Source organism: Methylocapsa palsarum (assembly GCF_900114285.1).
Classification (GTDB): Bacteria; Pseudomonadota; Alphaproteobacteria; order Rhizobiales; family Beijerinckiaceae; genus Methylocapsa; species Methylocapsa palsarum.
On record NZ_FOSN01000006.1, the window covers coordinates 55834 to 113012 of the forward strand.

General features: G+C 63.2%; 49 protein-coding genes and 2 tRNA genes (2 of these 51 only partly in view). 28 read left to right on the forward strand and 23 right to left on the reverse strand.

The annotated features are described in order from the left end of the window. The 3 genes from BM177_RS08300 to BM177_RS08310 all read right to left on the reverse strand — a co-directional run. Window positions 1-1414 carry the 5' portion of an aspartate aminotransferase family protein gene (locus BM177_RS08300; protein ID WP_280140540.1) on the reverse strand. 14 nt of this gene lie to the left of the window's left edge, so only the first 1414 of its 1428 coding nucleotides appear in the window; its start codon is at window positions 1412-1414; the stop codon falls past the left edge of the window. 317 nt (window positions 1415-1731) lie between these two features. Next, window positions 1732-1806 (reverse strand) — tRNA-Val (locus BM177_RS08305). 124 nt (window positions 1807-1930) lie between these two features. Next, on the reverse strand, window positions 1931-5488 hold the full coding sequence (locus BM177_RS08310) for a caspase family protein (protein ID WP_091681033.1): 3558 nt from the start codon (window positions 5486-5488) through the stop codon (window positions 1931-1933). 354 nt (window positions 5489-5842) lie between these two features. On the opposite strand from BM177_RS08310, the gene tagH reads away from it, so the two are divergent. The 8 genes from tagH to bfr all read left to right on the forward strand — a co-directional run bounded on the left by tagH (window position 5843) and on the right by bfr (window position 16858). Next, window positions 5843-7102 carry a type VI secretion system-associated FHA domain protein TagH gene (tagH, locus tag BM177_RS08315; RefSeq protein WP_175492536.1) on the forward strand — a complete coding sequence of 420 codons (1260 nt, stop codon included), beginning with the start codon at window positions 5843-5845 and terminating at the stop codon, window positions 7100-7102. Window positions 7103-7186: 84 nt separating this feature from the next. After that, entirely contained in the window at window positions 7187-8665 is a 1479-nt protein-coding gene (gene tssL, locus BM177_RS20915) for a type VI secretion system protein TssL, long form (RefSeq protein WP_091681037.1), read from the forward strand. Between the two features lie 148 nt (window positions 8666-8813). Further along, complete coding sequence (tssM, locus tag BM177_RS08325; protein ID WP_091681039.1) at window positions 8814-12245, forward strand: type VI secretion system membrane subunit TssM; 3432 nt, start codon at window positions 8814-8816, stop codon at window positions 12243-12245. A gap of 5 nt (window positions 12246-12250) precedes the next feature. Next, a complete protein-coding gene (tagF, locus tag BM177_RS08330) occupies window positions 12251-12910 on the forward strand; it encodes a type VI secretion system-associated protein TagF (protein WP_091681041.1) in 660 nt (219 codons plus the stop codon). A 14-nt stretch (window positions 12911-12924) separates the two neighbouring features. After that, complete coding sequence (locus BM177_RS08335) at window positions 12925-13713, forward strand: PP2C family protein-serine/threonine phosphatase (RefSeq protein ID WP_091681043.1); 789 nt, start codon at window positions 12925-12927, stop codon at window positions 13711-13713. Next, on the forward strand, window positions 13710-15698 hold the full coding sequence (locus BM177_RS08340; protein WP_091681045.1) for a serine/threonine-protein kinase: 1989 nt from the start codon (window positions 13710-13712) through the stop codon (window positions 15696-15698). The genes BM177_RS08335 and BM177_RS08340 overlap by 4 nt, the downstream gene beginning before the upstream one ends. A gap of 201 nt (window positions 15699-15899) precedes the next feature. After that, window positions 15900-16181 (forward strand): (2Fe-2S)-binding protein, encoded by a 282-nt coding sequence (locus tag BM177_RS08345; protein WP_091681047.1) that lies wholly within the window; start codon window positions 15900-15902, stop codon window positions 16179-16181. Between the two features lie 194 nt (window positions 16182-16375). After that, complete coding sequence (gene bfr / locus BM177_RS08350; protein WP_091681049.1) at window positions 16376-16858, forward strand: bacterioferritin; 483 nt, start codon at window positions 16376-16378, stop codon at window positions 16856-16858. 3 nt (window positions 16859-16861) lie between these two features. Here the strand turns inward: bfr and pgi are convergent, their stop codons facing one another. From pgi to BM177_RS08395, 9 genes are all read right to left on the reverse strand, one after another. Beyond that, window positions 16862-18514 (reverse strand): glucose-6-phosphate isomerase, encoded by a 1653-nt coding sequence (gene pgi, locus BM177_RS08355; RefSeq protein WP_091681051.1) that lies wholly within the window; start codon window positions 18512-18514, stop codon window positions 16862-16864. Window positions 18515-18804: 290 nt separating this feature from the next. Continuing rightward, the gene (locus BM177_RS08360; protein WP_091681053.1) at window positions 18805-20358 is read right to left on the reverse strand and encodes an ammonium transporter; all 1554 of its coding nucleotides are present in this window, start codon (window positions 20356-20358) and stop codon (window positions 18805-18807) included. 37 nt (window positions 20359-20395) lie between these two features. Continuing rightward, complete coding sequence (locus BM177_RS08365; RefSeq protein ID WP_091681055.1) at window positions 20396-20734, reverse strand: P-II family nitrogen regulator; 339 nt, start codon at window positions 20732-20734, stop codon at window positions 20396-20398. A gap of 374 nt (window positions 20735-21108) precedes the next feature. Beyond that, window positions 21109-21975: an acyl-CoA thioesterase II gene (gene tesB, locus BM177_RS08370; protein ID WP_091681319.1), complete on the reverse strand. Its 867-nt coding sequence runs from the start codon at window positions 21973-21975 to the stop codon at window positions 21109-21111. Between the two features lie 17 nt (window positions 21976-21992). Then, on the reverse strand, window positions 21993-23078 hold the full coding sequence (locus BM177_RS08375) for a linear amide C-N hydrolase (RefSeq protein WP_091681057.1): 1086 nt from the start codon (window positions 23076-23078) through the stop codon (window positions 21993-21995). Window positions 23079-23251: 173 nt separating this feature from the next. After that, complete coding sequence (locus tag BM177_RS08380) at window positions 23252-23473, reverse strand: Trm112 family protein (protein ID WP_091681059.1); 222 nt, start codon at window positions 23471-23473, stop codon at window positions 23252-23254. A 113-nt stretch (window positions 23474-23586) separates the two neighbouring features. After that, window positions 23587-24252, reverse strand: coding sequence for an LON peptidase substrate-binding domain-containing protein (locus BM177_RS08385; RefSeq protein WP_091681061.1), 666 nt, complete (start codon window positions 24250-24252; stop codon window positions 23587-23589). Between the two features lie 214 nt (window positions 24253-24466). Continuing rightward, window positions 24467-25465 (reverse strand): HAD family hydrolase, encoded by a 999-nt coding sequence (locus BM177_RS08390; RefSeq protein ID WP_091681321.1) that lies wholly within the window; start codon window positions 25463-25465, stop codon window positions 24467-24469. 47 nt (window positions 25466-25512) lie between these two features. Then, window positions 25513-26439 (reverse strand): thioredoxin family protein, encoded by a 927-nt coding sequence (locus tag BM177_RS08395; protein ID WP_091681063.1) that lies wholly within the window; start codon window positions 26437-26439, stop codon window positions 25513-25515. Window positions 26440-26660: 221 nt separating this feature from the next. On the opposite strand from BM177_RS08395, the gene BM177_RS08400 reads away from it, so the two are divergent. Both BM177_RS08400 and BM177_RS08405 read left to right on the forward strand, forming a co-directional pair. Beyond that, on the forward strand, window positions 26661-27635 hold the full coding sequence (locus BM177_RS08400) for a metallophosphoesterase (protein ID WP_091681323.1): 975 nt from the start codon (window positions 26661-26663) through the stop codon (window positions 27633-27635). A gap of 236 nt (window positions 27636-27871) precedes the next feature. After that, entirely contained in the window at window positions 27872-28345 is a 474-nt protein-coding gene (locus BM177_RS08405; RefSeq protein WP_091681324.1) for a molecular chaperone DnaJ, read from the forward strand. Between the two features lie 103 nt (window positions 28346-28448). On the opposite strand, the gene BM177_RS08410 is transcribed toward BM177_RS08405, so the two are convergent. Beyond that, complete coding sequence (locus tag BM177_RS08410; RefSeq protein ID WP_091681065.1) at window positions 28449-29036, reverse strand: TetR/AcrR family transcriptional regulator; 588 nt, start codon at window positions 29034-29036, stop codon at window positions 28449-28451. 280 nt (window positions 29037-29316) lie between these two features. On the opposite strand from BM177_RS08410, the gene BM177_RS08415 reads away from it, so the two are divergent. Further along, window positions 29317-31248 (forward strand): CHASE2 domain-containing protein, encoded by a 1932-nt coding sequence (locus tag BM177_RS08415; protein WP_091681068.1) that lies wholly within the window; start codon window positions 29317-29319, stop codon window positions 31246-31248. 7 nt (window positions 31249-31255) lie between these two features. Here BM177_RS08415 and BM177_RS08420 read toward each other — a convergent pair whose 3' ends face one another. Next, window positions 31256-31885 carry a FecR family protein gene (locus tag BM177_RS08420; RefSeq protein WP_091681070.1) on the reverse strand — a complete coding sequence of 210 codons (630 nt, stop codon included), beginning with the start codon at window positions 31883-31885 and terminating at the stop codon, window positions 31256-31258. A 206-nt stretch (window positions 31886-32091) separates the two neighbouring features. Between BM177_RS08420 and sorA the strand changes: the two genes are divergently transcribed. After that, complete coding sequence (gene sorA, locus BM177_RS08425; RefSeq protein WP_091681326.1) at window positions 32092-33357, forward strand: SorA family sulfite dehydrogenase catalytic subunit; 1266 nt, start codon at window positions 32092-32094, stop codon at window positions 33355-33357. Beyond that, entirely contained in the window at window positions 33357-33665 is a 309-nt protein-coding gene (gene sorB, locus BM177_RS08430; protein WP_091681072.1) for a SorB family sulfite dehydrogenase c-type cytochrome subunit, read from the forward strand. The genes sorA and sorB overlap by 1 nt, the downstream gene beginning before the upstream one ends. A gap of 25 nt (window positions 33666-33690) precedes the next feature. On the opposite strand, the gene BM177_RS08435 is transcribed toward sorB, so the two are convergent. Then, on the reverse strand, window positions 33691-33951 hold the full coding sequence (locus BM177_RS08435; RefSeq protein ID WP_091681075.1) for a SemiSWEET transporter: 261 nt from the start codon (window positions 33949-33951) through the stop codon (window positions 33691-33693). Between the two features lie 66 nt (window positions 33952-34017). Next, window positions 34018-34554 (reverse strand): NUDIX domain-containing protein, encoded by a 537-nt coding sequence (locus tag BM177_RS08440; RefSeq protein WP_091681078.1) that lies wholly within the window; start codon window positions 34552-34554, stop codon window positions 34018-34020. 125 nt (window positions 34555-34679) lie between these two features. Between BM177_RS08440 and epsC the strand changes: the two genes are divergently transcribed. Then, a complete protein-coding gene (gene epsC, locus BM177_RS08445) occupies window positions 34680-35636 on the forward strand; it encodes a serine O-acetyltransferase EpsC (protein WP_091681081.1) in 957 nt (318 codons plus the stop codon). Between the two features lie 17 nt (window positions 35637-35653). Here the strand turns inward: epsC and folE are convergent, their stop codons facing one another. After that, entirely contained in the window at window positions 35654-36226 is a 573-nt protein-coding gene (folE, locus tag BM177_RS08450; protein ID WP_091681082.1) for a GTP cyclohydrolase I FolE, read from the reverse strand. Window positions 36227-36473: 247 nt separating this feature from the next. On the opposite strand from folE, the gene BM177_RS08455 reads away from it, so the two are divergent. The 4 genes from BM177_RS08455 to BM177_RS08470 all read left to right on the forward strand — a co-directional run bounded on the left by BM177_RS08455 (window position 36474) and on the right by BM177_RS08470 (window position 39378). Beyond that, window positions 36474-37130 (forward strand): methylated-DNA--[protein]-cysteine S-methyltransferase, encoded by a 657-nt coding sequence (locus BM177_RS08455; RefSeq protein WP_244532212.1) that lies wholly within the window; start codon window positions 36474-36476, stop codon window positions 37128-37130. A 71-nt stretch (window positions 37131-37201) separates the two neighbouring features. Then, window positions 37202-38350 carry an NAD(P)/FAD-dependent oxidoreductase gene (locus BM177_RS08460; RefSeq protein WP_091681328.1) on the forward strand — a complete coding sequence of 383 codons (1149 nt, stop codon included), beginning with the start codon at window positions 37202-37204 and terminating at the stop codon, window positions 38348-38350. Next, on the forward strand, window positions 38351-38839 hold the full coding sequence (locus BM177_RS08465) for a CDP-archaeol synthase (RefSeq protein WP_091681087.1): 489 nt from the start codon (window positions 38351-38353) through the stop codon (window positions 38837-38839). Window positions 38840-39144: 305 nt separating this feature from the next. Continuing rightward, window positions 39145-39378, forward strand: coding sequence for a hypothetical protein (locus BM177_RS08470; protein ID WP_091681090.1), 234 nt, complete (start codon window positions 39145-39147; stop codon window positions 39376-39378). A 317-nt stretch (window positions 39379-39695) separates the two neighbouring features. Here BM177_RS08470 and BM177_RS19480 read toward each other — a convergent pair whose 3' ends face one another. The 3 genes from BM177_RS19480 to BM177_RS08490 form a co-directional block, all read right to left on the reverse strand. Then, on the reverse strand, window positions 39696-39965 hold the full coding sequence (locus tag BM177_RS19480) for a hypothetical protein (protein ID WP_139223567.1): 270 nt from the start codon (window positions 39963-39965) through the stop codon (window positions 39696-39698). Between the two features lie 135 nt (window positions 39966-40100). Continuing rightward, window positions 40101-40289, reverse strand: coding sequence for a hypothetical protein (locus tag BM177_RS08475; protein ID WP_091681093.1), 189 nt, complete (start codon window positions 40287-40289; stop codon window positions 40101-40103). A 1343-nt stretch (window positions 40290-41632) separates the two neighbouring features. Continuing rightward, window positions 41633-41708, reverse strand: a tRNA-Glu gene (locus BM177_RS08490). Between the two features lie 157 nt (window positions 41709-41865). Between BM177_RS08490 and BM177_RS08495 the strand changes: the two genes are divergently transcribed. Then, a complete protein-coding gene (locus BM177_RS08495; protein ID WP_091681103.1) occupies window positions 41866-43293 on the forward strand; it encodes a cytochrome P450 in 1428 nt (475 codons plus the stop codon). Between the two features lie 110 nt (window positions 43294-43403). On the opposite strand, the gene thpR is transcribed toward BM177_RS08495, so the two are convergent. Together thpR and BM177_RS08505 are read right to left on the reverse strand one after the other, a co-directional pair. After that, window positions 43404-43937: an RNA 2',3'-cyclic phosphodiesterase gene (thpR, locus tag BM177_RS08500; protein WP_091681105.1), complete on the reverse strand. Its 534-nt coding sequence runs from the start codon at window positions 43935-43937 to the stop codon at window positions 43404-43406. 126 nt (window positions 43938-44063) lie between these two features. Then, entirely contained in the window at window positions 44064-44750 is a 687-nt protein-coding gene (locus tag BM177_RS08505) for an arylesterase (protein ID WP_091681330.1), read from the reverse strand. 121 nt (window positions 44751-44871) lie between these two features. Between BM177_RS08505 and BM177_RS08510 the strand changes: the two genes are divergently transcribed. The 4 genes from BM177_RS08510 (at window position 44872) to BM177_RS08525 (ending at window position 49548) form a co-directional block, all read left to right on the forward strand. Beyond that, a complete protein-coding gene (locus tag BM177_RS08510) occupies window positions 44872-45582 on the forward strand; it encodes an ABC transporter ATP-binding protein (RefSeq protein ID WP_091681332.1) in 711 nt (236 codons plus the stop codon). 88 nt (window positions 45583-45670) lie between these two features. After that, a complete protein-coding gene (locus BM177_RS08515) occupies window positions 45671-46018 on the forward strand; it encodes a cupin domain-containing protein (protein ID WP_091681108.1) in 348 nt (115 codons plus the stop codon). Continuing rightward, window positions 46015-48630, forward strand: a complete 2616-nt coding sequence (locus tag BM177_RS08520; protein ID WP_091681111.1) for an ABC transporter permease — start codon at window positions 46015-46017, stop codon at window positions 48628-48630. Before BM177_RS08515 ends, BM177_RS08520 begins: the two co-directional genes overlap by 4 nt. A 132-nt stretch (window positions 48631-48762) precedes the next feature. Then, window positions 48763-49548: a Bax inhibitor-1/YccA family protein gene (locus tag BM177_RS08525; protein WP_091681113.1), complete on the forward strand. Its 786-nt coding sequence runs from the start codon at window positions 48763-48765 to the stop codon at window positions 49546-49548. Between the two features lie 66 nt (window positions 49549-49614). Here BM177_RS08525 and BM177_RS08530 read toward each other — a convergent pair whose 3' ends face one another. Continuing rightward, window positions 49615-50025, reverse strand: a complete 411-nt coding sequence (locus BM177_RS08530; RefSeq protein WP_425284383.1) for a DUF2794 domain-containing protein — start codon at window positions 50023-50025, stop codon at window positions 49615-49617. Window positions 50026-50313: 288 nt separating this feature from the next. On the opposite strand from BM177_RS08530, the gene htpG reads away from it, so the two are divergent. From htpG to clpB, 5 genes are all read left to right on the forward strand, one after another. Next, a complete protein-coding gene (htpG, locus tag BM177_RS08535; RefSeq protein ID WP_091681115.1) occupies window positions 50314-52245 on the forward strand; it encodes a molecular chaperone HtpG in 1932 nt (643 codons plus the stop codon). Between the two features lie 19 nt (window positions 52246-52264). Next, the gene (gene prmC, locus BM177_RS08540; protein ID WP_244532213.1) at window positions 52265-53164 is read left to right on the forward strand and encodes a peptide chain release factor N(5)-glutamine methyltransferase; all 900 of its coding nucleotides are present in this window, start codon (window positions 52265-52267) and stop codon (window positions 53162-53164) included. 408 nt (window positions 53165-53572) lie between these two features. Continuing rightward, window positions 53573-54541 (forward strand): DUF4167 domain-containing protein, encoded by a 969-nt coding sequence (locus BM177_RS08545; RefSeq protein WP_091681119.1) that lies wholly within the window; start codon window positions 53573-53575, stop codon window positions 54539-54541. A gap of 305 nt (window positions 54542-54846) precedes the next feature. Continuing rightward, window positions 54847-55125, forward strand: a complete 279-nt coding sequence (locus BM177_RS08555) for a hypothetical protein (RefSeq protein ID WP_139223568.1) — start codon at window positions 54847-54849, stop codon at window positions 55123-55125. 216 nt (window positions 55126-55341) lie between these two features. Beyond that, on the forward strand, window positions 55342-57179 hold the 5' portion of the coding sequence (gene clpB, locus BM177_RS08565; protein ID WP_091681128.1) for an ATP-dependent chaperone ClpB. The gene runs 763 nt beyond the window's last position; only the first 1838 of its 2601 coding nucleotides appear in the window; its start codon is at window positions 55342-55344; its stop codon lies beyond the right edge, outside the window.

The following is a 57179-nucleotide window of genomic DNA, read 5'->3' on the forward strand; positions in this document are numbered from 1 at the left end:
GCGCTTTCATGGCGTGATCGGCTAGGGTCGTGCCGAGCGACCAGACGGCCCCTGGAACGCGATGGCTGTCGGCGATCACCGCATCGAAGGAGCGTTCGATCCAGTCGCAATCCGCGTCGTTGAGGATGAGCGCGGGGAGCAGCTTCACCGTATGACTGCCGTGCCCCGCCACCTGCGCCAGAATCTTGTGATCCTTGAATAGCGGAATCGTAATGAGCTGGCAGAAAAGCCCGGCGTTGAACGTCTCCAAAAGGCTCCAGGCCGCTTTCAGTTTCAGCGAACGGGGGGCGCCGAACTCGATGCCGATCATCAGCCCCTTGCCGCGCACCGCATGCACCAGTTCGTAACGGTCCGCCATGGCTTCGAACGCGCGGAGCAGCCGCGCGCCGTTCTGCGCTGACTTGCGGACGAGATCCTCGGACTGGATGACCTCCAGCGTCGCGAGGCCGGCCGCCATCGCGAGGTCGTTCTTCGCGAAGGTCGATCCGTGCACCACCGCGCGGTCCATCCGGTTGAACACTTTTTCGAAAATATGCTTCCGGGTCAGCACCGCGCCGACCGGCACATGTCCGCCGGACAAGGCCTTGGCGATGAGCACCATGTCGGGCTCGACGCCCCAATGTTCGATCGCAAGGAAACGTCCGGTCCGGCCAAGCCCGGTCTGGATCTCGTCGGCGACGAACAGGGCGCCATATTTTCGGCACAAGGCCTGCGCCCCGCGAAGGTAGAGGTCATCTGGAATATTGACGCCCTTGCCCTGAATCGGTTCGACGATGAAGGCGGCCGCGTCCCGCCCTGACAAGGCCTGTTCGAGCGCCGCGAGGTCGTTGAAGGGAATTCTGACGCAGCCCGGCAGGAGCGGCTCGAATCCCTCCCGGAATACCGGATCTCCGTTCAACGCCAGCGCGCCGTAGGTCAGGCCATGGAAGGCGTGATCGCAATAGATGATATTGGGGCGCCCTGTCGTCCGGCGGGCGAATTTGATCGCCGCCTCAACAGTTTCCGCGCCGGAATTGGTGAAGAAGACCTTGTCGAGAAAGGGAACGAACTCAAGCAGGCGCTCGGCGAGCAGACTGGAGAGCACGGACACGTCCATCTGCACGAGATTGGGCAGGTCGGCGCCGAGCACGGAGCTTAGCGCCTCGCGGACCGTCGGATGATTGCGGCCGAGCGCGAAAACGCCCCAGCCGCTGAGAAGGTCAAGGTAGCGGGAGCCGGAATGGTCCCAAAGATATTGCCCGCGCCCGGCGCGAAACCCGACGTCATAGCCGATGGTCTGGAGCACGCGGACCATCATTTCGTTCATGTGCTTCGAATGCAGGCCGTAACGTTCCTGCTCGCGCTTTTCGAGAAGGGTCAGAATGTCAAAGCGCGGGTCGTCGATTAACTGAGACTTAAGGTCCTCAACAAACATGCTTCTCATCCGTGGCGCGCAGCTTCGGGGCGTGTCTTCAAAGGCCGGCTCGACACGGCGGGATAAAATCCGCCGAACCGCCTTGAACCAGAACAAACGAACGAAGTACGAGCATCGTCACTCAATCGAGCGTTTTTTAGTCTAAGCATTTTCCGCTTCGGAAAGAAACAGCCATGGGCGGAGCGTCAATCGCCGCGTCCGCTGCTAGTCTTTCCGCCTTGCGGGAGCGACCTCCTTGACGAGGTTGCGCAGGTCAAGCGCCGCGGTCTTTGCAGACTTGCGCCGGCGCGCCTCTTTGGAGCGCGCCTTTCTGGAGATGGTGGGCGCGACAGGGATCGAACCTGTGACCCCTACGATGTCAACGTAGTGCTCTCCCGCTGAGCTACGCGCCCTGACCCTTCGAGGAAGGGATCAGCGATGGCGACAGGGTATATCGGCTCGTTCGCCAGGGCGCAAGCCGCAAAGCGATGATCTTGCGCGAACCGGTCGGGGCGCGCGCAAGGCTCGTGCGGAGGGTCAAAAACCGACGCCCAGCGCTCCGGCTCCGCCGCCTCCCCCCGCGGCGCCGCCGCCCGAACGCGCCGACGATGTGGCCGCTGGCGCAGGGCGCCGTTCACGGGGCGCCGGCTGGCGCGCCTCGCGTTGGGGCTGCCGTTTCTCGATCGGAGCCGGGCGCGCGGCCTTTTCCCTTGCCGGCTCGCGCGGCTCTCTCGCCGGTTTCGGCTCGGACGCGCGCGGCGCCGGCTCATTTTTCGGGGGATAATTTGCGATTTCGTTCTTGCGCCGATGAGGCGGCTTCTCCTCCGGCTTCGCGGGTTCGACGGAGGGCTCGGGCTTGGCGGTCACCGGAGGCGCGCAGATCTCGGATTTATAGCCCCTCAGCTCGAGGAGAAAATCGTCGTCGATCCTGATCTCCGAGGCCTTCGTCGGGGAACGGCCGAGAGCCTGAAAATACCGGTCCAGCGCTTTTTCCATCTTCGCGTCGAGGATGCCGTTGTTGCGTCCGCTGGCGCAGCCGAGCCGGCGCAATTCGATTTGCGCCGACAGAATCTGGGCGTTGGTGTTGACTTCAGGCTGCGCAGGCGGGGGCGGCAGCTGCTCCAGAGCCGCCTCGAGCGCCGGCCGCAGCTTGGCGCAGCCGAGCCCGCGCCGCAGATCGACGAGCCGGTCGCGGGCGTCGGCCCCTTGGGTCTGGAGCGAGGTCAATTCCAGATCTTCGCGGCGGCAGGTTTCTTCCTGGCGGGCGAGATCGGCTTCGAGGCTTGCGATTTTCGCGCGGGCGGCGGCTTTGATGTCGTCGCATGACGTCCTGGCGAGGAGCGATCGGGCGGCGTCGACGTCGTTTTGTCCCATGGCCGCGAGCGCCGTCTGGTCGCGTCCGCATGCGGCCTTGAGATCGCCCAGCGCGGCGTCGATTTCGGCGACGACCCTGGGGCATCCGGCCCGCTGGCGCAGCGCGGCGAGGCCGGCGCGATCTTTCTGGGCGGAAGCCGTCTTGAAATCCGCTTCGTCGCGCTGGCAGATTTCGGCCTCGCGCGCGATCGAGGATTCGAGTTTCGCCAGACGTTGACGCGCGTTCGTCTTGACGTCCTCGCAAACAGTCTTTTCGGCAAAGCCTCGCAATGCGTCGGCGTCGCGATCCCCGATTTGAGCCAGAGCCGAATCCTCACGGCGGCAGAGAACGGCGAGTTCGCCGAGCCTGCGGTCGGCCGCCGCCGTGACGCTCGCGCATTCGGCGTTCTTGCGGAATGCGGCGATCCCGGCGCGATCGCCGGATTCGGCGAGGGGCCGCCAGGCCGTTTCGTCGCGCTGGCAGGTCGCCTCCTCCTGAGCGAGAATCGCCTCCAGTTTGGCCAGACGTTGCCGGGCGGGGGTCTTCACGTCATCGCAAACAGCGGTGTCGACGAACGTGCGCAGGCCGGCGGCGTCGCGGGGCCCAAGCGCCGCAAGGCTCGCCTCGTCGCGCCGGCAGATCGTCTTGAGCGCGGCGAGCCGGCTATCGATTTCGGCGACGACGCCGGGGCAACCAGCGCGCTGTCGGAAGCTTTCGACGCCGGCGCGGTCGCCCGAATTGGCGAGGGCTTTCCATTGCGATTGATCGCTGGCGCATTGTTCCGCCTCGCGGGCCAGCAACGCTTCGAGTTCGGTGCCGCGCCGCTCCGCGCTGGTCTTGATTGCCAGGCAGGTCGCGCGGCTGGCGAGGCTGCGCAACCCGTCGAGGTCGCGAGGGCCGATCGCCGCGAGCGCGGCGTTATCCTTGGCGCAGGCGGCGTCGGCCGCGGCGGCAAGTTCGCGAAGGCTGCGATCGATCGCTGCGATGGCGGCGGGACACTGCGCCGTCTGGCGCATCGCCCCGATATCTTTCGGCGATCCCCGTTCCGTCAGGGTCTTGACGGCGGCGTCCTCCCGGCGGCAGGCCTCGGCCTCGCGAGCGAGCGCGGCGTCGAGTTCGGCGAGCCGCGCCGCCGCCGCCGATTTAACCCTGTCGCAAGGGGCCTTCCCGATCAGCGCGCGTAACGCCGCGCCGTCTCTAGGGCCGATGGCGTCGAGCGCCGCGCCGTCGCGCGCGCAGGCCGCGTCAGTGGCGGCGGCGAATTCGCTCAAGGCGCGATCGATCGCGGCGATCGTGGCCGGGCAGGTGGCTCGCGCGCGCAAGGTTTCGAATTCGGGACTGCGTCCGCGCCCGGCGAGAGCCTTCAGTTCGCCGTTCTCGCGGCGGCAAAGTTCGGCCTGCTTGGCCTGCGCGGCCTCCAGGGCGGCGGTTTTTTCCAAAATCGCCGTTTTGATGTCGCCGCATCGCGTGGTCTTCAAAAGCTCTCCAAGTCGGACCGGATCGCCCTGATCCGCCGCGGCGAGAGCCGCGCCGTCGCGACGGCAGACGTCGACTTCCGCGGCCCTCGCGGATTCGAGGTCGGCGAGGCGCTTTTGCGCGCCCGACTTGACCTCATCGCAGGAGGCTGAGCCCGCGAGCGAGCGCAATCCGGTTTCATCGCGAGGGCCGGCGGCGGCCAAGGCGGCGCGGTCTTTCTGGCAGGCTTCGTCGGCCTGCCGCCGCGCGGCGGCCTCGCGTGCGAGGGCCTCCTTTTCGCGCCGGGCGGTTTCGGCTTCGCGGAGAGCGCGCTCCTTGGCGTCGGCGAGAGCGCGTTCCAACGCCTGCAGGCGGTAACGGGCTTCGATCGCGTAGAAGGAAGAGGGGTACCTTTCGATAAATTCGCGCAAGACGGCGGGATCTTCTGCGGCCTTCACCTTCTCCCAGGCGGCGACATCGGCCCGGTTCAGATAATATTCGCCAAGAAGCGAAACATAGGTCTCGGGTCTTTGGCGCCCGCCAGTCTGCGCGCTCACGTCGCTCGCAACCCGGCGAAACATCGCCTCGATTTCGAGCCCCGGCTCGCTCAAACGGCGCAAGAACGCTTTCGTGAAGGGACTGTTGCGGCCTTGACCGTCAAGCGCGACCTCGTCCGGCGCGGTGGCGTAGGCGACAATGAGCCCTCCGGGCCTGCCGGCTGCGGAATCGGTTCGCTCCAGTCCGCGAGTCCGCTCGCCGGCCGGACCCGCCGGACGCAGGGCGGCGATCTTGCCGAGCCGCTCCGCCACCGGATTGTTGCGGCAGGCGTCGAGAACCATGATCTTGATCCCGCTCGAGCGGTCAAGGATGGCTCGCACATTTTCAATGGAGACCGTCTCGAAGGGCAGACTGATCTCATCCTTGACGTCCGCGTCGACGGGCAGGAGAAAATTCTGACCCTGGTACTGAAGCGCATGGCCAGCGTAAAAGAACAGCGCGGCGTCCGCGCCGACCGCCATCCGGGCGAATTGCTGGATCGCCTTGTTGGTCCCGGCGATGTCCGCGTCGGTCTGGGTCAAAACCTCGAATCCGAGCGAGGTGAGCGCCGCGGCGACGTCCTCGGCGTCAAATCTTGCGTTGACGAGCGCCAGCGCCGCATTTTTGTAGGAGGAATTTCCAAGGACGAGGGCGACGCGCCGTTCCGCGCTCGCCGGGCCGACCGTCATCGCCAGCGCGACTAGGCTCCAGAGGAGAACGGCTGCGAGGCTCAACAATCGACGAGTCATTTGACCGCTTCGGGGCGAGACATGATAATCTGTACCAAGCGACGCGTCTCGGCGCTAACATAGGTTTTGTTCAGGAGTTAAACAATAACGCTATCGCTTGCGTCCGCAGCGTGCGCGCCCGCACCGAGAAATCTCGCGCCAAGATCATGCTAGAGCACATTCCGATCGGATTGAATCAATCCAATCGACAAGAATACACTCAAGCCTTTGACTCTGGGACGATTTCTGATTGATCGCATGACTTCGTGCGGACAGTAAAGAAAAAGGCGCGGCTGTTGTTTCAGCGATATTAAATTATTCATGTTGATGTTTGCAGTATTTTCCGGCGTCTTCTTGCGAGTTTGGAGTGTTGCCATGACGCTGATCCTGACGATCGAAAACGAACAGAGCTTGCCAAATGGCGCTCCTGTCAGCGTCAGGCTCGACGACAAGCGCAGCTTCGACATCGGCCGCGCCGCTCATCTTGGCTGGACGCTGCCCGATCCGACGCGATTCATTTCGGGCCGCCATTGCGAATTGAAGTATCGGGATGGCGCTTACTGGCTGAACGACCTGTCGACCAACGGCACGTTTCTGAACGGCGGAACCCGGCGGATGCAGGCGCCGCATCGGCTTCGCGACGGCGACCGGCTGTCTGTCGGCCCGTTTGTGATCGCCGTTTCGATCGAGGAGGAGGCCGGCGACGCTTCTCAAAGCGCGTCAACCGGACTTGACTCGGAAAGCGCGCTTACCCCGGAAAGTAGACTTGCCTCGGAAAGTAGACTTGCCGCGATCGCGAGCCAGGAGCCTGCGTTGGGCTTCGAAGCCGGCGAGCTGGCCTTGAACGATGCGGCCCCGCGAGGGGAAAGCGCTGGCGAAGGCCGGAACGAGGCGCAGGCGGGCGGCGAACTTTCGACCCTTCCGTTCAGCGCTCAAGCGCTGGAGATCGAAGCCTGGGGCGCAACGGATCGAAGCCAGGGGCGTGAACGGGAGGCCGTCAAAGGGGACGGCGGCCGTGCGGACGGCGGCGCCGAAGCTCCATCGGCTGAAGCGTTCTTGCGCAGCTTCGCCAAGGGCGCGGGAATTTCGGAGCAGATCTTCGCCCGCCAGGATCCGTTGCGGGTCGCCGAAGACCTTGGCGCGCTGATGCGCCTTAGCGTTGAAAATCTGACTCAGCTTCTCAGCGCGCGCTTCAAGGCCAAACGGTTCGCCCGCACCTCGAGCCAGACCATGATTCAAGCCCTCGACAACAATCCGTTGAAATTCGCGCCGACCCCCGACGACGCCCTGAAGATCATGTTCGGGCCGCGCACCAGCGGATACCTCGAGGCCAGACGAGCCTTCGAAGGCGCATTCAAGGATCTGAAGACGCATCAGGTGAATACGTTCGCGGCCATGCAGCAGGCGGTCCGCATGCTGGTCGAGGATCTCGATCCCGAAACTCTCGAGGAAGCCGTTGGACCGGAGGGGGGCTTTTCCGGACTGCTCGGGTCGCGCAAGCGCAGGCTTTGGGATCTTTATCTCGCCCGCTGGAACGCAAAGACGCTCCGCCACCAGGATGGGCTGGTCGACGCTTTCATGCTCTATTTCGCCGAATGTTATGACGAGGCGAAGAATCCCGAGGCGAGATCCTGAGGCCGCCGCGGTCCGCGTCGCGACCGGACAGCCGCGTCGACAAGATTTCCAGGGAAAATTTCAGGCAAGATTTCAGGAAAACCCATGAGTGAAAAAGATCCGGGCCGGGGACTGGAGGAGAATGACGACCGCACCGTGTTCCGGCCGATGCCGGCGGCTCGTCCTTCGTCGGGGATCGCTCCGTCGGGAATCGCGCCCAATCCCGATTCCGGCGAAGCCTCGCGCCAACCGGCGCCGAACCTCGCCGAAGAAGGCACGATTTTCCGGCCCAATCCAGGCGGGCGCCGTCCGGCCGGCGTCCTTGCCGATCCGGCCCGGAAGCCGCCGCCGCCGGTCCCGCGGCAATCCGCCGTGCAGGGCCTCGACCTCACCGCTCCGAACGCCAATCCGATCATGCAGGCGGCCGGACCGCTCCTGCTTCTGCTTGGAAGATTGCGCACCGCGCTTTTGCGTGCGCCGGGGCCCGGCCTCACCGCGCAGATCGCCGCGGCGATCGAGAAGAGCGAACGCGACATGCGCGCCGTCGGGGTCGCGCCGGATGACGTCGACACCGCCAAATACGTTCTGTGCGCGACCGCTGACGAAGTCCTCTCCAATCTGCCTGACGAGGACCGGAATCCGGCGCTCCAATCCGGCCTCATGACCCGCTTCTTCGGGGAGACCAATCAAGGATCGCGTTTCTTCGACGAACTCGACCGCATCAAGCAGGACACGTCCGCGCGCCACCAGCTGCTTGAACTGTTTCAGGCCTGCCTGGCGCTTGGCTTCCACGGCGGGCGGCAGACCCTGCCCGGAGGCGCAGCGACGCTGCAGGATCTCAGGCATGATCTCTCCGAGGTTCTGCAAAGATCGGCTCCAGCGCCTGTACGTCAGCTGTCGCCGCGATGGGAAGGCCAGCCGCTCGCCAGCCACGCTGTCAGCCTGCGGGTTCCGCTCTGGACCGCCGCCGGCGTGGCGGGGCTGATTGTCTTTGCGAATTTTGTCGGCCTTCGTCTTTCTCTCAGCCACCAGGCGGAGGCGGCGGCCGAAACCCTGATTGCGCTGAACCCGCAGACGCCGGTCTCCATCGCCCGCAAGGTGGCGGTCGATCCCCCGCCGGCGCCGCCGCCGACCCAGGCGCAAGTCTCACAGATCGATCATATTCGAAAGGTTCTCGAGCCGAACATCGACGCGGGATCGTTGAGCGTCGAATCCAGCGCGAACCAGATCGTCATCCACATCACCGATCGGGCGCTGTTTCAGCCCGGGAAGGCGACGATCCTCGAAGACGTGCGTCCGCTCATGATGTTCATTGCTCTTGCGCTCGACGACGAAAAGGGCGCCGTCAAGGTGGTCGGCCATTCCGACAACACGCCGATCTCGAATGCGCGGTTCGCCTCGAATTTCGAGCTGTCGCTGGAGCGGGCGAAGGCCGTGGGCGCGCTTCTCAAACAATCGCTTTCGCGGCCGGAACGGGTCGAGATCGAAGGCAAGGGCGCGGATCTCCCGATCGCTTCGAACGATACTCCCGAGGGACGCAACAAGAACCGGAGGGTCGAGATTGTCGTTCCGCGCAGCGACTGAACGCTTGTGTCCATGGCCTTTGTGTCCCTGACGCGGACGTCCTGGCGCCCTGCGTTTCAGGAATAGGACGATTTGAAGAAACGATTCTGGACTGACGGACCCGGCGGGAATGTCTTTTAGGCGGGTCGGAGCGAGAACGGGCGGATGAATGACTGGTAAGACTTGGGCTCGCATCCTCATGAGCATCGTCGGCGCGGCGGCGATCGCGGCGCTGATCTGGTTCGGCGGACCGCTCGCGCGGATCGCGGACAGTCACCCGCTTGAGGATTCGTTTCCGCGCGTCGCGGCGATCCTGATCGTCTTGAGTCTCATCGCCGGCGCCGGCGCTTATCGTTTGTACCGGCGTAACGCGGGCGCAAAGCGGATCGCCACCGGCATGAGCGCCAGCGACAGCGACGCGCCTGTGCTCGCCGAGCGGATGAAGGAGGCGCTCGGGGTTCTGCGCGGCGTTCGCGGCGGCAGGGCGAATTATCTTTATGACCTGCCGTGGTATGTTCTGATCGGGCCGCCTGGGTCGGGCAAGACGACCGCCCTTGTCAATTCGGGGCTTGAATTTCCCCTTTCGCCTGGCGGCGGCGCGCCCGGGGCGGTCGCGGGCACCGGCGGCACACGATATTGCGACTGGTGGTTCACCAGGGATGCGGTTCTGATCGACACCGCGGGACGCTACACGACGCAGGATTCGGACGCCAAGGCGGATCAGAAAAGCTGGCTCGCGTTTCTCGACCTTCTCAAGCGCAACCGGCCGCGCCAGCCGATCAATGGCGTCCTCGTCGCGATCAGTCTGGAGGATCTGCTCACGCTTTCACCGGCGGAAGCGGCGGCGCATGCGGCGGCGATCCGGGCGCGCCTGATCGAATTGCACCAGCGGCTTGAGGTCGATTTCCCGGTCTATGCGCTGTTCACCAAGGCCGATCTCGTGATCGGCTTTATGGAGTTTTTCAACGGCCTCGACGAAACCGGCCGGTCCCAGGTCTGGGGCGCGACGTTCCAGACCATGGACAAGACGAAATCGATACTCGCCGATGTTCCCGCAGAATTCGAGGCGCTTCTAGAACGGCTCAATCAGCAGGCGCCCGCCCGGCTCGACGAAGAGAAGGATCCCGCGAATCGCGTGCTCTCGTTCGGGTTTCCGGCGCAGATGGCCGCCCTGCGGCCGCAGGTCATCGGTTTTCTGAACAAAATCTTCGACCCTGCCCAATATAAGATCAACGCCGCTTTGCGGGGGTTCTATTTCACCTCCGGAACCCAGCAGGGCACGCCGATCGACCAGTTGATCGGCGCCCTCGCCAAGGGGTTTGGCGCCGAGGCGGTCGGAACGCCCGCTTATTCAGGCCAGGGTAAAAGTTTTTTCCTGACCGATCTCATCAAGACGGTGGTGATCGGCGAAGCCGGTTGGGTGTCGACCGGCCGGACGCGCCGTCTCCTCAGAATGGCGGCGCTCGCCGGAGTCGTCGGGCTGTCCGCTCTCGCCGTCGCCGCCCTGTGGGCGAGCTATGCCCGAAACAGCCAGGAGATCGCGCAGACCGAGGCGGCTGCGGCGGCCTACAAGGCGCAGGCCGGTCTCGCCGGCGCGAACGCGGTCAGCGACCACGATCTCAGTAAAGTGCTGAAGGAGCTTCATGAGCTGAGGTACCTGCCGTCCGGCTATGCGGATCAGAGCGCGGCGTCGAGTTCGGGGGGCGGCCTTGGTTTGAACCAGGCCGGGCGGCTAAGGTCGGCGGCCGAGACGGCCTATGGGATCGGACTTGAGCGGCTCTTGCGGCCTCGCCTTGTGTACCGCCTCGAGGAACAGTTGGAGGAACAGCTGGAGGATAAAGCCGGCGATCCGGCCCAGCTCTTCGAAGCGCTGAAAGTCTATTTGATGCTTGGCGGGCTCGAGACCGTCGACCGCCAATTGCTGATCAACTGGATGGAGCGCGACTGGTCCGAGAAGCTCTATCCCGGACCAAAGGCGAGCGAGGGGCGCAAGGAGCTCGAACAGCATCTTGTCGCCATGCTCGACCTCGAAAATGGACGCGGATCGTTCGTGTCCCTGAACGGCCCTCTTGTTGACAAGACGCAGGCGGCTCTGGCCCGGCTCGATGTCGCCGAGCGCGCGTATCAGCTTCTCGCGGCAAGGGCCAAGGCCGCCCTGATGGACGATTGGACGGCGGCCAGGGCCGGCGGCGCCGGAGCGGAGCTCATTTTCACCGAAGCGGTGGAGACGATCCGGATTCCCTATTTTCTGACCAAGCCCGGATTCCAGCGATTCTTTCTGGAAAAGCTCCCCGGCGTTTCCGAAGAAATGACGCGTGACCGGTGGGTGTTGGGATCGGCGGGCGAACAGCCCGCGATTTCCGCGCAATACGACAAATTGCAGGAAAGGCTCGTCGATCACTACGTCAAGATGTTTACGGAGGCCTGGCGAGACGGTCTCGGAAAGCTGAAGATCCGCCGTCTGACCGCGGAACGTCCCGCCTATCCGTTGATGGCGGCTGCGGCGTCTGTCACGTCGCCCTTCGCCCGCATTCTGGAATCGGCGCGCGACCAGACCTACCGCGTGCAGGATCAACAGAGCCCCGACGCCGACCCGCTTTCGTCATCGGCCGCGGACGTCGTCGGCTCGGCGGGCGAATCGCCGGCGAGGATGATCGACGACGCGCTGTCAGCCTATCATCGGGCGGTCGAGGGTCAGCCGGGCGAGCGGCCGATCGATATTTTGACGTCAAGGTTGAGCCAGATCCGTGACAATTTGAGCCGGTTCGCCGCCAATGGCGCGCGGGACGATCAGCTTCGCGCGAAAATCGCCGGCGAAACCGTCAAGCTCAAAAGCGAGGCGTCTTCGCTGCCCCGGCCTTTCGCGCGGATGTTCGAGACGACGGCCGACGACATAGCCCTCGAACTCGGCGATTCCTCCGCCGGGCGGAGCGGCGATGTCCGTTCGGCGATTTCGCTGATCTGCGAGGAGCGAATCGCAAGCCGCTATCCTTTCAAGCGCAACGCCGAACAGGAAGTCACGCTGGAGGATTTCACCCGCATGTTCGGCCCCAAAGGCCTCATCGATCAATTCATCAATGAACATATCCTGACTGCGGCGGACACCTCCGGACCAGAATGGAAATGGCGCGGCGACAGCGCTCTTTCAAAACAATTGGGCGTGTCTGGATTGACCGATTTCCAGCGCGCGGCGGACATCCGGGACGCGTTTTTCGGGGCCGGAGCGTCAGCGCCTGGCTTTGTGTTCAATATCACCCCGCCGCCGTCCAGCACGGCTAAACTCGACATTGATGGAACACTTATCGACCCCGACGGGGCGGACGCCGCCGTCGATGTGTCCTGGCCAGGATCGGCCCATATCTCGATCAGCGTCGGGTCGAAGGCCCGCGCCGGCTCAAGCCTTGAGCGCAGCGGGATCTGGGCGATCTACCGGATGCTCGACGCAGGCCGCATCAACCGCGATGCGTCGTCGGTGCGATTTTCAATTGGAGGGCGCGATCTGACTTACCGGCTGAATTCAACGCCCGCTTCGCCAAACGCGACCATGAAGCCGCTCGATCTGACGCAGCTTCGCCGGTTCCGCTGTCCGAACGGAGCCTGACTTTGATGGTATGCGGGCTGTTTGGGAAACTTGCGGCCAAACGCGATTTTGTCGCGCTGTCGGTCCCGCGCGAGTTCTTGCGGGTCTGGGAGCCGTGGATTGACGAAGGTATGGCGACCGGCCGCAAGCGATTTCAGCCAGGGGAATGGGAACAGGCGTTTCTCTCGGCGCCGATCTGGCGTTTCTGGCTTGGCTCCAGTCTGTGCGGCGACGCTTTCACGGGAGCCTTGATGCCGTCCGTCGACGCTCTAGGCCGATTGTTTCCCTTGACCCTTACGCTGAAACAAGGAGACGGCGAAAGATTCGAGTCTCCCGACGTCGATTCGCGGGACGATTGGTTTGAGCGGGTCGAGGAATTCCTGCTGGCGACGCTGGATCCGCGCACGCCCTTCGAGACGACCTTATCCCGGCTCGCGGACCTTCCGTCGGCGCCGGGCGACCCGGAAACGAGCGCAGAAAATCACGCTTCGGCGATCTTTGCCGCCCTGCGGCGAGAACATCGCGACCTTCCGGTTTCCGCGGCGACGTTCTGGTGGACGATGGGCGGATCCAATTGCGCGCCGCTCGCCACGTTGCAGCGCTCGATGCCGCCGCCGAGGGCTTTCGCCGATATGCTGACGACGGGACTCGCGCATCCGCCACGAGCGGAAGCGCGCCTGAATTAATCCGGGACCAGATTATGAAAAACAAGCCGCGAAAATTCGAGTGCGGGGCCGCGACGGACACCGGAAAGGTCCGGCTGGAAAACGAGGATTCCTACCTCGTCCAGCCGGAAACGGGCGTCTGGGCCGTCGCCGATGGAATGGGCGGCCATGAGGCCGGATCGCTGGCGAGCAATGTCGTCGTTGACGCCTTGCGCAAGATCGCCGAGCCGGTTTCGGTGACCGATCTTTTGACCCGGTGCCGCGAAAGGCTCGCCGCCGCCAACCGGCGCCTCCTCGAGATCGCTGAGGAAAGAGGCGGCATCATCATCGGCGCGACAGTCGCGGCTTTGCTCGCCTTCGAGGGCTACTACGCCTGTGTCTGGTCCGGAGACAGCCGCATCTATCTGGTCCGCCATGGCAGGATCCGGCAGCTGTCCCGCGACCATACCGAAGTCGCCGAACTTCTCGCGGAGGGCGTCCTCACCAGCGAAGAGGCGCAGACATGGCCTCGCCGCAACGTCATCACCCGTGCGGTCGGCGTGCATCATGACCTTGATCTCGAAGTCTCCCAGGGCCTCCTCCAGAAAGACGATCTCTTCGTTATTTGCAGCGATGGGCTCACCACCCATGTCAGCGATGACGAGATCCTCGACGCCACGCGCGGCGAGACGCCTCAGGGCGCCTGCGACGCCCTCGTCGCTCTCACCAACGAACGGGGCGCGTTCGACAATGTGACGGTCGTCATCGCCCGTTACGCGCCGCACGGCTCGACCATCGTCTTCGCTCAACCGGCGCATGCCTTTGCGCAATCGGAGCATGGATGAACCAGGCCGCCACCTTCGGATCGACGCGGCCGATCATTCCGGCCGGCACCCAGCTGAACGGCATTTACGAGATCGACGAGCCGATCGCGGCCGGCGGCATGGGCGAGATCTACAAGGGCCATGCGATCCAGACCGGCGACCCTGTCGCGATCAAGCTCATCCGCACCGACCTCGCCGAGGCCGAGGCCGCGTTCGCGCTGTTCCGGAAGGAAGCTTCCGCGCTGCATAACCTCTACCACGAGGCGATCGTCCGCTATTATGTCTTCACCATCGATCCGGTGCTTGAGCGGCCCTACCTGGCGATGGAGTTCGTCGACGGACAATCGCTCTCCGCCATGCTGCGCGGCGGCCCTCTCGCATTCGAGGCGGTGCACCGTCTGATGCAGCGCATCGCCGCCGGATTGCACGCCGCGCATGAACGCGGAATCATCCACCGGGACGTTTCGCCGGACAACATCATCATTCCGGCCGGGGACATGGCGAAAGCCAAGATCATCGATTTTGGCATCGCGCGCTCGACGCGGCTCGATGACGAGGGAACCATTATCGGCAGCGGCTTCGCGGGAAAGTATAATTATGTCTCCCCGGAGCAACTCGGCCTTTTTGGCGGCGAGGTCACGCCAAAATCGGACATCTACAGTCTGGGCCTCGTCCTCGCCGAAGCGCTTCGGAACGGCCCGATCGACATGGGAGGAAACCATGTCGACGTCATCGACAAGCGGCGCGTCGTTCCCGATGTCGGCCCCATCGATCCGCGCCTGCGGCCGCTGATCGAGACAATGCTGCAGCCAAATCCAGAGGACCGGCCGGCGTCGATGGCCGACGTGGCGGCCTGGCCGGTCAACGCGGTTTCGGCGCGGGGGGCGACCGGATTTACCACGGCAACGGGCGCCTTCGGACAGGGAGCCTCGGGGCATGCAAGCTCGGGGCAGGGAGCCTTGGGGCATGGAATCTCGGGGGCCGCGACGAAACTCGCCACGGCCGGACGTGTCCCGGCGCTCCTTGCGGGCGGCGGCGCCCTGGCGCTTCTCGCGGTCGGCGCCGGTCTGTTCATGATGGCGCGGACGCCTCCGCGCAACGTTCCTCCCCCGCCTGTGCTTACAGAAGAGTCGGGTTCTTATTCTCCTGCTCCAGAGTCTTCGGCGGAGACTTCCCCGTCAACACGTTCGCCCCCAGGATCCTCGCCAGCGCAGACGGACGCGCGCCCGGCCGCCAGCGTGACGGCGGGCAAAATCGCAAAGCCGGCAGAGGCCTCCGCCTCAAGCGGCGGAGCGGTGAAGCCAGGTCTTGCGCCGATGAACCTCGCCAAGCTGGAACTCTGGCCGATGCGAGACCCGGGCGACGCCGCTGACTCCGTTCAGCGCGCCAGACTTCAAAGCTACGCTCAGTTTTTGAGCCAATACGACGGCGGCGATTGTTTTTTCGCCAGGCCATTGTTGCTCAGTGACGGCGCGGCCGCTGTGGAAGGATTTGGATCGTCGACGCTTGCGGTGCAAAGCCTCGACCAGGCGTTTCGGGAAAAAGGCCTTGACGTGGATATCGGCGCCCGGCAGGTCTCGGCGGGCCAGTGTCCGGCGATCACATTCCTCGGCCGCCTCCGCGGGGCGACCGATTCCGCGCCAAATCTCGAGATCGCGGCGTCGACCCTCACGCTCGGTCAGCCGCTCGCCGGGACGATATCGGGTTTGAACGGTCGGCAGGCCGACGTGCTTGTGGTGTCGAGCGACGGGTCCACCCGTTCCTTGCCTCTGGCGCCGATCGAAGGACGCGACGACGCGATGTCCTTCAGCTTCAAAACCGGCAGCGACCTCGCCGACGGCAGGCTCCAGCTTGTCGTCGCAATCGCAGGATCGAAGCCGATATCGGCGCTGCGCGCCAATCAGCAGGCCGCCGCCGTCAAGATTTTTTCCCAGATCATCGCGGAGGCCGAGAAGTCAAATCTGACGCTCGCCGCCGCCGTGCGCTCCTTCAAGGTCGAAAAATAGCGGCTGTCCAACCGCTCCGTCACGGGACATGGCGTTTACCTCGTCTCGTTTGGCAAAGTCATTGCATGAAAGCGATAGTCAGTAACGATGTGATATTAGAATAGTTCTAGTTTGGTGCGTTAAGCTTGCCGGTCTCCCCAAGATGCATTACTTAACCCTCGCTGGTTTCGATGGCGACAGGTCTCAAGGTGCGGCTCCTCGATGATCGTATGCTCCTGTAATGTACTGTCCGACGTCAAGATCAAGGATGCGCTTGGTCACCCGATCTGCCCCCGAACGCCAGGCGCCGTCTACAAGTGCCTCGGCTGCAAGTCGTCGTGCGGCCGTTGTCTGGAAACCGTCAAAATCATCATTGCCGAATCTTTGGCGGAGCGGGAGTCGCGCCGGACGCCGAAGGAGGCGTCCTGTCTCGCGCAAGCCGCGCAGCGCATGCGGCCCGCTGCTTTGCCGCTTGCGTTGCAGCTGGAAAAATCGATCGGCTGAGGCGCTCCGCCGCCGAAATAGTTTGTCATCTTTTTCTTGCCTGCACTAAGATGCCTCGACGCGAGTCGAGAGCGCCGCCTTGGCGATTTGGCGGCGCCTTGCTTGGCGCGACGTCGTGATCCGATGGGTTTACCGATCGGAAAATTCGGTCGACTTCTTCGGAACAGACCCCATAAACCAGGGAGCCCCCTCTCATGAGAGGCGACGAAAGAGTTCTAGACTATCTGAACCGCAGTCTACGTAGCGAACTGACTTCAATCAATCAGTACTGGCTACACTACCGCATTCTCGACAATTGGGGCTTCAAGGATCTCGCCAAGAAGTGGCGCGCAGAATCCATTGAAGAGATGGAGCACGCCGACCGTTTCACGAGCCGCATCCTTTTTCTCGAAGGGTTTCCGAACATGCAGGTTCTCGATCCGTTGCGGATCGGCCAAACGGTGGAGGAGATTCTCTCTTGCGACCTCGCCGCGGAACTGTCGGCGCGCGCGCTCTATACCGAAGCCTCCGAATATTGCATTTCGGTCCATGACCGCGTGTCGAAGGAGCTCTATGACGACCTGTTGATCGACGAGGAAAAGCATATCGACTTTCTCGAGACGCAACAGGAACTCATCCGACAGGTCGGGGTGCAGCTCTACAGTCAGAAACACATCGGCGAACTCGACGGCAAATAGCCGCTAGACTTCAGTTTTCGCCAATAGACGCGCCGCTTCGATCAATCCCGCGGTGGAAGGGTCGAGGCCTCGCGTCGAACGGGCGCCGTCGGCGATGATGGGCGCGAGTTCGATCGCGAGTTCCTTGCCGAGTTCGACTCCCCATTGATCGAAGGAGTTGATGTTCCAGATGACGCCCTGTACGAAGACTTTATGCTCATAGAGAGCGATCAGCCGGCCAAGCGCGCGCGGCGTCAATTGCTTGTAAAGCAACGTGCTGGACGGCCGGTCGCCAGCGAACGCCTTGTGCGGCGCCAGCGCGACGGCCGCTTCGGAGCTCAGTCCCTCAGCCTGCAACCGTAGAACGACCTCGTCGAGGGCGCGTCCCTGCATCAGCGCCTGACTTTGCGCTAGGCAGTTCGCGAGGAGCAGCTGGTGGTGCGCTGGGTCGGCGCAGGTGGGCTCGGCCGCGATCAGAAAATCGACGGGAACGATCGTCTGGCCCTGGTGGAAGAGTTGAAAAAAGGCGTGCTGGCAATTGGTCCCGGGCTCGCCGAAGATGATCGGCGCGGTCGCCATCGTGACCGGAGCGCCTGACAGATCAACGGATTTTCCATTGGACTCCATGTCGAGCTGTTGAATATAGGCTGGAAAGCGCCCGAGCCGCTCGTCGTAGGGGATGATGGCGAGCGTCGAAAATCCCCAGAAATCGCGATACCAGACGCCCAGCAGCGCCATGATCACGGGGATGTTGCGTTCGAGCGGCGCTTCAAGGAAATGCGTGTCGATGTCCTCGCCGCCGCGCAGGAATTCCTGGAATTGCCGCGCGCCGATCCCGATGGCGAGCGAAAGTCCAATCGACGACCAGATCGAATAGCGTCCGCCGACCCAGTCCCAGAAGCCGAAGACCCGGTCGCTTCGCACTCCGAATTCCGCGATCTTGTCGAGATGCGTGGAGACGGCGCAGAAATGATCCGCCACCGCTTTCTCGCCCAGCGTCCTCGCGACGCGATCGCGCGCGGTCCTGGCGTTGGTCATCGTCTCGAGCGTCGTGAAGGTTTTCGAGCAAATGACGAAAAGGGTCGTCGAAAGCGGCAGGCGTTTGAGAGTATCGCCTATATCCGCGCCATCGACGTTGGCGACGAAATGCAAGGTCAGATGATCGGCGACAAAGGGAGCAAGCGCTTGCGCGGCCATTTTCGGGCCGAGGTCCGAGCCGCCAATCCCGAAATTGACGATATCGGTGAACCGCTCTCCATTGGCCGCTTTGATGGATCCACTGCGAATGGCCTCGGCGAAGGCTTCCATTTTGCCGCGCTCGGCGACAACGTCCGGCATGACGTCGACGCCCTCGGCGAACATGGGCTTGCCGGACAAATTCCGCAGCGCCATGTGAAGCGCCGGGCGCCGTTCGGTGGCGTTCACGGCTTCGCCGGCGAACAGGGCGGCGCGGCGCGCCTCGACCCTGGCGGAACGGGCGAGATCGAGAAGCAGCGCGAAGGTCTTTTCAGTCAGGCGATGTTTGGAAAAATCGAAAATCAAATCGTCCAGCGCAATGTGAAAGCGCGCGAAACGTTCAGGATCGTCCTGAAAAAACTTCGAGATCTTGACGGCGCCGATCTCGCGTTTGTGCGCTTCCAGCGCTGACAGAGCCTCGGCGACCTCATCACGAGCCATGCGTTACCCCAGGATAAAGCTCAAGCGCGGCGACACTGCTTTGGCGCTGCGGGACAGTCCATCGCGAATTCGCCGCACCATTGCGCGGGAATCCTCTCCCCGGCAAGCCCGTCCTCGCCGCGATCGCTCGGCAGTTTCAGCATCCCGCCGCGCTCCCCTGCGGCATCGCCGGTCGCGCCAGCGCTCTCTGCGTTGAAGGCAGGTGCGCAAAACGATGACGTCCCGGCTTCAGTCTTGAAGCCGGGACGCTCGTTAGGTCGGAACTTTTAAAGCGGATCAGATCCCGAAGATCAGGGATTGTAGGCCCGCTCGCCGTGTTCGGTGATGTCGAGGCCTTCCTGCTCGGCCGCTTTCGGCACTCTGAGACCGATCAGCAGATCAACGAGTTTGTACAAGATAGCGGAGCCGATGCCCGAATAGAGAAGGGTGAAGACCACGACCTTCAACTGAATCAGCACTTGCGCCGCCATGTCGTACTCGCCAGCAGAGGCCTCGCCCGGCTTCAATGTATAATCGGTGAGGCCGACGCCGCCGAGCCAGGGCGCGACGACGATGCCGGTGCCGATGGCTCCGATGATGCCGCCGACGCAATGCACGCCGAAAACATCGAGAGAATCGTCGTAACCAAACCAGTTTTTGACGTAGCTGACGAAGAAGAAACAAACTGCGCCGGCGACGAGGCCGAGAACGATCGACCCCATCGGCCCGGCGAAGCCCGAGGCCGGAGTGATCGCGACAAGGCCCGCGACCGCGCCCGAGATCATGCCCAGAAGCGACGGCTTGCCCTTCGCCGCCCATTCGACGAACATCCAGCTGAGCGTCGCCGCCGAGGTCGCGATAAAGGTGTTGACGAAAGCGAGCGCCGTCGTTCCGTTCGATTCAAGGTTCGATCCGGCGTTGAAGCCGAACCAGCCGACCCACAGCAGCGAGGCGCCGATCATCGACATCGTCACTGAATGCGGCGGTTCGATATCGCGGGGATAGCCAATTCTTTTGCCCATGATCAAGGCGCCGACGAAGCCCGCGATGCCGGCATTGATATGCACGACGGTGCCGCCGGCGAAGTCGAGCGCGCCGATCTTCTGGAAATAACCAGCGTTGGCGAGGACGGCGTCAAGCGCGGCCTGCGCCGTCGCCTTCGAGGCGTCGTCCTTGGCGGCGGCGACGGCCTTGGCGGCGTCTCCGATGGCGTCCGGTCCAGCCCAGTACCAGACAAGATGCGCGATGGGGAAATAAATGAAAGTCACCCAGAGCGTGATGAAAACCAGCAAGGCGGAAAATTTCATGCGTTCGGCGATCGCGCCGATGATCAGGGCCGGCGTGATGCAGGCGAACGTCATCTGGAACGCCATATAGACGTATTCAGGAATAACGACCCCGTTCGAAAACGTCGCGACATTCGAGTTGGCGTCGATGCCTTTGAGGAACAGCCGGTCGAAGCCGCCGATGAAATTGTTCCATTCGAGCGGGCCGAGGAACGACAGCAGCCCGTCTTCTCCGTCAGTCAACGGGAACGGGGTGTGATCACCTTCCGTGAAGGCGAGTGAATAGCCGAAAACCACCCACAGGATTGAAACGAGCGCGACGATCGCGAACACCTGCGACAGCACCGACGCCATGTTCTTGGTCCGGACCAGACCGCCGTAAAAAAGGGCGAGTCCGGGAACCGACATCATCAGAACGAGCGCGGTGGACACGAGCATCCAGGCCGTGTCGCCCTTGTTGGGGACTGGCGCGGGCGCCGCGGCGGGATCGGCCCACGCGAGGCCGGCCGCGCCGCACGCCAGCAGCAGCCCAAGGCCGACCGCCTTCCATGCTGCCGGGGAAGGTAAATTCAGTTTCATTATTCAACTCCTGCGGGTCGATCGTAAAAAGAAGGCCTCAAAGGGCGTCGAGATCGCGTTCGCCGGTACGAATCCGCACCGCCTGATCCACACTGATGACAAAAATCTTGCCGTCGCCGATCTGGCCTGTCCGCGCCGCGGCGGTGATCGCCTCGACCACCTGACCGACGAGTTCGCTCGAAACCGCGACCTCGATCTTCAGCTTGGGCAGAAAGCTGACCGCATACTCGGCCCCTCTGTAGATCTCCGTGTGACCTTTCTGTCGGCCGTAGCCTTTGACTTCGGTCACCGTCATCCCGTGCACGCCAAGGCTTGTCAGCCCGTCACGGACCTCGTCAAGTTTGAACGGTTTTATGATCGCCATAACGATTTTCATGTGGATTTTCCTGCTTGCGCCTATCAGAGAGCCGTCGAAACCGTCCGTGAACCGGCCCGCCGACGTAGGCCGGGCGCTCACTTTCGTAAGCGGCCGTGCTTGAGGTCACTGCTAGCAAGCGACGGGCCTTCTAGCAATCGAGCAGCCAGTTTTTACCGAAAAGTGATCGATTTTTATGCTTTTGTCGGATCGTTCACGGTGGGGTCACCGATCAGATCCGTTGTCCTCGGTCGTCTTCGATCGTGTAGCAAAGCGTGGGCCGCTCAACCTTGACCGCCGCGGCGCAACTAGGAGTTTTTAACTTTGCCGCGCACACGGAGAATTCGCCGACGCACTCCGTATCATCGAAACGGCTTAAAATTAGGCGGCAAGCTTCAGATCAATCCGGTCCTGGGCCGGATGAGGCCTTCCTGCATGACGGAGGCGACGAGGCGCCCGTCCCGGGAAAAGAGCAGGCCGCGCGTCAAGGCGCGAGCGCCGCACGAATTCGGACTGTCCTGCGCATAGAGCAGCCATTCGTCGGCGCGAAAGGGCCGGTGGAACCACAGGGCGTGATCGAGGCTGGCGACCTGGATGTCCTTGTCAAAAATGAAATGGCCATGCGCGATCAGCGCCGTATCCAGAAGCGTCATGTCGGACAGATAGGCGAGGACCGCCCGGTGGATGGAGGGATCGTCGGGCAACGGACCGCTCGCCCGCAGCCAGACGGATTGCTGCGCGTCGCCCGGCGCCTTCTTGACATAGCGCGACAGATCGACCGGACGCGCTTCGATCGGCCGGGCCTGGGCGAACCAGCGCCGAATCTGCTCCGGAATGAGATCGCCGAACCGCTCCAGCATTTCCGCTTCGCTCGGCAAAGTCTCGGGCAACGGAACGTCGGGCATCGCGTCGGCGTGTTCGAAGCCGGGCTCTTCGATCTGAAACGACGCCGACAGTGAAAAGATCGCCCGCCCGTGCTGGATCGCGTCGCATCGCCGCGTCGCGAAGCTTTTCCCGTCGCGAAGGCGGTCGACTTCGTAGATCACGGGAGCGGAAGGATCGCCCGGCAGAAGGAAATAGCCATGCAGCGAATGCGGCGAGCGTCCCTCGACGGTCCGCGCGGCGGCGACGAGAGCCTGGGCGATGACGAGGCCGCCGAAAACGCGTTGCCAGCCGACCTGCGGGCTGCGGCCGCGGAAAATATTCTCCTCGATCTTTTCGAGATCGAGAATGGTCAGGAGATCGCCGATCGCATGTGACATGGCTTGGCCGCGGCTGGTCACTTCACGCTTTTGGAGACGTCCTCGATCGGCTGTTTCGAGTCCATTTTGATCGTTTTCATCTTGCCATTGGCGGCGGCGATCGCGGCGGCGAGATCGACGCTGCGGATCGATTGATCGTTATGGGTCCGGAAATACCATTTCAGGTTTTTGAGATCGGCGACGCTGGTCCACAACGTGTAATCGGCGTGAACGACGCCGTCGACCTCGTCACGCACCGCGCCGTCGGGAATATCGAAGGCGTTAAGAATATGGAAAGCCGCGAGAACCGCCTCGGGCGCCGTCTGTGAAGGGAGCGCGGCCTGGGTGAAGGCGACCGCGCGGACCAGCCGCGACGGCGGCGTGTAATCGCCAGGCAGGCCATGCATGCCGCTGCCCTGGCCGAACTGGGCCAGCTTGAGGTCTGAAAGCTCCACCGGGGGAACGTTGGTCACCGTCAGATTCACGTAATTTCGCAAATTCGTCATATGCCAGTCGAAGGTTGGCGAATTCGACATCACGCCAAGCGGATTCTCGTGGAGCTTGAGCCTTTGATCAACCGGCTCGATGACGATGGATTTGCCGCTGCGATCGTGAACCACGAAATGAACCGGCGGAGCCTGTTTGATGGCCTCGATGACGACCGGCACCAGCGAAACCTTGTCGAAATTGGCCCTGACTTCGTCGAGATTGGCGAAATTGCCGAGAAGCCAATTGGCGTATTCGTGTGGCGCCATCGCCTCCGCCGCGTTTTCCGGGCTCAGTTCGGGATAGGAAGCGTAGCCCGGAAAATAGAAGACGCCGACGTACAGGCCCTGATCGTTCACGCCATCGATGATGACAGGGAGCCCGACGGCGTTGGCTCCGACCATGCCGTATTTGGTCGTGTAGGACAGGCCCTTGCCGCCATCGGGGGTCGATCCGGTGAGCTTCGCGCCCTTGGGAATGACGAGCACGTCGGACTTCAGATCGAAGCCGAACTCGAGGGTCCGTCCCGGAACGACGCCGCCATCCTTGGCGATGAGCCTTATGCCGGTGCAGGCCTGCGCCAGGGGCGCGGCCCCTAACACCGCCGCCAGAGCCGCCGCCGCCAATCTGCGGATCATGTGTGTCTCCCGGAACAGAGCAGGGCGATCAAGAATGGCGAGAGGCGGCTCGCGAAAAGCCGCACACGCGCCTTTTTCGGAAAGACTTGCGGTTGTTTCTGCAAGGCCTGTTTCAGAAAGGCCTGTTTCAGAAAGGTCTGTTTCTGAAAGACTTACTTCAGAGAGACTTGCGCTTACGAATCGAGATGGCGGGCTTCTTCGATCAGCATGATCGGGATGCCGTCACGGATAGGGTAGGCGAGCTTGGCCGCGCGGGAAATCAATTCCTGGCTTTGCGCATCATATTCCAGGGTTGTTTTCGTCTGCGGGCACACCAGGATTTCCAGGAGCCGCGGGTCGATCCGCGACGGCTCCGGCGCCGGCTTGATGGCGGACTTTTGATCCTTGCTTGGCATTGAGCACCTCTTTATCCGTGCCGTGGATGGAGGAGCCCCGTATAGATTGATTTTACGGAAAGGGGAACCGTTATAGTCAAGCCCTTATCGCCACGCCGTTGTCGAAGCGGCGTCTATTGAAGCGCCGTCGTCGCGCTTCGGCCGCGGGCGAGTTCGAATTCGGTGATGGCGACAAGGACGTCGGCTCTCACCTTCAGGTCCGTGGCTTCGAGCAGGGCCTGCTTCTCCTTCACTCCGAACGGGCTCATCATGGACAGGGCGTTGACCAGGGCTTCGTTCGGAGCCTCGTGAACGCTCGACCAGTCGATCTGGAGGTTGTTGGTTTCGGCAAATTCGCGCAGCGTGCGAAGGACCCCGTCGCGGTCAACTTCCTCCTCGCCCGCGCGCGGGCTGAAATCGACAAGATAGGGAGTGAAGTCGACCTGGCATTGACGGTAGGAGGTCGTCGCCGTGATTTCCTCGACCACCTTGAAGCGGGCGACGCCCGTCAGCGTGACCATGTATCGGCCGTCTCCGGTTTCCGCCAGCTGGGTGATGCGCCCGGCGCAGCCGACTGCGCAGAGCGGCGTCGCGTCGCGGGCGGGAGCTTCCGGATCCGGCTGGATCATCCCGATGAGGCGCGAACCTTTCATGGCGTCGTCCACCATGGCGAGGTAGCGCGGCTCGAAAATATTCAGCGGGAGCTGGCCGCGCGGCAGCAGAAGCGCTTTTGGGAGCGGAAACACCGGGAGCACGGCGGGGAGTTCGTCGGGCGCGCGATAGGGGATGTTGATCGTCATCTCGAAACTCCTGACCGCTGATGGCGTCCGGCCTCGGGCCGATCCTGCCGTCATCGGCCAGAAACAGTTTAGACCGTGGCGCGCATATGGGAAGAGGCGGGGAGGGCGACAAATAGCGCGCCGGGAACACAATTAGTTCATGTTTCAGGCCATCACAGGCCGCGCCGGCCCAAGCCTGACGCGGCGAGATCGGCGGAGTCGGGCCGATCGCCTTTCATTTCTCGAACGCGAATATTCTTTTCCAGTCATCCTTCATACTGACGACAAGCCAGCCGCTGGCGGCCGCCTCGTCAAGGCCCTTGTCCAGCTTTCCGATTTTTGACTGACGGTCGTAGGCCCATTCCCGCACGGAATCGGTATGCCGGATAAAGACCGGCAGGCGTTCGCCGCCGCCGGCGGCGGTCCATTGCAACATCGCAAGATCGCCGTCCGAGTTGCCGAAGGCGGCAAGCGGGCGGCGACCGATCTGCTGTTGAATCGCGACGGGCTTCGCTTCCTTGTCGTCGAAAAAGAAGAGTTCCGGAAGCTTCACCATGACGGGCTTCCCCTCTCGAATCTCAAACTTGAGCTTGCCGCTGGTGCCGATGATCTGCTCGGGCGCAATTCCATACACCCGCTCGGCGAACACGCGCATGAACTCCACGCCGCCGCCGGACACGATGAAAGTCTTGAATCCATTGGCGCGAAAATAGGCAAGCAGCTCAAGCATGGGCTGATAGGCCATTTCGGTATAGAGCTTGCCTGTCGCCGGATGTCGCGCCGTCTCGATCCAGGCGCCCACTCTCCTGGAGAATTCCTCGGTCGTCATGCCCGTATGGGTCGCCGCAAGCAACGGGGCGATCGATCTCGCGCCGCCGGCCATGACGGTCTTCATGTCGCCTTTGAGCGCCGAAGCGAAAGGCTGTTTCGTTTTCCATTCCGGATGCTGCGGCGCCAGGTCCCTGATCTGGTCGAGGACGAAAAGCAACTGGAAATAGGCCGGCTGCTCGGACCAGAGCGTCCCATCATTATCGAATGTCGCGATCCGTTCGGCCGGCGGCGCAAAGCCGGCCTCTCCCGGCGTCGTCACGCGCTCCACGAATTCGATGATTTTCCGCTTCGCCTCGCCATCGTTCCACGACGGCAGCGGATCCGCTTGCGCCCAGCCGCGAACCGGAAGCGCGGCCGCAACAATGGCTGATCCCGACATCTGCAGCAGGACGCGGCGATCCATTGGCGTCGCCAGCTTCGGCACGCCTCGACGCAGCGGCTTATCAGGAATCATGAAAACAGCAGCGACGAGAGCTTTTTCCGGGCCCCGATGGTGGCGGGATCGGTCGGACCCCATGCTTCGAAGAATTGCAGCAATTGCTTGCGCGCGCCGTCATCGTTCCAGGCGCGGTCGCGCTTGATGATTTCAAATAGGGCCGAAGCCGCCTCGTCGCGCCTGTTGCGGCCGTTGAGCGCGATCGCGAGATCGAAACGCGCCTGATAATCGGCCGGATCGGCCTCGATGGCGCGCGCGAGTTCGACGGCGTCGCCGAGGGAGGCCGCCTGTTCCGCAAGATCGACCGCAGCCCTCGCCGCGATGATCGCGGCGTCGCGCTCCCCATCGGGCGGAACCGAGGCGAGGACAGCTTTGGCGCCTTCGATGTCGCCGGAGGCCGCGAAGATTTTCGCCAGGGCCGCGGCCGCGGCGAAATCACCGGGGTCCTCGGCGATAATCCCCATATAGACGTCCACGGCCCCCTCCGAATCCCCCGCGGCGAGCAGAGCCTCGGCCTCGGCATGGAGATCCTCGTCCTTGCCGATCGGACCGGCGAGCCGTTCGATGAAGCCACGGACCTCGGAGTCCGGCAAGGCGCCCATGAAACCGTCGACCGGCTGGGCGCGCTGGAAGGCGATCACCGCAGGAATGGACCTGACGCCGAGCCGGGCGGGGATTTGCGGATATTCGTCGATGTTGAGCTTGACGAGCTTGACCTTCCCTCCGGCCGCTTTGACGACCTTTTCCAGAATGGGCGCGAGTTGCTTGCAGGGTTCGCACCAGGGCGCCCAGAAATCGACCAGGACCGGCTGCCGCGCCGATTCCGCGATCACGTCAGCGCCGAAGCTTTCTGTCGACCCCTCCTTGATGAGGGGGCCCGGCTGCTCGCCCGCCTGGGGCTGGCTCTTCAGCTCCGCCTTTTGGCCGAAAAGTCCTGTCATGTCACGGCCTCCTGGGCGCAATCCGGTCGCGCAATGGTTTCGCGGACCCAAAATGCGTCGCCGCCGCCAAAACCGCAAGCCTCGTCGGGGCCCGAACAGAAAAGACCGGGACTGGAATAGATGTTTTTATCATTTGTCTGTATTTGTTTTTCATCATCCCATCACACTCGCTGAAACTGATTTCGCCTTGATGGTCTTCTTGATGGCGTAAGGAATTGATTGTGGAGGAAAGCGCCATTATCGCGCGGCTGGAACGCCGTTTTGGAAGGGTTCACGCCCGCCAGAGAATTGGCATCGAACACGACCATGAAGCGCAGGCGTTCGGACACGGATTAAACTTCTTCCATATCGAAAACTGGGTCTATGCGACCTGGACGATCCAGAGCGCCCTTCGTCTCGTCGGCCTTTATCGGCGGGCCTGCGACAACGCGGCTCGCGTCGAGTTGCGTTTCAACACCATCCGCTCGAAACGTCTTCCGGCCGCCTTTGACGGCTTCACGATCCTGCATCTCAGCGATCTGCACGTCGACATGAGCCAGCCCGCGATGAAGCGGCTGGCCGAGCTCATAGCCGGGCTGCAGTACGACATCTGCGTGCTGACCGGCGATTACCGCGGCAAGACCTACGGACCGTTTCGCGCCGCGATCGAGGGAATAGCCGCTGTCCGATCGTATCTTGACGCTCCGGTTTATGGCGTGCTCGGCAATCACGACACGATCCTGATGACGCCGGAGCTGGAGGACATGGGCATCCGGATGCTGTTGAACGAGTGCGAGGCAATCGAGAGTCAGGGCGCGATTCTCCACCTCGCCGGAATCGACGACGCCCACTTTTTTCGCGTCGATAATATCGAAAAGGCGGCGACCTCGATTCCTCCCGGCGATTTTTCAATTCTTCTGTCGCATACGCCGGAAGTCTATCGGCAGGCGGCGCACGCCGGTTTCGATGTCCTTCTCGCCGGCCATACTCATGGCGGCCAGATCTGCCTTCCAGGATCCATTCCGCTGACGCTCGATTCCGCTCTGCCGCGGGCGTACGGATCCGGGGCGTGGGCCTACAGGCAGATGGCCGGCTATACCTCGGTCGGAGCAGGGTCGAGCGTCGCGCCGGTCCGGCTCAATTGTCCTCCCGAGATCACGCTGCATCGCCTGGAGCGAATCGAAGACTCGTCGGACCTTGCGTCCGCCGCGGGCTAGAGCGCTTTCCGATCGCATGAAATCATGCGATCGATCAGAAATCGCTCCAGCGTCAAAGGCTTGAGCATAGTCTTGTCGATTGGATTGATTCAATCCAATCGGAATATGCTCTAGGCTCTAAGCTACGCTTTGCCCGCGCCATTGGCTTTGAACATGCATGAACGCGCTGGATCTGCCGTGAACGCTTCCGCATGAGGCGCGCGCGGCGCCGGCTCGTGCATGAAAGCGTTCACGGCATGACGAAAAAAGAGGAATGGGTTGTCTGGAACGGCTCCATGGGAATCCTCGACATGGCGACAATCGGACGCGTCGAGGAGGACGGGAGCGGCAAGAGCGGCAGGAGCGCCTTCCTCGCGCCGCCCTACGCAATCGTGGGGCCATTCAGTCTCGATGAACTTGAAACGCAGGGCAGGATCGCCTTTGGCGAATGTCTCGTGATGTCGCGTCAGAGATGGAAGGACGATCAGGTCAATCTGCGCCGGGAAGCGCAGGAAAAGCGCCGGACCTTCCAGGTTCTGGCGGAATTCGGCGAAGACGATCAGGAACACCGCAAGGCGCTGGATCTGCCCATGGCGGGCGCGCTCAAGCCAACGGAAATCAAGGGGGCCTTCCGCCGGCTGGCGAAGACCGCGCATCCTGACGCCGGCGGAAGCAACGAAGATTATCGCCGCATCTCAAAGGCGCGCGACGCGCTGCTTCAGCGTTTCTGAGCCTGCGGTCGAAATCAGGCCTCTCCGAAAACCTCATGGCGAAACAGAGCGGGAGATTCGCCGCGCGGCGGCCGCTCTTCTTCGCCTCTCGATATCCGAACCATCACGCAAGCGCAGACAGGCAAAAATCGACCATTTGATCGGCGGTCGGCTCAGGATCTTCGGCGCATTCCACCACGAACCGGGGGTGAAGGAAACGCAGACAGGCGTTGCGGACAAGGATCGCCGCTGTTTGCGGAACGCCTTGCCTAAATTCGCCAGCCGTCATTCCGCCGGAAACGATGTGAACCAGTTCCCGGTCCACCGCCTCGAGGTGCGTGTCCATGATCGGCCACCGCTCATTATAGGTTCTTTCAAGGAGGTCATGAAGCTTGCGGTCGGACCTGAAGCGGTCAGAATTCAGCTTTTCGACCTTGAGGATAACCTCTCGCAACCTCACGCCTGCGGACCGCGGAGAGTTGGCGATTTTCCGAATTCCGGTTTCCACCTCGGCGAGCAGCCGGCCCGCGACGGCCTCATTGATTTCGCCCTTGGTGGTGAAAAAACGATAGATGTTCGCCGGAGACATGTGCAACTCGCGAGCAATATCGGCGACCGTGGTCTTCTGATGGCCGATTTGCCTAAACAGATGCTCGGCGACATCAAGGATGTCGGAGAAAGTATCCGAATTCTTTAGCCCCACGTTGGCCATTAGCTGCAAACCCCCCGTAAAAAGCGAAAAATAATAGTATGGCGAGAACAGCCGTCAGCCTTTAACGTCAGGAGATAGCATTAGTTCCTTTCAAAGGAGGATTTGTGCACGGCGATGCCGCATTGCGGCATGAGGCGACCGCTCCGCCGAGCGTGCGCCGCTCCGACGTCGCCAAGCGTCGCCTCGCTGGAGACGGGACATTTCCGTCCCGATAGAGGAAGCTTCGGTCAGGTCGGCGCGGGCAGGGTTATGCCCTGCATGAAAGAGGGATAGGCCCGGCATGAAAGCGCAGGCGATCGCGCCCGGAACGTGGATCACCATCGCTTTGGCGCTGGCGACAGGCCTCGCCTGGAGCGCCAACGCCGGCGGCATGAGAGACGCTCTTCGCGAAAACGCGCTCGACCTTGTGTCGGCCTCCTCGCACGCGAGCAGTTCGCCCCGGATCGTGGTGGTGGATATCGACAGCCCGGCCCTGAGGCAATACGGACCATGGCCCTGGGGCCGCCTGATGCTGGCGCGTCTCGTTGATGCGGTCATCGAGGCGAAACCCCTTGTCGTCGGCCTCGACATGCTGCTGGCTGGCGAGGACAGGCTTTCTCCGTCGGCCATCGCGCGCCGGCTGGCGACGCAAACCGCGCGCTCGGATCTCGCGGCGATCGCCGGCGAGCTCGCCGACGGCGATCTGGAGCTTGGGCATGCATTCGAGCGGAGCCAGACTGTCCTCGGCGCGGTCCTGACCGACGAGCCGGAGCCAAAATTCCGCGCCTCCGCGCCGATCCTTGTGCGCGGCGCCCCTCGCCTGCTTCGGATGTGGTCCGCTAAAGCCGCGATAGGGCCGTTGCCCCAGCTCGCGCGGTCAGCGGCGGGCGTTGGCCTGATCGTCTTCGAAAACGACCCCGACGGCGTCGCCCGGCGCGTCCCGCTGCTCGCGCTCGCCGGCGGCGAAACGGCGCCTGGTTTCGCCGTGGAGATCGTGCGCGTCGCGGAGGAGGCCTCGACGCTGGTCATCGACGGGGCGCCGCCGCGCCTGCGGATCGGCGGCCTCGTCGCACCGCTCGGCGTCGACGCGATGTTGCGTTTCCGCGCTTCCTCGCCCGGCGTATGGCCGGAGCGAACGCTTTCGGCGACCCGCATTCTCGAGGGACGTTTTGACGCGGCGGCGATCAGGGATAGCACCGTCCTGATCGGCAGCAGCGCGCCCGAAGTCGGAATTCTCCGCCGGACCGCCAAGGCTGAAGCGGCGCCGACCGTGCAAATCGAAGCGGATGCGATCGCGACCCTGCTGTCGGGAAAGGTTCCGATGCGCCCTTCGTATCTTTCTTTTGTCGAGACGGCCGGAGCCACGGCGCTCGGCCTTCTCTCGTTCGGCGCGTCGCTTCGGTTGCGGCCGGCCCGAGGCCTGCTGGTCGTTTGCGCCCTTGCGTCCGGATGGGCGGCTGCGGCCGTCCTGCTCCTGCGCTGGCGCGAACTTTTATTGGATCCAGCCGGGCCTCCCGTCGTGGCGCTGAGTCTCTTCGCTCTCTGCGGATTGAGCGCGGCGATTCAGACCGAACGACGCGAGCGCCGTCTGCGCCAGCGCTTCGAACAACATCTTGCGCCGGCGATCGTGGCCCGCATTCTGGCGCGCCCGAACGACCTTCGTCTTGAGGGCGAGTCGCGCGAGGTCACCGCGCTGTTCACCGATATCGAGGGCTTCACGGCCATGACCGAGCGTTCGCAGCCGCGCGAGCTGATCGCTTTGCTTGACGCCTATTACCAGCTGCTCGCCGACATCGTCGTCGCGCATGGCGGGATGGTCGACAAGATCGTCGGCGACGCCATTCTTGCATTGTTCAACGCGCCCCTTGATCTGCCGTGCCATCCCCAACGCGCCGTCGAATGCGCCGTCGCGCTCCGCGACGCCACCGAAGCGTTCCGCGAGCGGCCCCAAGCGCAAGCGCTCGGCCTTGGCCGTACGCGGATCGGCCTCGAAACCGGATTCGTGATCATTGGCGATGTCGGCGGCAGGCGTAAGCTCGACTACACCGCTCATGGAATGGCGATCAACACCGCCGCCCGCCTCGAAGCGGCCAACAAGGAGCTCGGAACCTCGATCTGCATAGGTCCCGTCGCGGCGTCGCGGCTCCCGCCGGGTCTCGTGCGATCGGTCGGCAAGCTGATGGTGCGCGGACGCAGCGACGAACTCGAAGTGTTCGAACCGCTGCGTCTCTGATCGCTCGTCAGTAAACGCTGGACAGCGCGTCGAGGGCGCGCTCGGAACTCCAGCGGCTCGGCGCGGTCGGCGTTCCGCCGGGACGGCGGACGTCCGAACCCTCGCCGGCCGTCAAACGCACCGTTCGGCCGCCAGCGGTAAAGTCCACGATTCCGCGTTCGACGAACACTCCAAAGACGCCTTTGCTCGGCCCCGCGAAGAACCGGGTGCCGCGCAGGGCGATGGCGCCGAAAGGCGAGCGCAGGCGCAGATCCATCGCAGGCGCCCCTTCGTTCCGGTCAAGCAGCACCGGCCCGGACTCGAAATGCAGTTCGCCGCGCGTTTCCGCCAGATACTTGTCGATGCGCATGCGGACGCTCCCGCCCATATGAATCCGTGTGGCGACGCCAAGCAGCATGACGAGACGCGCGGCCTCATGGGTGCTGATGAGGTCGCCGACGAAGACCTCGGCTCCACTGCCAAGAACGCGCGTCGCGCCGTGCGCTTCCGCGTCCGCAAGTCCAAGGCAGCTTTCCACCGAACCGGCCGCGTTTGCGGCGCGAGACGCTGACGAAAGCACGGCGGCGCACGCGGCCCCGCCCAAAAGGCTCCGCCGGCCCGACGAAAAAGGAGCGGCGTCTTTCGTTGACCTGCGCATGGAACCCTCCCTATGGTGAAAGTGTAGGCGCGCGTTCTCACGCCAAGCCGCAGCACGGGCCGAATTCGTCGGACGATGGGCGGACATTCGAAGCGCCTTGCGCGCCAGATCCGCCCTCGCCCATTTACGGCCCGCCGCGGTCTCCGCGCAACCGGCATCGACCCGAGCGCGTTAAACAGGTTTGGATGCTCCAGGAGGACGCGCCGATGTGGACCAGACGGCGGATGATGAAGTCATCGGGCGGTATTCTGCTGGCTTTCGGCGGCGATCTCTTGGGCGGAGACGTCTTGGGTGGCGACCTCTTGGAGGATCGTGGCGGCTCGCCGGCCGCGGCCGCCGGAACGGCGCATCTGCCGTTCGCCAACGGCGAGCGCCAGATCGAGACCTATCCCGGCAAAAGGCCGATGATTGTGCTCACGTCGCGTCCGCCTCAGCTCGAAACGCCGTTCAGCGTCTTCGATGAAGGCGTACTGACCCCGAACGACGCCTTTTTTGTCCGCTACCATCTGGCTGACATTCCCTTGCAAATCGACCCCGAGGCGTTCCGGATCGAAGTCAAGGGTAATGTTGAGAGGCCGTTTTCGCTCTCCGTCGATGATCTCAGAAATAATTACGACCCTGTTGAGATCGTCGCGGTCAATCAATGTTCCGGCAACAGCCGCGGCTTCTTCGAACCACGCGTCGCCGGAGGACAACTCGGCAACGGAGCCATGGGCAACGCGCGCTGGAGAGGCGTTCCGCTCAAGGCCGTCCTCGACAAGGCGGGCGTGCGGGCCGGCGCTGTGCAAGTGTCGTTCAACGGGCTCGACGGTCCCGTCATTCCCGACACCCCTGACTTCAGCAAGGCCCTCGATATCGATCACGCCCGCGATGGAGAGGTGATGATCGCCTATTCGATGAACGGGAAGGATCTGCCCTGGCTCAATGGCTTTCCTGTCAGACTTGTCGTGCCGGGTTTTTATGGCACCTACTGGGTCAAGCATCTCAATGAAATCGCGGTTCTGGACAAGCCCCTCGACAATTTCTGGATGAAGACGGCTTACCGCATTCCCGCGAACGCATGCGCCTGCACTGAACCGGGGAAGACCGCGGCGGCCACGGTTCCGATCAACAGGCTGAATGTCCGCTCCTTCATCACCAACATCGCCGACGGACGACACGTGAAGGCCGACACGGATTTTCCGTTGCGCGGCGTCGCCTTCGACGGCGGATACGGCGTGACGAGCGTGGACATCTCATCCGACGGCGGACATTCCTGGGTTGCCGCGACGCTCGGCGAAGATCTCGGAAAATACTCCTTTCGCGAATGGCGGACCATCTGGAGATTGCCCAAAGGCGATCATGTCCTGATGGTGCGGGCGACCAACCGGATCGGCCAGTCCCAGCCGATGGAGCCTTTGTGGAATCCGGCCGGCTACATGCGCAATGTCGTGGAAAAGACCCGCGTCATTTCCACCTCGAGGAGTTCGTGATGACCGGGCGCATCGTTTTTGCGTTAGCGGCGTGCGCAGGCCTCGCGTTCACAGGCGCGACATCCGCCAAGCCGCTGTCCTATCAGCTGCCCGACGAGACCGCCGCCCTGAAGCCCGGGCCCGGCGTCGATGTGGCGAAGAGCAATTGCGCGGCGTGCCACTCGGCCGACTACATCCTTTATCAACCCCCTCAAAAGGGGCGGGCGTTCTGGGACGCCGAGGTCCAAAAAATGATCAAGGCCTATCACGCGCCCATTGACGAGCAGGACGCAAAGACGATCGCCGACTACCTCGCCAGCGTCTATTGATGATCGCGCATTTTGCGTTGCGGCCTCATCCGTGAACGATCTTCAGGGCGATGATCGCGCCGGCGAGGACAAGCGTCACGGCGTTGGCGACGATCAGCGGCCAATTGCCGATCATGAACCCGAAGACGAGCCAAAGGGCGACGCCGCACGCGAATGCGATCTGCATGGCGAGCGAGATCGCGCGGGTGTCGCGGGTGCGGAAGAGATGAATGACCTGCGGCAGCCAGCACACGGTCGTGAGTATGGCGGCGAACGTGCTGACGGCGTCGGGCAGATAAGCGGGCATGACGCGTTATAGCAAAAGCTCCGAAAAAGAACGAAGGCTTCGCTCGGCGAGCAGGACGATTGGCGATTATAATATCGGAGTGGGAGAAGCAAGGCCATGAGAACCGGATGGCCCGGAAATCCTGGCGAGATAGGCGGCGACAGGCCCGGTCAGCGCCTCGCCGCGCAACTCGCCGGGCGGCGCCAGACGCGCGGCCACGATTTCCCGATTGTCGAGCAGCAGTTCGGGCAGACGATCGAGCCGCAATTCAAAAAAATGCACGTGATCGCTTCGTCCGTCCCAAACGCCAAAGGCCTCGCCCGCCGCCGACAGCGAGAATGCTTCGGAGGCCTCGAGACCGATCTCCTCGGTCAGCTCGCGCCGCGCCGCAGCTTCGGGCGATTCGCCGGGGCGCACGCCTCCGCCGGGAAAATTCCACTCGTTCCGATAGGATGAGCGGACCACGAGCAGCGATTCGCCGACGAGGATCGCCACAAGCGCGCCCTCATGCCGTGGACGTCGGGCTCCCCACCAAAGCCGGGCGAGCGGAAATCCAATTCGGAACGCCGAGCGCCAGGCGGCGTCGCGAATTGTTGAACTTCGAAGGCGCCCGACATCTGACATTGCTGGTGTTTTAGCAGAAATCGCGACCCGCGCGCGGGAAAAGCGCAGCGGCGCATAACAAGGGATGACTTCCTCGATGATTTATTGATATAAATTTTATAGACTTAATATTAAAGGGGCGACTTATGATCGCGGCGACGAAGAAACCCGAGGCGATTCCAAGCTACGGCGACGCGAAATGGGACATCGACGCCATCGTCGCCGAACTCCGGGCCCTGCGCGTCGCCTCGCTGGAGCGCCTCAAAAAGGGACACAAGCCCCCGAAGGTTCCGTCCCGGAAAGCGCTGGCGGGGATTGTAGAGGGATTCAGCGCCGCGTTGTTTCCCAATCGTCTCGGGCCTGCGGATCTCGGCGGCGAGGGCACCGATTTTTTCGTCGGCCATACGCTCGATAAGGCCCTCAGAGAACTCGTCAGCCAGGTCAGCATCGAGTTCGAGTTCGCCTCAGGCGCCGACGCGATCAGCGCCGCCGATCGAGGCCGGGCGGACGATGTGGCCCATGCGCTGCTGCACAAATTGCCAAAAATACGGGCGCTCCTCGACACCGATATTCGCGCCGCCTACGACGGCGACCCGGCGGCGACAAGCCTCGATATGGTCCTTGCCTGCTATCCCGGCGTCACCGCGATGATCCATCATCGCCTGGCGCACGCGCTTTATCGCCTCGGCGCGCCGCTGGTCGCGCGGCTCATCGCCGAAATCGCGCATTCCTCGACGGGAATCGACATTCATCCCGGAGCGCGGATCGGCGAAAGCTTTTTCATCGACCACGGAACCGGCGTCGTCATCGGGGAGACGGCGATCATCGGCAAGGGGGTTCGGCTCTATCAGGCGGTGACGCTGGGGGCGAAGCGCTTCGCAGTGGATGAGGACGGCGCCCTCTTGAAAGGAGGCGCCCGCCATCCCATCGTCGAGGACGGCGTCGTGATCTATGCCGGCGCGACGATCCTCGGGCGGATCACTATCGGCCGCGGCTCTTCCATCGGAGGCAATGTCTGGCTGACGCAGAGCGTCCCGCCGGGCAGCAATATCACCCAGGCGAAAATCCGCACCGAAACCTTCGACGGCGGCGGCGGAATCTAGCCGGACGCGACAGGCCGTCAGGCTCCCCGGGTCAGCCGCAAGAACTCCTCCCGGGTGCGCGGATCGTCGCGGATGACGCCAAGAAGACGGCTCGTGGTCAGGGTCGACCCCGGCGTATTTACGCCGCGAAGCGTCATGCAGCTGTGCTCGGCCTCGATTACGACGCCGACGCCTTGCGGCTCGAGGATATCCTGAATGGATTCGGCGATCTCGGCCGTCAATTTTTCCTGAATCTGCAGCCGCCGCGCGAAACCGTGAACGACGCGGGCCAGCTTGGAGATGCCGACAACCCGTTTCCTTGGAAGATAGCCGACATGGGCGCGGCCAATGACCGGAAGCATGTGGTGTTCGCAAAAACTGACGACGCGGATGTCGCGCAGGACCACCAGTTCGTCGTAGCCCGCGACCTCCTCGAACGTGCGCGTCAGATAATCGCGCGGCTCGGCGGAATAGCCCGCAAACAACTCGCGATAGGACCGGGCGACCCGCGCGGGCGTATCGAGCAGCCCCTCCCGGCCCGGATCATCGCCGGCCCATTCGATAAGCACCTTGACGGCCGCTTCAGCCTCGGCCTGGGTCGGCTTCGCCATATCTGCTCTCCCGAATTATCCCCGAGAACGCCGCCGCGTTGCGAGGGCATGCGCTGAAAACCCAAAGCTTTAACACGATCCTGCGGGAGCCGTCACGGCTCAAAGCGTCAGCGCGGCAAATCCCTGGCGAGGCCGGCGCAAAAATGATTTCCTTGCTTCCCGACCGGCGTTTAAAAGCAAACAACGGAGCATGGACGGCGCGTCTGGAGTCATCCGCGTAAATAGGCTCGCAAGGGACGGGACAGACATGACCCATTCACGGGACACGAGCCTCAACGAGAGGCCATCCGGCGGCGCGGCGCGCTTCGCCGCGAATTCTGCCTCCGGCCTATTCCACCCGGAAGCCGAACCTCCTGGCGCCGCTCCGGCTCACCGCCGCGCCGTAGGCGCAGGCCCGGACATGCGGTTCACCCTCGCGCGATGCTCTCTTGGCCCCCTTCTCGTCGCGGCCAGCCGCAAAGGCGTCTGCGCAATCATGTTCGGCGAGGAGTCCGACGAACTGGCGCGTGAGCTGCTCAGGCGATTTTCGCAAGCGGAGTTCACTCGCGACAACGCGGAGCTTCAAGGAACAGTCGCCGGCGTGATCGGCTGCATCGAAGAGCCTTCGGCGGACTTTGCGCTTCCGCTCGACATCCGGGGCACCGCCTTCCAGCAACTGGTATGGGCGGCGTTGCGGGACATTCCCCCGGGAACGACGGCGAGCTACGCCGAAATCGCGACCCGGATCGGAAACGCAAAGGCCGCGCGCGCGGTCGCGGGAGCGTGCGCCGCCAATCACATCGCCGTGGCGATCCCTTGCCATCGCGTCGTCAGAACGGGCGGGGCTCTCTCCGGCTATCGCTGGGGCGTCGAGCGCAAACGCGCGCTTCTCGACAGGGAGGCCAGGGCGAGGCCCGGCGTTTGATCAATGGGCGCGCCGCCTGGATGAAGCGAAGCTCATTTCGCGCCTGAACTTTTCAGCGAACGATGGATCCGATGAACGAAGTGCCGGATGTCGAATGTATTGTGATCGGGGCGGGCGTCATTGGCCTCGCCGCCGCCCGCTCGTTGGCGCAATCGGGCCGTGAAACCGTGCTGCTGGAGGCGGGACGGGCCATCGGAACCGGAATCTCGTCGCGAAACAGCGGTGTCATTCATGCCGGGATTTACTACCCGCGGAACTCGCTGAAGGCGCGGTTCTGCGTCGAAGGCCGCAAGAAGCTTTACGATTATTGCGAGACTCGTCAGATTCCGCATCGCCGCTGCGGCAAAATCGTCGTCGCGCCATTGCAGTCGCAGCGCGCGCAATTGATGGCGATCGAGGCGCAGGCGCGCATCAACGGCGTTGACGACCTGATTGTGTTGGAAGGCGACGCCCTTCGCGATCTGGAGCCCGAACTCAAAGGCGAAATCGGCCTTCTTTCTCCGTCGACGGGACTCATCGACGCCCATGCCTTGATGCTCAGCCTGCAGGGGGATTTTGAAGCTTCAGGCGGGGCGATCGCGTTTGGATCTCCCGTCGTGGGCGGCGCGGCGGCGCCGGGAAGAATCATTGTTTTTACGGGGGGAGCGGAGCCGACGGCGCTCTCAGCTCGCCATGTGATTGTGGCGGCGGGTCTTTCGACGCCGGCGGTGGCGGCCGCTTTCAACGGGATTGCTCCCTTGTCCATACCGAAACAACATGCGGCGAAGGGCAATTATTTCGCCTTGCAGGGCCGCGCGCCGTTTTCCCGGCTGATCTATCCGATGCCGGAACCGGGCGGACTCGGCACGCATTTGACATTGGACCTCGATGGCCGCGCCCGCTTTGGACCCGACGTCGAATGGCTCGACCTCAAAAGCGGCGCGTCTCCCGATTATTCGGTTGATCCCAGCCGCGCGGCGAAATTCTACGCGTCCATCCGGGCCTACTGGCCCGGCCTCAACGACGGCGCGCTGGCCCCGGATTACGCGGGCGTGCGGCCCAAACTGTCCGGACCGGGGCAGCCGCCGGCGGATTTCCTGATCCAGGACGAGACCCTTCATGGAGCGCCGGGTCTGATCCTGCTCTACGGAATTGAAAGTCCCGGCCTGACGTCCTGCCTTGCCATCGCGCACTATATCGCGGAAGCCGTTTCCGGGCATAGTGCACAAGCGGAGCGTTGAATGCGCCTCTGGCCCATCGTCGGCGGTCTCGTTCTTCTCATGGTTGCGAACGGGGCTCCGGTGCTGGGCAAGAAGGCTTTCGGAGCGCATGCGTCCTGGCCGGCGGACTTCGGGCTGCTGTTTCTCGACGGGCGCCCTGTCTTCGGACCGTCGAAGACGATTCGCGGCCTTGTTCTCAGCATTGCGGCGAGTTCGGCCGCGGCTGCGCTTCTTGGCTTGCCCTGGAGGGTCGGCGCGTTGGGCGGCGCGGCGGCCATGGCCGGCGATCTCGCCTCGAGCTTCATAAAGCGGCGATTGAACCTGCCTTCTCAGAGCATGGCGGTCGGGCTCGATCAGGTTCCCGAGGCGCTCCTGCCTCTGCTCGTTTGGAAGCAGACGCTTGGTCTTGACTCTCTCGACATTGCCGTGGGCGCGGCTCTGTTCTGCATCGGCGAACTGGCGCTATCGCGCGTCCTCTACGCGCTGAATATCCGCGAGAAGCCGTATTAGCGATGCGCGCTGTCATTTGTTTTACGGCCGAACCTACGGGGCGAACGGCGAGCGGATCGAATAACACGCGATAGTTGAGAAGAGGCTCAGGCTATAATGCCACGACGCGACGGTGAGCTCGAGGTTAGCCTCTAAGTACCTAATTTAACTGGCGCTGTGCGGTTATTGCCTCCATTAATGTCCGCGCTCGACGGGTGGATCGCCGCTCAACCTGACCCCAAGCCAACGCGCCCCGAAGCGATTCGATATGCATTGCAAGATTGGCTAAACGGCCAAGGAAAGATCGAAGTGAAGAACCGCAATAAATGACCGATGAACGCGCGTCGGTTGCCGAGATGGTGCGCGAAGGCATTGCCAGGGCCCGCGAAAAGCTGATCGATCTCAGCTTGCGCGACGGCATGTTGAACTACCGGCATAGCGAGAGCTCCAACCGCCACGTCCGTATCGTGGGCCAAACCCCGACGATCTCGACGCGGAATAGAAGCTGCAGCGCGTCGAATTCGATCCGCCCGCTGCGGGGATGGATTGGACGCTCGTAGTCAGAGACGAAGCCGGCCATGCCCCAGCGCGCGAATGTCGGCGAGCGCTGGGAGCTGGCTTCGATCTGGCGTCATGGCCTAAGACGGCTGCGACGAGGCGGCTAAAATTTGCCATCAACTAAAAATATGCAGGCGTCAGATAAAGAGGCCGTCGGCATTGCTGCCAAGCGGCCCAGTCAGGGAGGAAACGCCCAATGTGGGCATGCAGCAAAGCGTATTGCTGCGCCGCAATATGTGGGCTTGAGGCTTTTATAGGTCAAGACCCCGCCTGCGCGTTTAATCCGCCTGTCCCCTGGCCGGCGAAGAGATCGGAAGCGCTAGTGGCAGCATCCGATTTCGAAAGCCCGAGCGCTGGACAAAACAGACCTGCGCGCTTTAGGTCGCGTCGCGATGCTGTCTTTCAAAACCCGAACGAAGCCGCTCGAAACAGCGCCGCGATAATCAGTGCGGCCGCCCAGAAGATGCCTTGCTTCTCGAACCGCCATCTTAATACTAATCAGGGGAATCGACAGCGCTGCGACAATCAGTGCAGCCGTCCAGAAGAGGCTTTGAGCATCCCATAAAATTAGCCGGGTGGATTCAGTCATTGTTGCGCTCCAGGTCAAATTAAAGTCCTGCCTCCGCGTTTCCTCGGTCCTCGTCCCCAATGACTTTGGGGCAATGTGTTTGCTGCATTGCAATATGATGGGCTTGAGACCCTATAAGGTCAAGCTTTGGCGCCATCACCTTTCCGCGAGGTTAATCGCCCGCGCGTCGAGAGCCGCCTGCCCGCGCGCAAGGATTGCGCTCAGCTCGGCGACCAGCGCGTCGCAGCGGTCCGGCCTCGGCGGCTGGACATAGAAAGCCACGGCGCGAGCGATAGCCTGCGACACGAAAAACGGTGTTTCAGGGCGATTTGAGGCCAATGCCATAGCGATTCCGGCTGTTTTGGGCTGATTCGCCTTTCGCCGCCGATACTAGGTCGAGCGCGAGATCCCGGCCGCGAGCCACGGCCGCGCGGCGGGCTTGCGGGGCATGATCCCGGCCGCACGGCGACGGCGCTCGGATCGAAGCCGCTCGCGCTCGCGGCGTTCGGCGGGGGCATCACCCCCCCCCCGTCCGGTCCGATATGCGTCGAAGGCGCGCTGGAGCAGTTCGTTGAGGCTTATATCGTGCGAGACCGCATAAGTTCTGAAAGCGCGCCGGAACTCTGCGGGCACCCTGAAATTGAGAGGCCGCAATCCAGCCTCCTCATCGGCCTGCGGCGCCGCAGATTCGAGGATCGCAACAAGCTCATCGAGCTGGCCGCGAATTGCGTCTGCTCGGGCCGCGGGGTCCTTTGGTTTGCTGGGTCATCGGGAGCGTCGGGGCCGGGGAGGAGGCCCGGCCTCTCTTTGCTGTTCAGGTGGGCGTCGCGCCGGCGGCCGAGCGTTGCCATTCCCGGCGCGCCAATCCGCTTTTGGCGAATTTGGCCAAGTCGTAAGAATGCCGCGAACTATCCGCGGGCCAAAGAAGATGACGGTCCACATTATGATGAAACCCAGTGCGCCGCCAAGAACGGCAGTCACGAACAACGCCCCAACCACGCACAAGCTTTCAATTGGATCTGGCCCGGCGGATGGGTCCCTTTGGTCCTCGGCCAGGATCTCGTTTTTGTTTGTCTTCCCGGTCATCTCGCTTCCGACTCCTGGCAAAGTTCTCGCGTTAGCGCTAGCAAGAGCCTGTTCGATCGTTTCGCCGACGAGCCAGCCTTGCTGATCTGCGATGGCATAAAAACGCGAGAACGTCTCCGGAGACGTGTCGGGGCTCGCCATGATGGCGGCAACTCGCTGCGCTTGCGTCATATTTGCGTGTCGGATGGCCTTGGTTGCTGATCCGAGACACAACTAGAAAGTGCAATTCCAAGAACAGCTAAAGCAAACAACCGCATGACGCAACCTTGTCATTTTACGGACGGTTGGCGTTTTCGGTTCTAGCCTTTGAGCGCCATGCCCCTGGTCGCGGCTACGATGGCGAGGACGAATAAAAAGGTCTTCATTTTTCTTCCACCTGGCAAGCGAACGCTGATTTGGTGGAAGAAGGGGAAGCCTTTTTAAGGGCGCTGCCCAAGGCCGGAAAGGCGCAGACACTTGACGCGGACGCTGATCGACGAGGGCGCAATCTTTCGCTGATATGTGGCGCTGTCGGGCCGCAACAATCCGCACACGTTCGCAGGCATGTTTTCCGTATGTGGAGGAGCTTTAGACTGAATAAGCCGCTAAGCGCTTGATTTCGCTGGCGCTCCCTAGGGGAATCGAACCCCTGTTTTCGCCGTGAGAGGGCGACGTCCTGGGCCGCTAGACGAAGGGAGCATGCCGCAGCCGAGCCGCGTTCTATAACGGGAAAGCCAGCGCCGCAAGCGCTCGGGCGTCCTGCGGCATCAAATCGCTCCAGCGATGCGGCGAGTCCTTGCCTATATTGCTTTTGCAACCTCATGGATCGCCTCGTGGCGGCGTTAGCGGACTCGTCATGAATGATTTCGCGCTCGAACAATCCCCGACCCCGGCCCCGCGTCCGCTCCTCTACCGGCCGCCGGCGCCGGTCCCGCTCGACACGCCTCTTGGCCCGTTCGGGACGATGCGTGTTCTGCGGCAAAATCCAATCGAGACCTGGACCAAGGCGCATTTTCAGAATCCGATCCTGATGGGGCAAAGCGTGCTTGGCCGGGTCGCGGTGGTGAGCGATCCTGCCGCCATTCGCCGCGTGTTCATCGACAATTCCACCAATTACCTGAAAGATTCCCTGCAGCGGCGGGTTCTCGGCGAAGGCTTGAAAGAGGGCCTTCTCGTCGTCCAGGGCGCCGATTGGCGTTCGCAACGGCGCACGCTGGCGCCAATGTTCACGCCGCGGACGGTGGCCTCCTTCGCTCGCGGCACGGACGATGCGGCGCGCGACCTCACGACCCGCTGGCTGCGCTGGCGCGAGGGCCGTCTCATCGATCTCCAGCCCGAAATGGCCCGGGTGACGCTGGACGTTCTGGGACGGACCATCTTCTCGGACGGTCTTGGCCGCAATCCCGAGGAATTCACAACGGCGACGTCGCGCTATTTCATGACTCTCGGCCGGCTTGATCCCTTCGACATTCTCGACTTTCCGGAATGGGTGCCGCGCCTGAACCGAGTCGGGACCAGATCGGCGCTGAACTTCTTCGAAAAGGCGGTTCAGGAGATCATCGAGCGGCGCAAGCGCCTGATCGCGCAAGACAAGGCGGCGGCGCCGCGCGATCTCCTGACCCTTCTTCTGGAGGCGCAGGATCCCGAAACCGGGGTCGGTCTGAGCGAAGGCGAGGTGCGGGCCAATATCCTGACTTTCATCGGGGCCGGCCACGAAACGACCGCCAACGCTCTCACCTGGGCGATTTTCCTGCTGTCGATGTCGGAGGAATGGCGGAACCGTCTCGCGGCCGAGGCCGACGCGGTTCTCGACGGCGCGGTCGAGGATTACGCCGACCGCCTTGTCGAGACGAAAGCCGTCCTTGAAGAGGCGATGCGTCTCTACCCGCCGGTCGCCAGCATGAGCCGGCAGGCGGTTGGTCCCGATGACCTCGCCGGCAAGCGCATCCGCCAGGACACGCTGGTGATCGTCTCGCAATGGGTTCTGCACCGGCATCATCTGCTCTGGGACGATCCCGGCGCCTTCGATCCGCGCCGGTTTCTGCCAGGCGCCCGTGAAAAGATCGACCGGTTCGCCTATCTGCCGTTCGGAGCCGGGCCGCGGGTGTGCATCGGCGCGTCCTTTTCCTTGCAGGAGGGCGTGATCATCCTCGCTCATCTCATGCGCGCCTTCACCCTCACGTTGAAGCCGGGCTACGAGGTGAAGCCAGTGCAGCGCATCACGCTGCGGCCGGACGGCGGCCTTCCTATGATCTTGCGCCGGCGGCGCCGGGACCTTGGCTAGAGCATAGTCCGATCGGATTGAATCAATCCAATCGACAAGAATATGCTCAAACCCTTGATTCTGGAGTGATTTCTGATCGATCGCATGACTGCATGCGATCGGAAAGCGCTCTAATTGAGCGGGTAGGCGGCTTCGACGACGTAGGGCCCGCCGCCTGTCGAGGCCCGCGCCGAAAACAGGACGAAACGCTTGGCCTCGAACCGGCGCGAGAAAAGAAAGCCTCGTGTCGAGAGGTAATCGGCGACCGCGATGGGCGAGGCCGAGCGCAGCCGGGCCAGCGTGACATGCGGCGTGAATTTGCGCGGTTCGGCGGGGATGCCGATGCGCCGCATCAACCGTTCCTGCTGGGCCTGAAGCTCGACGAGGGGAGACGCCGCTTTCGCCTTGGCGACGAGGGCCCGCGGCTTCCCGCCGCCGAATGAAGCCAGTTCCTCGATGGTCACCGTAAACGGCCGGCGTCGGATCTGCTCCAGGGTGGAATGAACCTCATGCGCCGTGGAATCGTCGATGTCGCCGATGAAGCGCAGGGTCATGTGGTAGTTCTCGACGTCGATCCAGCGCGCGCCGGAGAGGCCCCCCCGGCACAGCGCGAGGTCCATTGCGAGATCGGAGGGAATTTCGAGACCCGTGAAGAGGCGGGGCATGAATTCCTCCCAGCAGAGGGCGGAGAGCCGCGAATCACACGGCTGCCGCGCAGTCGGTTAGAGCTGAACGAACTATAGCCGAAATTCGCCGTCCGAGAAATCGCGGGACGGAAGAAACGCCCCGGTTCATGGGCCGGCCACAGTTTTTTCGCGGAGCGCCTTCACGAACGTCTCGACCGTCGGCAGGATGCCCTTGACGATCCGCTCCACTCCCGCGCCGTTGGGATGGATGCCGTCGGCAAGCCTCAGGCCCGGCTCGCCGGCGACCCCCGCAAGGAAAAACGGATAGAGCGGCGCGTCATATTTTGCGGCGAGGTCTGGATAGATGGCGTCGAATCGCGAGCCATAATCCTTGCCGAGGGTCGGGTTGGCTTTCATTCCCGCGATCACGACGCGGATCCCGCGCGCCTTCAATTCGGCCAGAATGGCGTCGAGCGCCGCCCTGGTGAGGTCGGGATCGATCCCGCGCAGCATGTCGTTCGCGCCGAGCTCCAGGATCATGGCGTCGGCTCCGTCCCCGAGCGTCCAGTCGAGACGGGCGAGACCGCCGGAGGAGGTGTCGCCGGAGACGCCCGCGTTCACGACGGCGACGTTATAACCGTCCGCCCGGAGCGCTTTTTCGAGGACCGCTGGAAAAGCCTCGCTGGCCGGGAGCAGGTATCCGGCGGAAAGACTGTCGCCGAACGCGACGAGTTTGAGCGGCGGGGTTTCCCCGGCGCTGGCGGCGGCAAGTGTGGCGGCGGAGAGGATTGCGACGGACATCAAAGCCCTCAGGCGCGCCGCGCCGGGAAGCCGGCGGCGAAGGCCGGTCATTTGGCGGATCTCGCGACGATCGCTATATGCAGGGCGCATCGGCTTCGCTTGCGGATTGTTGGCGCAAATGACCTCCTTGGGGCGCCGCGAGACGCGCCGGCGCGCATTTTGGATGGCGTATATGATCGAACCTGCGGTTGAACTCGACAATGTAGACCTCAGCCTCGGGCGCGGCGCGGCGCGGGTTCATATCCTGAAAGACATCTCGCTTCATATAGGGCGCGGCGAAACAATTGGCATGGTCGGGCCTTCCGGGTCGGGCAAATCGACGCTTCTGATGATCATGGCGGGGCTGGAGCGGCCCGACGCCGGGCGGGTCAAGGTCGACGGAGTGACCTTGAGCGATCTCGGGGAAGACGCGCTGGCGCGTTTTCGCGGCGCAAGAATCGGCATCGTGTTCCAGTCGTTCCATCTGATTCCAACCATGACGGCGCTTGAAAACGTCGCTATCCCGCTCGAACTCGCAGGCGTCGGAGACGCCTTCGGCCGCGCCCGCGCCGAACTTCAGGCTGTCGGCCTCGGCGAAAGGCTCAGCCATTATCCGGCGCAATTGTCGGGCGGCGAGCAGCAACGGGTGGCGCTCGCCCGCGCCCTCGCGCCGCGTCCAGCCATCCTCGTCGCCGACGAGCCGACCGGCAATCTCGACGAGGCGAACGGCGCGGCCATCGTCGAACTCATGTTCGACCTGAAGCGCGAACGCGGGGCCACCCTCATCCTCGTCACCCATGATCCCGGCCTCGCCGCAAAATGCGACCGCACCATAAAACTGAGGTCGGGCCGCATCGACGGAGGCCAGCCGCAGGCGCAGGCATGGCCGAAACTTCGGGCCTGAGGCGCGCCTCGATGGCGAAGTCGCCGGCGTGTTGGCAATGCAATCCTTGCGGGGGACGAAAGCCGATGACTCATCGGGGCGATCGCAGATGCCGTTAGGAAATCTCTTCGAGGTCGCCTCGCTTGATCTGACGCAGGAGATTGTGTCCGTCCTCGCCGGGGCGAGGGACGTCAGGATCGAGCGGATCGTCTCCAGGGGCCAGGCGAGCCCGCCCGGTTTCTGGTATGATCAGGACTCTGCCGAATGGGTGGTCCTTTTGACCGGATCCGCTGGCTTGTCCTTCGAAAACGAAGACAACGTCAGGGTTTTGTCTCCTGGCGATCATGTTTTTATTCCCGCGCGCCAGAAGCACCGGGTCGAATGGACCAGCGAGAGTGGCCCGACGATCTGGCTCGCGGTCCATTTTCCCGACGCGAAAGAGACCGGCGCCCCATGAGGCTTTTTTCGAGGTTTTTTTCGCGGCCCCGGGCGCCCGATTTTCCCTCCAGAACCGGCCTCAACTGGTCCCTTGTCTTTCGTCTCGCCCTGCGCGATTTTCGCGGCGGCCTGCGTGGCTTCGGGATCTTTCTGGGCTGCATCGCCCTTGGCGTCGCCGCCATCGCGGGCGTCGGCTCGGCTTCGCTCTCATTGAGCGACGGTCTTGCGCGGCAAGGCCGGGAGATCCTGGGGGGCGACGTCTCCTTCGACGTTCCGCAGCGCGAGTTGAGCGATGCCGAGCTTCATTTCCTCGCCTCGCACGGGCGTTTGTCCAGGGCCGCCACCTTGCGGGCGATGGCGAGGGGCGAGGGCGGCGACGCCGTTCTCGTCGAAATCAAGGCCATCGACGGCGCCTATCCCCTGGCGGGCGAAGCGGTCCTGGACCCGCCCCTCGGCCTCGCCGCCGCGCTTTCGGAGCGCGCCGGCCTTTTCGGAATCGCGGCGGATCCTGGCCTGCTTCAGCGATTAGGCGTCGCGCCCGGCGGCGTCGTGACGATCGGCGAAGCGCGGTTCGAGCTTCGGGCCGCGCTGACCTCCGAACCCGACCAGCTCGCCGCGGGGCTGCAATTTGGTCCCCGAGTGCTGATGACGGCGGCCGCCCTGCAGGCGACGCGACTCGTCGAGCCGGGATCGCTCATCCGTTACCATTACCGGGTCGCGCTGAGCGGGGGAGCCGGAGCCGCTCCGGCAAGCGACGACGCGGTCGACGCATTCGTCGCCGACGCGCGGAAAAGCTTTCCCGAGGCGGGTTGGGACATTCATTCGCGCATGAACGTCTCCCCGCAATTCGCCAAAAACCTGACCCGATTCACCCAGTTCCTGACGCTTGTCGGCCTGACCTCTCTGATCGTCGGCGGCGTCGGGGTCGCGAACGCCATCCGCGCCTATGTTGAGCGCAAGCGCCCGGTCATCGCGATTTTGAAATCGCTCGGCGGGACCGGATCCGTGGTGTTCGCGCTGATGCTGACGCAAGTGATGCTGGTCGCACTCCTCGGGGTCGCGATCGGGGCCGGCGCGGGCGCGGCTCTGCCTTTTTTGGCCGCTTATGGTTTCGGCTCCCTGATTCCGTTTCCCTTCGAGCCCGGCCTGCACCTGTCCGCCGTCGGGCAGGGCGTATCCTACGGCCTCCTGACGGCGCTCATGTTTTCCGTCGGCCCGCTGGGTCACGCCCATGACGTGCCGGCGCAGGCCCTCTTCCGGGAGGAAGTCGAGCCGCGCCGGGGATGGCCGAGGCTGAGGTATATCGGCCTCACTCTCGCCGCGGCGGCGGGGTTCCTCGCGGCTGTCTTCGCCTTTTCCGTCGATCAGAAGCTCGCCTTTATCTATTTGTGCGCGACGTCCGCCGCTTTTGTTCTGCTGCGCCTGATCGCTTTTCTGATGATGAACGGCGCGCGGCGCCTGCCGCACTCGCGCAGCGTCGCGATACGGCTCGCGATCGCCAATATCCACCGGCCGGGCGCTCTGACGCCGACGGTCGTGCTCTCCCTGGGGCTAGGTCTGGCGCTCCTCGTCACGCTGACGCTGATCGACGGCAACCTTCGCGCCGAGCTGGGGCATGCTTCGCCGGGGCAAACGCCAAGCTTCTTTTTCCTCGACCTTCCGGCCTCGAAAGCTGAAGCCTTCACCCAATTCCTGAAGGCGCAGGCACCGGACGGCTCGGTCCGGCTCGCCCCGATGCTTCGCGGCCGGATCGTCGAACTGAACGGTCTCTCCGTCGATTCGGCGAGGCCCAAGGAGAGCGTCGCCTGGGTGCTGCAGGGCGACCGCGGGATCACTTTCGCGGACGCGGCGCCGGAAGGCTCGTCCGTCGTCAAAGGCGAATGGTGGCCGGCGGATTATGCCGGGCCGCCGCTGATTTCGCTGGAAACCGACGTCGCCGCAGGCCTTGGCCTCGAGGTCGGCGACGAAATCGGGGTCAATGTCCAGGGCCGGACGATCGTCGGGCGCGTCGCCAACACCCGGAAGGTCAACTGGCGCTCGTTCGGGATCAATTTCGTTCTGATCTTCTCATCGAACAGTTTCAAGGGCGCTCCACACAGCGAAATTGCGACCCTGACCTTTCCGGGAGCCGGCGATCCTGCGCGGGAGGCCTTGCTGCTGCGCGAGACGGCCGGGGCGTTTCCGGCCGTGACCAGCGTCCGCGTCAAAGACGCGCTCGACGCTCTCAGCGGGATCGTCGGGCGGCTCGCCATCGCTGTCCGGGCCGCATCGAGCGTCGCCCTGCTGGCCTCGATCCTGGTTCTGGGGGGCGCCCTCGGGGCTGGTCAGGAAGCCCGCATTCATGACGCCGTCGTCCTCAAGACTCTGGGGGCGACCAGGGTGCGGCTGTTCGCGGCTTTTTTGGTTGAGTATGGGCTTTTGGGACTTGGCGCCGCGATGTTCGGCCTCGCCGCGGGAGGCGGCGCCGCTTACGCGATCGTCAGCCGCATCATGGGCCTCGATTTCGTCTGGGTCTGGCCGCAAGCGCTCGCCGCCGCGGCCGCCGCGCTGGCGCTCACCGTCCTGCTTGGCCTGGCCGGCAGCTGGCGCATTTTAGGGCGCAAACCAGCGCCCTATTTGCGAAATTTGTAGAGACAACGTTAAGTATTGTTCATTTGGGCTGGCCTTGTGCCATGAGGGCGTCTGCGCCATATTATCAGCGACGCTGGCCCGCAAAGGCAGCGGCCGGAGGCGGTTCAGCCTCCCTAACGTTTAGAGGAAATCATGTCCGACTTCGACCGCAACGCTAGCGCCCGCTGGGGACAGGGCGTCGCACGGGCAGGTCGCGCCGAAATCGACCTGGGCCTTCGCACTTACATGCTGGGCGTGTACAATAACATGGTGATCGGCCTCGCCATCACCGGTCTTGTCGCGCTTGGCGTCAACATGCTCGCCGTAACGACCGATCCGTCGATGGCGGCCGCTCACATGGGCCGGATCGCCCTGACGAGCTTTGGCGTGACGCTTTACGGCAGCCCTCTGAAATACCTCATGATGTTCGCCCCGCTGGCGTTCGTGATGTTTTTCTCGTTCCGCATCAACCAGATGTCGGCGTCGTCCGCTCGTGGCGTGTTCTTCGCTTTCGCGGCGGCGATGGGCTTGTCCTTGTCGACGCTCCTGCTGGTCTACACCGGCAATTCGATCGCGCGGGCTTTCTTCGTAACCGCGGCGGCTTTCGGCGGGCTGAGCCTTTATGGTTATACGACCAAGCGGGATCTTTCCCCGATGGGGTCGTTCCTGATCATGGGCGTGATCGGTCTGGTGATCGCCAGCATCGTTAACATGTTTCTGCTGAGCACGGCGTTCCAGTTCGGATTGTCGATCCTCTCCGTCCTGATCTTCTCCGGTCTGACGGCGTGGGACACGCAGGCGATCAAGGAAATGTATTACGCGGGCGACGGCTATGAGGTCGCGGCCAAGAAGTCCGTGAACGGAGCGTTGATGCTCTATCTCGACTTCATCAACATCTTCCAATCGCTCCTGTTCCTGACAGGCAGCCGGAACGACTGACGCGGCGGAAGCTTCCGCAATAAGGCTCTCCCCTGGAGAGCCTTTTTTTTGCCTGTCCGCCGGCCTTCAGCTCGAGATGAGTTTCAGTCTCTTGTCGAGAACGTCCATCACCCGGCGCAAATCGTGCCCGCGTTTGAGCACCAGCCCGCTCGCGGCGACGACTGCGTAGGCGCCTTGTTTGCGCGCGAGTTTGGGATTTTTCTCGATACGATACAGCGCATATTCCGAAGCCCGGCGGAAAATCGAGAAGACAGCTTTCTGCGGAGCGAAATCTATCGCGTAGTCGCGCCATTCTCCGGCGGCCACCTTGCGGCCATAGAGATTGAGGATTTCGCGAAGTTCGCCGCGATCGAAAACAACATTGTCCGCCGTCCCGCTGGCGCTGCTCCCTGCGGGTTGCGCCGCGAGCGGGGTAGGTCCTGAGATCGGCGCGGGGATTTGGGCGCGATTCGTCCGGGTTGGCGTTATTTCAACCACGGCGGCGCCGATCACCGCCGAGTCGCTCTCCCCTGAATCGCTCTCCCTCGAATCGCTCTTTGCCGAATCGCTGATGGCTTGGTCGCTCATGGATGCGCACCGCTCCAGCTCTTTTCTCCGAAGTCATCATCGTGGATGATGGCCGCGGCCGCAAGCCATAACTTGACGGTTTTGCGACAGTCGGAGACCTGTTGCGTTCTCGACCTTAAAGACGATATCAGCAGAAGATTGGCCGCCGGTTAGAGTTAAAACAGGTTTGATTGAAGGTGAAGGCAGAGGCGTTGACAGATGATTGAAGAAGCCCGTTCGCATTCGTTTCAGGCGGATGTCGCCAAGCTCCTGCACCTGATGGTGCATTCGGTCTATTCGGACCGCGATGTCTTCTTGCGCGAACTTCTCTCCAACGCGGCGGACGCCTGCGAGAAGCTGCGCTACGAGGCGCTGAGGGATCCGGTGCTGGGCGCGGCGCCTTTCACGATCACCATCGCCATCGACAAGGATGCGAGCCGCCTGATCATCGAGGACAACGGGATCGGAATGACCCGCGACGAACTCGCCGATCAGCTTGGCACCATCGCGCGCTCCGGCACCAAGGCCTTTCTCGAACGGCTTGGCGCGGCTGGCGCGGCAGGGGAGCCGGGGGATTCTTCAGAACCGGCCCCTCGTCAAACTCTGGACCTGATCGGTCAATTCGGCATCGGTTTCTATTCCGCTTTCATCGTGGCGGATCATGTCGAGGTTTTGACCCGGCGCGCCGGCGCCCATGAGGCGTTTGCATGGGCGTCGGACGGCAAGGGAACGTTTTCGATCGCGCCGCTTGCGCTCGACGAGGCTCCGGCTCATGGCGCCCGCGTCGTCCTGCATCTGAACGAGTCGTCGCGGGACTATCTCGACCCGGTCCGTATCGAAACCATCGTCCGGGAACATTCGAGCGCCCTCTCGGCGCCGATCGACCTCGTCGAATCGACGGGAGCCGAACCGCGCCGCCTGACCGATGGAACGGCGCTCTGGACCAAGCCGAAATCCTCGATCGCCGACGAGGAATATACCGAGTTCTACCGCAGCCTCGCCGGGCAGTTCGACGAACCCGCCCTGACGGCGCATTGGCGCGCCGAAGGGCGCCATGAATATACCGTGCTCGCCTTTGTTCCGGGGTCGAGGCCGTTCGATCTGTTCGATCCCGCCCGTCGCGGGCGCGCCAAGCTTTATGTCCGCCATGTCCTGATCACCGACGACGCCGACGTTCTTCCGCGCTGGCTGCGTTTCGTCCGCCTCGTCGTCGATTCCGCCGACCTGCCGCTCAATGTGTCTCGCGAGATGATTCAGGAGAGCCCGATCTTCGCCGCGATCAAGAAAGGCGTCGGCAACCGTATCTTGCAGGATGTGACCAAGCTCGCCGACTCCGAGCCGGAGACGTTCGCCAGGATCTGGGAGAATTTCGGCGCGATCATCAAGGAAGGGCTTTACGAGGAGCCGGAGAAGCGGGACGCCTTGTTCGCGGTCGCCCGGTTCGCAAGTTCGACCCATCCGGGGGGCGGACGCAGCCTCAAGGATTACGTCGCAGGCCTCAAGACCAACCAGACCGCGATCTATTATCTTTTGGGCGAAGACCTGAAGCGCCTTCAGGCCAGTCCACAGCTGGAAGGTTTCCGGGCGCGCGGCGTCGAGGTTCTGCTCCTGCCGGATCAGATCGACGCCTTCTGGCTCGCCACGGCGGCGGGCTTCGAAGGCAAGCCGTTCAAGTCGGTCACGCAGGGCGCAGCCGACATCAAGGCCATCCCGCTCGCCGATGCGTCCGCCTCGCCGGACAGCTCCGACGAACCGCCGGCCGCCGGGCTTGCGGCGCTGTTCGCCCTGATGAAGCAGATCCTCGAGGAATCGGTCCAGGATGTGCGCGCCTCCGACCGGCTGTCGGAGAGTCCGGTCTGCCTGATCGCTCCGGATCGAGGCCCGGATCGAAGGCTGGAACAATTGCTGGCCGAGCATGGCCAGCTCGGCGGCGCGGCGAAACCGGTTCTCGAAGTCAATCCGGGTCATCCACTCGTCAAGGCTCTCGCCGGGCTCGTCGGCGCCCCCGGCAAGGAAAAAATCGACGACATCGTCTGGCTTCTGTTCGACGAGGCGCGGTTGATGGATGGCGAAAAGCCGGCCGACGCGCCGCATTTCGCGGCTCGCCTGACGCGAATTCTGCTGGAGGCCGCGACCCAGGCGCAGGCCTGAGCCCGTTCTGGAGAAAACTTTGGCGCCTGTTTTCGAACCCGGCATGGCGCGCGAGACCGCGCGTCGAACGCTCGAACGCGCCTTCGAGGCGGCGGCCCTCGACGCGGCCGCCCTCGACGCCCGCGTGCTGCTTTGCGCGGCTTTGGGCATCGATCACGCAGGTCTCGTTCGCGACCCGCAGCATTTGCTCGGAACCGCCGCCTCTCAGGTCCAGTCGTTCGCCGACCGGCGACTGCGTCGCGAACCCGTGTCGCGCATCCTTGGCTACAAGGAGTTCTGGGGCGTCCGTTTCGCGCTCGATCCCGCCGTGCTCGATCCGCGTCCGGACACCGAAACCCTGGTCGAAGCGCTGTTGCGCCACGCGAGCGGCGAGCCTCGCCTCGAACGCAAGATTCTCGACCTCGGGATTGGCTCCGGGGCGATTCTTTGCGCCCTGCTCCAGAATTTCGCAGAGGCGTTCGGCGTTGGCGTCGATCTTTCGCCACGGGCTTGCGCCGTCGCGCGCGACAACCTGATTTCGCAGGGAGTCGCCTCGCGCGCCCTTGTCGTGTGCGGAAACTGGGCGAGCCCGATTCGCGGCGGATATGATTTCATCGTGTCAAATCCGCCTTACATCGTCCGCAATGAAATCGCGCGCCTCGCTCCGGAAGTCGGCGAGCATGACCCTTTTCTCGCCCTCGACGGCGGGGAGGACGGTCTGTCGGCCTATCGGTCTCTCATTCCGTCCCTTCCAGGTCTCCTTGCGGCGGACGGCGTCGTCGCCCTGGAATTCGGGGCTGGTCAGCGTCTGGATGTGGAGGCGCTCTTGCGCGCCTCCGGCCTCCGGCCTTTCGAGATCCGGCCGGATCTCTCGGGAGAAGATCGGGTCGTGCTTGCTCGCGCCGTGGCAAATCAGCCACGGGCGAGGGACGTCAGTTAGAAAGTTTCACAAAAGGCCTTGGCGTTTGCAACAAAACCGACTAGTTTGCCGTTCCAAAGATGGCGTTTCTGATGTAAAGCTGTGCTGGTGAGATTGTTTTTTCCTCGCTGCGCGCCTCATTCTTGGGCACGGTAGGAACACAGTCCGCTTCCAGCTTTCTACGGTTTCCCGTGCAGCCGGGACAAACGCTTTTTGACTCTCGAACTTTGGCGAGAACTCTCGAACTTTGCCGACATGAGAGTCTTTGTTCACCGCTACGGTTGAGCCGTGCGCATCCGTTTCCGGCCGGAGAGCCTGATATCCGTTAGAGCATCCGTGGCTAAAACAGGTTCGGTTAAGAACCGTTGACCGCGCGCTGAACCGGCGTTGCGCGCGTATTGCGATTACGATGTGACTCAAGGATCGTCGATGAGACCTGGACAAAATAACAAACGCATGCGCGGCCGTCCCAACAACAATCGCAAAGGCCCCAATCCTTTGACCCGCTCGTATGAATCCAGCGGTCCGGATGTGAAAATTCGTGGAACCGCGCATCATATCGGGGAAAAATATCTTCAGCTGGCCCGAGACGCCCAATCGTCCGGAGATCCGGTCATGGCGGAAAGCTATCTCCAGCACGCCGAACATTATTTCCGCCTGATCGCCGTCGCCCAGCAAGCTCAGCAGCAGAGCGCGAGCGGTTATCAGCGCCAGCCCGGGGATGTGAGCGCGGAAGAGGTCGACGGCGACGATTTCGAGAGCATTCCTGATCGTTTCGCTTCTCCCGCAGAGCGTTTCGCGCCGCCGCAGCCTCAGGCGGCGTTCGCTCCGCAGTCCGCGCCCTCCGCTCCTCAGCCTGTCCAGGACCGCCCGTTCTACAGCAACAATCCGGACAGACAGGGTTTCGAGCGTCCCGACCGCGGTCCGCGCCAGGACCGGCCGTTTCACGACAAGCCTTATCCAGACAAGCCTTATCCAGAAAGGAACTATCCGGAGCGGGACCGTCCTTATCAGGACCGCAACGGACCTGACCGCGCCCCGCAGAACCGGGATCAGGACAATCGCGGTCAGCGCGCGCGCGGGCCGCGCGATTTCCGCAACGAGGGTCAGAGTCGGAACGAGCGCGCCGAATCGCGCGCTCCCGCAGAAGAAATCGAACGCAATGGCCTTCCCGCTTTCATCACAGCTCCGGTCCGCATCGAACCGGAACCGGCCGCGGCCCCCGTCGCTCCCGAACGCCTGGGAGTCGCGGGTGACGACCAGCCCGACGTCGAGCGCGCCGATGGAGGCGGCTTTCATTTGAGGCCTCGGCGCCGGCGGCGCAGCAAAAGCGAAATGGCGATTGACGAAGCCGCCGGGCGCGAAGAAGCGATCGCCAACGATCCCGTCGCCGATTAGAGCATATTCCGATCGGATTGAATCAATCCAATCGAGAAGACTATGCTCAAGCTTTTGACTCTGGAGCGATTTCTGATCGATCGCATGACTTCATGCGATCGGAAAGCGCTCGAGACGCCGTCTCGCGCCGCTTGCGCCCGGCCGCCGGGCGTAGTCCCAAACCGCTCGATATTGACGGTTTCAGGAAGGACCTCCCTAACCAACGGGACGTTTTTGGCGGCGGCGGACCGGCGTTATTGAAGGTTTTGCAAGCCGGTGATGCGAACTTGCGCGCGCCTGCCCGACGGGCAATGGAGGCGCGCGTCATGATATTTCGTTCCTTGCAATTTGCTCTCGCGTTCGCGCTGTTGACTGTGGGAGCCGTCCGGGCGCAAGCCTTTCCGCCTTATCCCCCCGCGCAATCCTATCCCTTGGCGATGGGCCGCAATCCGCCCATTCTGTTGATGACGGAAGGATGTCTTTTCGGCTGGCGCCGCGACGCCTGGGGCGTATGCTGGCCTTATCCCGACGCAGGGTTTTCGAGCGGAAACTGCTGGTATGAATCGACGCCCTATGGTCATCGCCGCGTCTGCCGCTGGTGGTGACGTCAGGGGGAGAGCCGCTCAGCGGCGGCGCGCGGCCGCCCTCAAGAAATCTTTCGAGAAATCTTTCCTGCGACGGCGCCTGTTTCACGCGCGTCTCTTTCGATCACGGACGAAGCTATTACATTTAGAGCCGGGCGGCCGCGTGGGGCCCGATCAAAAATTTCGCGATTCGGCGCCGCTTCGGGGCGTGGATCTGCAGGACCGGAGATATTGACCATGAATTTTGAAAAATTCACAGAACGTTCGCAAGGCTTCATTCAAAGCGCTCAGTCCCTCGCGCAGCGCGAGGGCAATCCGCAACTCACGCCCGAACATGTCTTGAAGGTCCTGCTGGACGACAAGGAAGGCCTCGCCGCCGGTCTCATCGACAAGGCGGGCGGGAGTTCCCGTGACGCCCTCGCGCAGGTGGAACTGGGTCTTGCCAAACTGCCGAAGGTCGGAGGCCCCGGAGCCGGCCAGCCGGTCCCCACGGCGGGCCTGATGCGGGTGTTCGACGGCGCGGAAAAGATCGCCCAGAAGGCGGGCGATTCCTATGTGACGGTCGAGCGGCTGCTGCTCGCGCTCGCCATGGAGAAGGGCTCCGAGGCCGGCAAGATCCTGGAAAAGGCGGGCGTCAGTCCGCAGACGCTCAACGCCGCCATCGAGGATTTGCGCAAGGGACGCACCGCCGACAACGCCACCGCCGAAAACGCCTATGACGCCTTGAAGAAATACACCCGAGATCTGACCGAGGCCGCCCGCTCGGGCAAGCTCGATCCGGTGATCGGCCGCGACGAGGAGATCCGCCGCGCGATCCAGGTTCTGTCCCGCCGCACCAAGAACAACCCGGTCCTGATCGGCGAGCCCGGCGTCGGCAAGACGGCGATCGTCGAGGGTTTGGCGCTGCGTATCGTCAACGGCGACGTGCCCGAGAGTCTGCGCGACAAGAAACTGCTCGCGCTCGACATGGGCTCGCTCATCGCCGGGGCGAAATATCGCGGCGAATTCGAGGAGCGGCTGAAATCCATCCTGAACGAAGTGACCGCCGCGGCCGGCGGGATCATCCTGTTCATCGACGAGATGCACACGCTAGTCGGCGCCGGCAAGGCGGACGGAGCCATGGACGCCTCCAATCTTTTGAAACCCGCTTTGGCGCGCGGCGAGCTTCATTGCATCGGCGCGACGACACTCGAAGAATACCGCAAGCATGTCGAGAAGGACGCCGCGCTCGCCCGCCGCTTTCAGCCGGTATTCGTTTCCGAGCCGACCGTCGCGGACACGATCTCGATCCTGCGCGGCCTCAAGGAAAAATACGAACTGCATCACGGCGTGCGCATCACCGACGCCGCGATCGTCGCCGCCGCGACCCTGTCGCACCGCTATATCGCGGACAGGTTCCTGCCCGACAAGGCGATCGACCTTATCGACGAGGCGAGCGCCCGGCTGCGGATGGCGATCGATTCGAAGCCCGAGGAACTCGATGAATTCGACCGCCGGATCATCCAGCTCAAGATCGAGCAGGAGGCCTTGAAAAAAGAAACCGACTCGGCCTCGAAGGACCGGTTGAAGAAACTCGACGGCGAACTCGCAGAACTCGAGGAGAAGTCCGCCGCTCTAACGGCCCGCTGGCGCGCCGAGAAGGACAAGCTCGGCTCCGAGCAGAAACTCAAGGAGCAGCTCGAATCGGCGCGCAACGAACTCGTCCAGGCGCAGCGGCGGGGAGAGTATCAGCGCGCCGGCGAACTCACCTATGGGGTCATTCCCGAGATCGAACGCAAGCTCGCCGAGACGGAGTCTAAGCGCGGAGATGTGCTGGTGGAGGAAGCGGTCACGCCAGACCATATCGCGCAGGTCGTGTCCCGCTGGACCGGAGTGCCGGTCGAGAAAATGCTGGAAGGCGAACGCGACAAGCTGCTGAAAATGGAGGAAGCCCTCGCCGGCCGCGTGGTTGGTCAGGTCGAGGCGGTGAAGGCGGTCTCGACGGCGGTGCGCCGCGCCAGAGCCGGCCTGCAGGACGCACAGCGCCCGATCGGCTCGTTCATGTTCCTCGGGCCGACGGGCGTCGGCAAGACCGA

What these genes read in the sequence shown, in the direction of transcription:
- BM177_RS08310 (WP_091681033.1), bottom strand. Translation starts at nt 5,488, where the DNA reads ATGACTCGTCGATTGTTGAGCCTCGCAGCCGTTCTCCTCTGGAGCCTA.
- tagH (WP_175492536.1), top strand. Translation starts at nt 5,843, where the DNA reads ATGACGCTGATCCTGACGATCGAAAACGAACAGAGCTTGCCAAATGGC.
- tssL (WP_091681037.1), top strand. Translation starts at nt 7,187, where the DNA reads ATGAGTGAAAAAGATCCGGGCCGGGGACTGGAGGAGAATGACGACCGC.
- tssM (WP_091681039.1), top strand. Translation starts at nt 8,814, where the DNA reads ATGACTGGTAAGACTTGGGCTCGCATCCTCATGAGCATCGTCGGCGCG.
- tagF (WP_091681041.1), top strand. Translation starts at nt 12,251, where the DNA reads ATGGTATGCGGGCTGTTTGGGAAACTTGCGGCCAAACGCGATTTTGTC.
- BM177_RS08335 (WP_091681043.1), top strand. Translation starts at nt 12,925, where the DNA reads ATGAAAAACAAGCCGCGAAAATTCGAGTGCGGGGCCGCGACGGACACC.
- BM177_RS08340 (WP_091681045.1), top strand. Translation starts at nt 13,710, where the DNA reads ATGAACCAGGCCGCCACCTTCGGATCGACGCGGCCGATCATTCCGGCC.
- BM177_RS08345 (WP_091681047.1), top strand. Translation starts at nt 15,900, where the DNA reads ATGATCGTATGCTCCTGTAATGTACTGTCCGACGTCAAGATCAAGGAT.
- bfr (WP_091681049.1), top strand. Translation starts at nt 16,376, where the DNA reads ATGAGAGGCGACGAAAGAGTTCTAGACTATCTGAACCGCAGTCTACGT.
- pgi (WP_091681051.1), bottom strand. Translation starts at nt 18,514, where the DNA reads ATGGCTCGTGATGAGGTCGCCGAGGCTCTGTCAGCGCTGGAAGCGCAC.
- BM177_RS08360 (WP_091681053.1), bottom strand. Translation starts at nt 20,358, where the DNA reads ATGAAACTGAATTTACCTTCCCCGGCAGCATGGAAGGCGGTCGGCCTT.
- BM177_RS08365 (WP_091681055.1), bottom strand. Translation starts at nt 20,734, where the DNA reads ATGAAAATCGTTATGGCGATCATAAAACCGTTCAAACTTGACGAGGTC.
- tesB (WP_091681319.1), bottom strand. Translation starts at nt 21,975, where the DNA reads ATGTCACATGCGATCGGCGATCTCCTGACCATTCTCGATCTCGAAAAG.
- BM177_RS08375 (WP_091681057.1), bottom strand. Translation starts at nt 23,078, where the DNA reads ATGATCCGCAGATTGGCGGCGGCGGCTCTGGCGGCGGTGTTAGGGGCC.
- BM177_RS08380 (WP_091681059.1), bottom strand. Translation starts at nt 23,473, where the DNA reads ATGCCAAGCAAGGATCAAAAGTCCGCCATCAAGCCGGCGCCGGAGCCG.
- BM177_RS08385 (WP_091681061.1), bottom strand. Translation starts at nt 24,252, where the DNA reads ATGACGATCAACATCCCCTATCGCGCGCCCGACGAACTCCCCGCCGTG.
- BM177_RS08390 (WP_091681321.1), bottom strand. Translation starts at nt 25,465, where the DNA reads ATGGATCGCCGCGTCCTGCTGCAGATGTCGGGATCAGCCATTGTTGCG.
- BM177_RS08395 (WP_091681063.1), bottom strand. Translation starts at nt 26,439, where the DNA reads ATGACAGGACTTTTCGGCCAAAAGGCGGAGCTGAAGAGCCAGCCCCAG.
- BM177_RS08405 (WP_091681324.1), top strand. Translation starts at nt 27,872, where the DNA reads ATGACGAAAAAAGAGGAATGGGTTGTCTGGAACGGCTCCATGGGAATC.
- BM177_RS08410 (WP_091681065.1), bottom strand. Translation starts at nt 29,036, where the DNA reads ATGGCCAACGTGGGGCTAAAGAATTCGGATACTTTCTCCGACATCCTT.
- BM177_RS08415 (WP_091681068.1), top strand. Translation starts at nt 29,317, where the DNA reads ATGAAAGCGCAGGCGATCGCGCCCGGAACGTGGATCACCATCGCTTTG.
- BM177_RS08420 (WP_091681070.1), bottom strand. Translation starts at nt 31,885, where the DNA reads ATGCGCAGGTCAACGAAAGACGCCGCTCCTTTTTCGTCGGGCCGGCGG.
- sorA (WP_091681326.1), top strand. Translation starts at nt 32,092, where the DNA reads ATGTGGACCAGACGGCGGATGATGAAGTCATCGGGCGGTATTCTGCTG.
- sorB (WP_091681072.1), top strand. Translation starts at nt 33,357, where the DNA reads ATGACCGGGCGCATCGTTTTTGCGTTAGCGGCGTGCGCAGGCCTCGCG.
- BM177_RS08435 (WP_091681075.1), bottom strand. Translation starts at nt 33,951, where the DNA reads ATGCCCGCTTATCTGCCCGACGCCGTCAGCACGTTCGCCGCCATACTC.
- BM177_RS08440 (WP_091681078.1), bottom strand. Translation starts at nt 34,554, where the DNA reads ATGTCAGATGTCGGGCGCCTTCGAAGTTCAACAATTCGCGACGCCGCC.
- epsC (WP_091681081.1), top strand. Translation starts at nt 34,680, where the DNA reads ATGATCGCGGCGACGAAGAAACCCGAGGCGATTCCAAGCTACGGCGAC.
- folE (WP_091681082.1), bottom strand. Translation starts at nt 36,226, where the DNA reads ATGGCGAAGCCGACCCAGGCCGAGGCTGAAGCGGCCGTCAAGGTGCTT.
- BM177_RS08455 (WP_244532212.1), top strand. Translation starts at nt 36,474, where the DNA reads ATGACCCATTCACGGGACACGAGCCTCAACGAGAGGCCATCCGGCGGC.
- BM177_RS08460 (WP_091681328.1), top strand. Translation starts at nt 37,202, where the DNA reads ATGAACGAAGTGCCGGATGTCGAATGTATTGTGATCGGGGCGGGCGTC.
- BM177_RS08465 (WP_091681087.1), top strand. Translation starts at nt 38,351, where the DNA reads ATGCGCCTCTGGCCCATCGTCGGCGGTCTCGTTCTTCTCATGGTTGCG.
- BM177_RS08470 (WP_091681090.1), top strand. Translation starts at nt 39,145, where the DNA reads ATGACCGATGAACGCGCGTCGGTTGCCGAGATGGTGCGCGAAGGCATT.
- BM177_RS19480 (WP_139223567.1), bottom strand. Translation starts at nt 39,965, where the DNA reads ATGACTGAATCCACCCGGCTAATTTTATGGGATGCTCAAAGCCTCTTC.
- BM177_RS08475 (WP_091681093.1), bottom strand. Translation starts at nt 40,289, where the DNA reads ATGGCATTGGCCTCAAATCGCCCTGAAACACCGTTTTTCGTGTCGCAG.
- BM177_RS08495 (WP_091681103.1), top strand. Translation starts at nt 41,866, where the DNA reads ATGAATGATTTCGCGCTCGAACAATCCCCGACCCCGGCCCCGCGTCCG.
- thpR (WP_091681105.1), bottom strand. Translation starts at nt 43,937, where the DNA reads ATGCCCCGCCTCTTCACGGGTCTCGAAATTCCCTCCGATCTCGCAATG.
- BM177_RS08505 (WP_091681330.1), bottom strand. Translation starts at nt 44,750, where the DNA reads ATGACCGGCCTTCGCCGCCGGCTTCCCGGCGCGGCGCGCCTGAGGGCT.
- BM177_RS08510 (WP_091681332.1), top strand. Translation starts at nt 44,872, where the DNA reads ATGATCGAACCTGCGGTTGAACTCGACAATGTAGACCTCAGCCTCGGG.
- BM177_RS08515 (WP_091681108.1), top strand. Translation starts at nt 45,671, where the DNA reads ATGCCGTTAGGAAATCTCTTCGAGGTCGCCTCGCTTGATCTGACGCAG.
- BM177_RS08520 (WP_091681111.1), top strand. Translation starts at nt 46,015, where the DNA reads ATGAGGCTTTTTTCGAGGTTTTTTTCGCGGCCCCGGGCGCCCGATTTT.
- BM177_RS08525 (WP_091681113.1), top strand. Translation starts at nt 48,763, where the DNA reads ATGTCCGACTTCGACCGCAACGCTAGCGCCCGCTGGGGACAGGGCGTC.
- htpG (WP_091681115.1), top strand. Translation starts at nt 50,314, where the DNA reads ATGATTGAAGAAGCCCGTTCGCATTCGTTTCAGGCGGATGTCGCCAAG.
- BM177_RS08545 (WP_091681119.1), top strand. Translation starts at nt 53,573, where the DNA reads ATGAGACCTGGACAAAATAACAAACGCATGCGCGGCCGTCCCAACAAC.
- BM177_RS08555 (WP_139223568.1), top strand. Translation starts at nt 54,847, where the DNA reads ATGATATTTCGTTCCTTGCAATTTGCTCTCGCGTTCGCGCTGTTGACT.